This is a genomic window from Amycolatopsis sp. NPDC043885, from assembly GCF_056435685.1.
This window is the reverse complement of the sequence record NZ_JBWKEA010000001.1, coordinates 103000-147256: the sequence shown is the minus strand read 5'-3', so window position 1 is coordinate 147256 and position 44257 is coordinate 103000. Positions and strand designations below refer to the sequence as shown.

Sequence of the window (44257 nt, the reverse complement as noted above, 5' to 3'; positions counted from 1 at the left end):
GTCTCGCGAAACCCCGTGCGCCCGGGGGGGTGGGTGGGGGGGGGGGGGGGGGGTTTTTGGGGTTCCAACCAAAAACCCCCCCCACGACCCACCTGATGGCTTCGCTCCGTTGAGTTCCGGTGAAGTCGTGTGCCGGACCGCGCCCCATGCCGCGTTCGCTGTACCCCTCACCAATCGCTGTTGCCGGGACCCTGAGGCCTGCTTGCCGTGGCTAGTGGGACTCCTGCGGGTGCTGCCTCGGTACATGAAGCCCCCTTCATTGCGCCTAGCGCTGTGAAGGGGCCTTCACGCGCGTTGCTTGTGGCGTGTGGGGTCACTGGTGCGCTTGGGGTGGCTGGCCTTCACAGCACTTCACCCAGACCAGCCGCGCCCGGCAGAGTCCAACTCCCGCGAGCAGCAGGGGTAGCAAGGGACCTTTGCTACCACTTCGGCCCGGCTCGACCGTCAGGCAGCGCTCTGATCAGGCCGTTTGTGGTACGAGTCGACGTACTCCTGCCCCGAAAGCTCCAGGATCGCGTACATGATCTCGTCGGTCACCGAGCGCCGGATCGCCGGCGACGAGTCCTGCCCCTCGTACCGGGAGAAGTCCAGCGGCGAACCGTAGGTGACGGTGATCTTCGCCCGCCGCGGGATCCGCTTCCCGGCGGGCTGCAGGTATTCGGTCCCGGAAAGCGCGACGGGCACGACCTTCGCGCCGGTCGCCAGCGCCAGGGCCGCGACACCGGTGTGGCCGCGGTGCAGCCGCCCGTCCAGCGAGCGGGTGCCTTCGGGGTAGATCGCGAACGCGCCGCCCGCGTCGAGCACCTTCCGTGCCGCTTCCAGCGCGGCGAGGCCGGCTTGCGCGTTGCCGCGTTCGACCGGGACGTAGCCGAGGCCGCCCAGGAAACCGGCCATCAGTTTGCCCTTGAGCCCGCGATCGGTGAAGTACTCCGCCTTGCCGAGGAACTTGACCTGCCGCATCGCCGTGAAAGTGATCACGCCGGTGTCCAGCGCCGCCCGGTGGTTGGGTGCCAGCAGCACCGGCCCGGTGGCGGGAATGTTCTCCACGCCGCGGATCTCGGGGCGGTACAGCGCTCTGACCAGCGGGCCGAGCACGAATCGGACGAGTAGCGGTAGCAAGGTTCCTCCATCGACAGGGTGTCGGACTCCAGCATGGCACGATCACTACTCATGAGTTGGTTCGAGCGGCGTACGTGGCAGAACCCCGGCTGGACGGTCGATGACATCGTCGCTGCGAAGGGTGACCGGACGGTTTCGGTCGTGCTACCGGCACTCGACGAAGAGGACACCGTCGCCGAGGTCGTGGGGACGGTCCGGCCGTTGCTGGGCACGGTCGTCGACGAGCTGATCGTGATGGATTCCGGGTCCACCGACGCCACCGCCGAGCTCGCCGCCCGCGCCGGCGCGCGCGTGGTGCACCGCGAGGACGTGCTCCCCGAGCTGCCGCCGGTGCCGGGCAAGGGCGAGGTGCTGTGGCGGTCGCTGGCCGCGACGACCGGTGACGTCGTCGTGTTCCTCGACTCCGACCTCGTCGACCCGGATCCGGCGTTCGTGCCGACCCTGCTCGGGCCCCTGCTCTGCGAAACCGGCGTCCACCTGGTCAAAGGGTTCTACCGGCGGCCGCTGCGGCTGGAGAGCAGCGGCGGCGGCCGGGTCACCGAGTTGCTGGCACGACCGGTCCTCTCGGCGCTGCGCCCTTCGCTCTCCGGGCTCATTCAGCCCCTTGGAGGCGAGTACGCCGCGACGCGCGAGTTCCTCGAATCAGTGCCCTTCGCGGCCGGGTACGGCGTCGAGATCGGGCTCATTCTCGACGCCGAAGCGCGCTACGGCCTCGAAGGGCTCGCGCAGGTCAATCTCGGTGTACGCAAGCATCGCAACCGCTCGCTGCTTCAGCTCGGGGTGATGGCGCGCCAAATCCTCGGGACGGCGCTCGCGCGCTGCGGCATCAAGTCGGACGACCCGGCCCAGCTCACCCAGTTCGCGCAAGTAGGTGACGAATGGCTGCCGGACGTCGCCGAGGTGTCGGTGAGTGACCGGCCGCCGATGCGGGACGTGCGCGACCTACAGACGTAGGACTTCGTCGAACCCGGCGACCTGCGACTCACGATGCGTCACCAGGACGACGGTGCCGCGCGCGGCCGCGAGCACGTCCGCCAGGACGGCGTCGCCGTGCTCAGGGTCCAGCCCTTCGACAGGCTCGTCCAGCACGAGCACCGGCGGCGCGGCCAGCACCGCCCGAGCGAGCACGAGCCGCTGGCGTTGCCCGCCGGACAGCGAGTCGCCGTCTGAGCCGACTTCGCGATCCAGCGGCAGGTCGAAACCGGCCGTAGCGCACGCGTCGAGCAGTTCGGCGTCGGAAGAGCCGGGCTTCGCGAGCAGCAGGTTCTCCCGGACCGTCGTGTGGAAGACGTGCGCGTCCGCGAGCGCGCCCGTGATCACCGACGGCAGCAGCGTCGGGTCGTAGGTCTCCAGTGGTTTCCCGTTCAGCAGAGCGCGCCCGGACGTCGGCGCCACGGAACCCAGCAGTACGTTCAGCAACGTCGTCTTCCCGGCCCCGCTCGGCCCCACGATCCCGACCCGCTTGCCCGGCGGAAGGTCGAGGTCGACGCCGTCCAGCGCGGGGGCCCTGCCCTCGAACCGAACGCCGACCCCTTCGAGCCGCAGATGCCCAGGCTCGGGCGCCACGGTGCCGCGTGCGGGCGGCGGTTCCGTCAGCAGCGAGCGCACCCGCTCGGCCGACGCGCGGACCTCGATCCAGCGCTGGGCGGCCGCGATCAGGGGTAGGACCAGCTCGAACACGGCCAGCGCCCCGAGGGCCAGTGCCGCCGTCAGCGGCGGTGAAACCCCGGCGGTCAGCGCGATCGTGACGCAGGTCAGCAGCTGAACGAGGATCCCGGCCGCGGTCAGCAGGCTCGTGCGGTTCGCTGTCGCGCGGTCCCGCACCGCCAGTGCGTCGACAGCGGTGTGCGCGGCGTCCACAGTGGACTCGTGCACACCGTAGGCGATCAGCTCCCGACGCCCGGTGATCAGCTCGACCGACCGTTCGGCGAGGTCCGCGCGGGCCGGAGCGCTCTTCTCCGCCGCCGTGCGAGTGATCCGCACGCACGACCACGGCAAGCCGATCCCCGCGACGGCGAGCCCGACCGCCAGCACGAGCCCGGCGGCCGGGCTGGCGATCAGGGCGACCGTCGTCGACGCCGCACCCACGAACGCGGCGACACCGGCGGGCAGCAGGCACCGCAGGATCGCGTCCTGCACGGCGTCCACATCGGACACCAGCCGCGTGACGAGATCGCCGCCCGAATGCCGGGAGACCCGGTGCGGCAGCAACGACGTGTACACGCGGGTCCGCAGGGCGCCGAGATACCGCAGGACGACCTCGTGCCCGGCGAGCCGTTCCGCGTAACGCAGGCCGCCGCGCAGCAACGCCAGCGTCCGGACGGCGACGATCGCCACCGTGAGCGACGCCAGCGGCGGCTGTTCGGCCGCCTTCAGCAGCAGCCAAGCGGCCATGGCCATCAACGCCAGCCCGGCGATCTCCGCCCCGGCCCCGATCAGCCCGGCACGGACCAGTCGCAAGACGTCCTTTGTGGACGCACCCCAGACGTTCACACCAGTTCCCGTTCTCGTACGGCGCCCTCGTGGACTTCGAGGACGCGGGTGGCCAGTGCGGCCATCGCGGGCCGGTGGGCCACGAGCACCGCGGTCCGGCCGGTGAGCAGTTCGCGGGTCGCGCCAAGCACGGCGGCTTCGGTCTCCGCGTCGAGCCTGGCCGTCGGCTCGTCGAGCAGCGCGAGCCCCGCCTCCGTGCGGGCCAGTGCTCTGGCGAGACCCAGCCGTTGCCGCTGCCCGGCCGAAAGCGGGGCGCCCAGTTCGCCGATCCGCGTCCGGTAGCCGTCGGGCAACCCGCGCACGACCTCGTCGAACGCCGCCGCGCGTGCCGCGGCCTGGACTTCCGGCACCTGGCCCATGGCGATGTTCTCCTCGACGGTCCCGGTGAACAACGTCGGCCGCTGCGGCACCCAGGCCGCCCCGGCCCGCCACGCGACCGGATCCAGTTCGCGCAGCTCGACGCCATCGATGAGGACCCGGCCGGACGTCGGTGTCACGAAGCCCAGCAGGACCGCCAACAGCGTGCTCTTCCCGGAACCGCTGGGACCGACGAGCGCGACGTGCTCGCCCGAGTCGATCGTGATGTCCACTTCGGACAGTACGATCTCGTCGCCGTACGCGACGCTCACCTTCTCCAGCACGATCCGCGGCGCACCGCGGCCGGCCACGCGCGAACCGCGGACGACATCCTCCGAACGCACAGCCAGCGCCTCACGCAACGTGGCGAGCCCTTCGGCGCTGGCATGGAACTTCGCCCCGGCCGCCCGCAGCGGCAGGTACGCCTCCGGGGCGAGCAGCAGCACCAGCACCGCCGTGTGCACGACCATGCCGCCTTCGAGCAGCCGGAAACCGATCGGTACCGCGACCAGCGCCACCGAAAGCGTCGCCACCAGTTCCAGTACCAGCGCGGACAGGAACGCGACCCGCAGCGTGCGCATCGTCGCGTCGGTGTGCGCGTCCGCCATCGCCCGCACCGTCTTCGCCTGCGCCTCCGCGCGGCCGAACACCTTGAGGGTGCCGAGCCCGCGCACGACGTCGAGGAAATGCCCGCCCAGCTGGGAAAGCAGCGACCACTGCTTGGCGGTCTTCGCCTTGGTGTGCTGCCCGACCAGGATCGCGAACACCGGGATCAGCGGCAGCGTCGCGGTGATGATCAGCGCCGACGACAGATCCGCGGCGAACAGCCGGACGAGTACCGCGACCGGCACGGTCGCCGACAGCACCACCGTCGGCAGATAACCGGTCAGATAGCCGTCGCCCGCGTCGATCCCCTTGGTCACCAGGGTCGCGACCTCACCGGGCTTCTCCACGTCCGCGCCGAGCAGCCGTTTACGCAGCCCGGCCTTGACCGTCGCCGCGAACCGGCCGCCGACGGAGCCCTGGACGCCCGCGAGCAACGCCCGCACCGCGATGGCGGCCACGAGAGTCCAGGTCAGCCCGCCGCCGGTGAGCAGCGTCGCGAGGCCGTCGGCCTGGACGAGGATCGCCGCGGCGGTCAGCGTTCCGAGGACGGCCAGTACGCCGAAATGGCGTCGCAGCCCGGGAAGGGGAGGCATCTCAAGCTCCTAGAAGTGCAGCAGCGAGCGCTGGTCGACCCGGCTGTCGTGCTTACGCCAGGTCACCCATTGCACGGCGGCGATCGCCACCAACGCCGGAGGCAGGACGAACGTGAGCAGGCCGAGCATCTCGGTACTGGTGGCCGCTTCCGCCAGGCTCAACGAGAACCCTCCGTCCACAGAGGACACTAGCGCGTCCGGCAGACGTGCCGTACCGACGGCCAGCACCGGTGCCGCGGACAGCGTCATCGTGGCGACCAGCGCCGTCTTGTGTCGTCCGGCGCGCAAAGCCGCTGCCGCGACGCCCAGCGCGCCGAACGCCAGCACGATCGCGGGCAGCACGGACCACGACGCGGTGGTCTCGACGGCGCCCCAGCCGACCGCCACGACCAGGAACGCGAGCGACGGTGCGAGCAGCGCCTTGGCGATCCGGTTCGCGCGGGCGGTGAGCTCGGCGGGCGCCCGAACGGCGAGGAAAGCCGCGCCCTGCAAGGCGAACAAGGCGACGAACCCCGCGCCCCAGAGCAGCGCGTACGGGCTGAATACCGCGAGGACGTCGCCGGTCGGTTTCCCGGCCGCGTCGAGCGGGAGCCCGAGGACGAGATTGCCGAGGAACACACCCCAGGACACCGCCGTCACCCAGGCGCCGACGGTGATCGCCAGCGTCCAGGCACCGCGGCCCGCGTCCGGCCGCCTGCTGCGCAGCTGCACCGCCGCGGTGAAGGTGACCAGCCCGAGCAGCAGGGTGACGACCGGGAGATACGCCCCGGCGAACACTTTTCCTTCCAGATGCGGGAAAGCGCCGAACAGGACACCGACCGCGGCCACCAGCCACACCTCGTTGGCCAGGAAGAACGGGCCGAAGGCGCCGAGCACGCGCCGCCGCCCTGTCTCGTCACGGCCGAGCCTGCCGAGCAGCATGCCGACGCCGTAGTCGTAGCCGGCCAGCGCGAAATAGCCGGCGGTCAGGAAACCGAGCACGCACCACCAGAGGATCACCATCGGTCAGACTCCGCTCAGAACGGGAAGCTCGGCACGGGGCGCGGCCGCCTCTTCGACGGGTTCCGGGCCGCGTTTCGCGACCCGTGACATCAGCACCCAGTCGGCGATCGCGAGCACCAGGAACAACAGGGTGAAAGCGATGAAGGAGAACAGGATCTGCCCCGCCGGGATCGCCGCGACGGCGTCGGCGGTGGTCAGCTGCCCGCGGATCAGCCACGGCTGGCGGCCGATCTCCCGCACCAGCCAGCCGAGGATCGCCGCGACGAACGGCAGCGGGATGGCCAGCACCATCACGTACAGCAGCGGCCGCACCTTGGTGATCCAGTTCCGGAACAGCAGCACCGTGCCGAGGAGCGAAGCGAAGAAGGCGATGAACCCGATCTGGATCATGAAGCCCAGTGAGGCGCCGACCAGGGGATCCGCTCCGTCGAGCTTGCCGGGATGGTAGTCACCGAGCGGGCCGAACTGGCCGAAACCGAAGTTGATCACCAGTGTGCTGCCGATCAGTGAGGCGAGTACGCCGACCCGCATCGAACGCCGGAAGAACTCGATCTCCTCGGTGCGCTTGATGAAGTGGTACGCGCTGACGCCGACCACGAAGAAGCCGCCGGTCATCAGCGCCGCGCTCAGCACGTGCGGCAGCGACATCGTCAGCGCCGGGTTGGTGAACAGCGCGCCGAAGTCGTCGAGTTCGAGCACGCCGTTCTCGGCGTGCGTGCCGACCGGGTTCTGCAGGAACGAGTTGGCCACCATGATGAACAGCGCCGAGGCGTACGCGGTCAGCGTGACCAGCCAGATCAGCGTCAGGTGGACCCATTTGTTCAGCCGCCCCCAGCCGAAGATCCAGAGCCCCAGGAAGGTCGATTCGGCGAAGAAGGCCACCAGCGTCTCGATGGCCAGCGGTGCGCCGAAGACGTCGCCCGCGACCGCGGACAGGCCGGTCCAGGTGAGTCCGAACTGGAATTCCATCACGATTCCGGTGACGATTCCCAGCGCGTAATTGATCACGTAAAGCTTGCCCCAGAAACGAGTCATCCGCGTGAATTCCGGCTTGCCGCCGAACGCGGAGCGTGTCTGCATCACCGCGACGAGTGTCACGAGCCCCAGTGTGAGCAGTACGAACAGGAAGTGGAACGAGGTCGTCGTCGCGAACTGGAGTCTCGCGATCGGGAGTGCGTCCATGTCGAGGCACTGTATACGTAGGCTGCCTACATGTAGCCACTAAATCTATGAAATCGGGGTGATCTCGGGGACATTCCCTGAGGCCGGTCCGGGAAAGTCCCGGCTACCCTGGTATGCGGCGATGTGTAGACTGTCTATCTATGAAGGCCGACAGTCTGCGCGGGCACCTCGACGCGCTGCTCCTCGCCGTCCTCGACGGCCGGAAGCTGCACGGGTACGCCATCATCGAGGCGCTCCAGCTCCGCAGTGACGGTGCGCTCGACCTGCCGACGGGCACCGTCTACCCGGCGCTTCGCCGTTTGGAGCGCGCCGGATTCCTCGCCAGCGAATGGGACGTCGTGTCCGGCCGCAAACGTCGTACGTACAAGCTCACGCGCTCAGGACAGAAGGCACTGGCCGCGGAACGGGCGGAGTGGCAGGAGTTCACCACCGTGATCGGTGGTGTCCTCGGGGGGAGCACGGCATGAGCGCGATCGACGGCTACATCGGCGATCTGGGCAGGCGGCTGAACGGGTCGCCGAGGGCGAAGACCGATCTGCTCATCGAGGCCAGGGACGGTCTGGTCGACGCGGCCGAGGCGTATCGCGAGGGTGGCGTCGACGAGGCGGAAGCCGAACGTCGTGCGGTCGCCGACTTCGGCCCGGTCGCCCTGATCGCGCGCGACTATCAGGCCGAGCTGGCGTTGCGCGGTGACATCGGCACCCTGTGGAAGGTCATCGTCGGAATCCCGCTGATTCAGATGAGCTGGGAGCTGGCGCGGATCTGGACCTATGGCGACTGGAGCCGTTCGGGGAAGCCGAACCCGGAGTGGTACATGTCCGTCATCGAACTCTTCGGCGTCCTGGTCATCGTTCCGCCGCTGATCGGCGTGGTCGCGCTTTTCGGTGCCCGGCGGCTGGGGCGCAGGCTCGACAGCGTCAGGCTGGGGAAGGTGACGCGGTGGACGGTGGGCGCCGCGGCGAGCACGAACCTGCTGGCGCTGCTGCTGCTCACCGTGGGCACCGCTGCCCTCGATCCGTCCAGGATGAACGTGAGCCTGGCGTGCAACGTGCTGGCGGCGGGCTGGGCGGCGTTCAGTCTTTGGTTGCTCGCGCCCGCCTTCCGGTCCCGGCGCGCGCTCGCCGCATGAACGCGATCGAGGCCTACATCGGCGATCTCGACGGCAGGCTGCGCGGGCCGTCGGCGGCGAAAGCCGATCTGCTCACCGAGGCGAGGGACGGTCTGGTCGACGCGGCCGACGCCTATCGCGCGGGCGGTGCCGACCAAGCCGAAGCCGAACGCCGTGCCGTCGCGGACTTCGGCCCCGCAGACCTGATCGCTCGCGACTACCAGGTGGAACTGGGTCTCCGGCGGGACATCCGCGTGCTGTGGGAGCTGATCGCCGGTGTCCCGCTGCTGATCCTCGCCTGGGATCTGGCGCGGGTCTTCGCCGACTGGTCGCGGCTCGGCGCTCCGCCGTCCTGGTACCACCGCGCGATCGGCGTGGCCGACACGCTGGCGGCGCTGTCCCCGGCCGTCGCGATCGCCGGGCTGCTCGCGGCACGGCTGCTCTCGCGGCGGACGGCCGGTCCGCCGGTCGCGCGCGTGGTCTCGTGGACGCTGGCCGCGGCCGTGGGCTTGAACCTCGTCGCGGTCGCGACCTACGGCGGCGCGACCGGACTTCTGGAGCCCGCCCGCCTGCTCGTCAGCGTGCCGTGCGCGGTCCTGTCCGGGACCTGGATCCTGTTCAGCATGCGGCTCACGGTCGCCGCGCGGAGTTGGAGAACCACGGCATGACAGTGATCGAGGCCTACCTCGGGGAGCTGCGCACGCGGCTGGACGGCCCGGCGTCGGCGAAACGGGATCTGCTGCGCGAGGCGCGCGACGGGCTCAACGACGCGGCGGACGCGTACCGCGACGGCGGCTGGAGCGAACACGAGGCGCAGCGGCGCGCCGTCGCCGACTTCGGGCCGGTGCACCTCATCGCCAGGGACTACCAGGCCGAATTGGGTATGCACAGCGGCACCCGCACCCTGTGGAAACTGATCCTCGGCGTGCCGCTGATGCAGCTCGCCTGGGAGCTCGCCCGGAAATGGACCTTCGGCGACTGGTCGCAGCTCGCGCCGACGCCGGGTTGGTACAAGTACATCGCCCAGTTCACCCACGGTTCGGTCTTCATCGTGCCGGTGCTGGGCGTGATCGCCCTCGTCTCCATGCGCTGGCTGTCCCGGCGGATGGACGGCACCCGGCTGGTCAAGACCGCCGGCGTGCTGATCGGCGAGGCCGTCGGGCTGAATCTGCTTTCGGTGGCGCTGCTGGTGATCGCCACCGGGTTCATCGACGCGTCGAGGCTGTTCCTGTCGGTGCCGTGCGGGATCCTCATGGTGCTCTGGGTGGTGGTCAGCGTGCGACTCGCGTTGCTGGCGCGACGATCGTGGCGTTCGTGTGCCACGATCGTGACGTGACGACCGCCCTGATCTATCTCGTAGTCATGCTGCTGGTGGCCGCCGTGGTGTTTCTGCTGGCCGCCGTGGTGTTCGGCCGGGGTGAGGAGCTGGCCCCGCTGCCGCCCGGCAGTTCGCCGACCAGGCTGCCCGCCGAGGACATCACCGCCGAGGACGTCCACGCCGTCCGCTTCCAGATGGTGCTGCGCGGCTACAAGATGTCCGAAGTGGACTGGGTGATGCGGCGGCTCGGCGTCGAGATCGAGGAGCTGCGCGCCAAGGTGGCCGAGCTGGAGGCCGAGCGCGAGGCCGCCAGGTGACCGATGTCGTCGTCTCCGTCGACGTCGCGGTACCGGCCGGGACGGCTTGGCTCGCCCTGACCGATTGGGAACGCCAGGGCGAATGGATGCTCGGCACCGAGGTCGAGGTCGTCGAAGGCAACGGGCGTAGCGTGGGCTCGAAACTGTCGGCGTTCACCGGCGTGGCCGGGATCGGGTTCACCGACACCATGGAGATCACCAGCTGGGAACCGCCGCTGCGCTGCGTCGTGCGGCATACCGGCAAGATCGTGCGGGGCACCGGGGTGTTCCAGGTGATCGAAAAGGGGCCGCACGCGTCGACGTTCGTCTGGGCGGAGCATCTGCGGCCGCCGTTCGGCGTCGTCGGGCGGCTCGGCTGGCCGGTCGCGAAACCGGGGTTCGAACTGGGGCTGCGGCTTTGCCTGCAGAGATTCGTGAAGTACGCGGAGGGGTATCGGGTTGGCTGAGGCGGGTCTGCTGGGCGCGGACGGGATCAAGCGGTGTTCGTGGGGCAACTCGGCCCTGGACTACGTCGAGTACCACGACACCGAATGGGGTGTCCCGCTCCACGGCGACGAGGAACTGTACGAGCGTCTGTGCCTGGAGTCGTTCCAGTCCGGGCTTTCGTGGATCACGATCCTGCGGAAACGCGAGTCCTTCCGGGAGGCGTTCGCCGGATTCGTGCCGGAGAAGGTCGCCGTCTTCACCGACGACGACGTTGCCCGGCTCATGGAAGACGCTTCGATCGTGCGGAACCGGGCCAAGATCCTGGCGGCGATCAACAACGCGCGGGCGATCGAGGAACTCGACGGTTCGCTGGACGACCTGCTGTGGTCGTTCGCGCCTTCCTCGCATACCCGGCCGCGGCGGATGGCGGACGTCCCGGCGATCACCGACGAGTCGAAGGCGATGGCGAAGGAACTCAAGAAGCGCGGCTTCGTGTTCCTCGGGCCGACGACCTGTTACGCGCTGATGCAGGCGACGGGGATGGTCGACGACCACGTGAAGGACTGTTTCCGGGCCCGGTCGTGAGTGGCGATTCGGGTTAGAACCCGAATCGCCACTCACGACCCAGCGGCTACTTGCCCTGGAAGTTCGGCTTGCGCTTGCCCACGAAGGCCTCGACGGCCTCGGTGTGGTCGGCGGTCGCGCCGAGCGCGGTCTGGGCCTCGTCCTCGGCCGCCAGCGCGGTTTCGAGGGACGACTCGGCGGCGACCGACAGGACGTTCTTGATTTTCGCGTACGCGACCGTCGGGCCGGCCGCGAGCTTCGCGGCGACCTTCTGCGCGCGGGCGGCCAGTTCCTCGTCCGGAACGACCTCGCTGACCAGGCCGAGTGTCAGCGCTTCAGCGGAGTCGACCGTGCGCGCCAGCAGCATCAGTTCCGCCGCTCGGCCGAGACCGATCAGCCGCTGCAGCGTCCACGACGCGCCCGAGTCCGGGCCGAGGCCGACGTTCGCGAACGCCATCAGGAAGTTCGCCGACGTCGCGGCGATCCGGAGGTCGCTCGCGTACGCGAAGGCCGCGCCCGCGCCGGCCGCGGGGCCGTTCACCGCCGCGATGACCGGCTTCGGCATCCCGACGATGGTCTTGACGATCGGGTTGTAGTGCTCCTTGACCGTGTGTAGCGGCGCGGGGTCACCCGCCTGCAGCAGGCCGACGTGCTCCTTCAGGTCCTGCCCGGCGCAGAACGCCTTGCCCGAGCCGGTCAGTACGACCGCGCGGACGCTGTCGTCGGCCGCGGCCTCGGTCAGGCCCGCCAGCAGCAGTTCCTTGAGTTCGACGGTCAGCGAGTTGTACGCCTGCGGCCGGTTCAGCGTGAAGGTGCGCACGCCATCGGCGTCGGCGGTCAGCAGAACGTCGGATGTGGTCACGGGATCTCCTAGTCGGCGAAACTGCGGTCGGAGACGAGTCTTTCAGCCTCGCGAGTCGCATACCAGCACCGATACGGCGGCAAAAGATCGGTCCGCGTTCGCGCTCGGCCGCTGATGAGGGACAATGGACAGTAGACCCGGCTGGCTTTGACGAGCGCGACCCGGGCGCGCCGGTTGAGACGGAGGGAGCACGCTATGGCGGCCATGAAGCCCCGGACCGGAGATGGTCCCCTCGAAGTGACTAAGGAGGGGCGGGGCCTCGTGATGCGCGTACCACTCGAAGGTGGTGGGCGCCTCGTCGTCGAACTCTCCGCGGAAGAAGCGAAGGATCTCGGCGCGGCCTTGCAGGAGGTCACCGGCTGAGCCGGACCGCACCAACGTTCAACCACCCGCACCCCGGTCTCCCCTCGGAGGCCGGGGTCGCGGTTCATCTGCGCCCGGAGGTCGCTCACTGTGCGTAACCCGCTACCCCCCGTTCCGGGGAAGCTGCTCGAACTCGAGGTCTCGGACGACCTAAGGCGCGGTACGCCGCTGGCCACGCTGGTCGCCGCGCCGTCCGAAGAGGACGGTGACGCCGGACTCGCGGAGATCGGCGGCGTGCGGCCCACCGGCAAGGCCGGTGACGTGCAGACCGTGCCGACCGGCGGTGTCCGCTGGCTGGCGGGTGTCGGCGACGGTGAGCCGAAGCAGTACCGCAAGGCCGGCGCCGCGCTGGTCCGCGCCGTCTCGTCGGCGCTGGAAGAAGACGTCAAGGCTGGGCAGAAGGCGTTCCGCGCCTTCGCCGTCGAGCTGCGCGAGGACGCGGGCGCCGAGCACGTCGAGGAACTCGCGTTCGGGCTGCTGCTCGGCGGTTACCGGTTCACGGTGACGGCCGAGGACCCCAAGCCGAGCCTGCGGACCGTGCGCTTGATCACACGTCACGAGCACGCCGTGGACGCCTTGGAGCGGGTCCGCGAACTCGCCGCGGCTGCCGCGTTCGCGCGCGACCTGGCGAACACGCCGTCGAACGTCAAAACCCCCGCTTGGCTCGCTGACACGGCCGCCCGGGCCGCCGGTGGCATCCCGAACCTGACCGTGACGGCGCGGGACGAGAAGTGGCTGGCCGAGCAGGGCTTCGGCGGCGTCCTCGCCGTCGGCGGCGGGTCGGCCGCGCCGCCGCGGCTGATCGAGCTGGAGTACCGGCCGCGCGGAGCGACGACGCATCTGCTGCTGGTCGGCAAGGGCATCACCTTCGACACCGGCGGTCTTTCGATCAAACCGGCCGATGGCATGCACCTCATGCGCACCGACATGGCGGGCGGCGCGGCGATCATCGCCGCGGTCCGTGCCATCGCGGCGCTGCGCCTGCCGGTCAAGGTGACCGGGCTGGTGCCCGCCGCCGAAAACCACGTGTCCGGTTCGTCGTACCGGCCCGGCGACATCGTCCGGCACTACGGCGGCAAGACCACCGAGGTGGGCAACACCGACGCCGAGGGCCGCATGGTCCTGGCCGACGCGCTCGTCTACGGCATCAAGAAGCACAAGCCGGACGCGGTGATCGACGCGGCGACCCTGACCGGCGCCATGAAGGTCTCGCTCGGCGTCCGCACCGGCGGCGTCTTCGCCACCGAAGACGCGCTCGCGGAGCGGGTCACGAAGGCGGGCGAGCGGGTCGGCGAGGCGTGGTGGCGGATGCCGCTGCTGGAGGATCTGGCCGAATCCGTGCAGGGCTCGCTCGGTGACGTCCGGCAGGCGCCGGGTGGTCCCGGCGGCATCGTCGCGGCGCTGTTCCTGCGGGAGTTCGTCGGCGACGTGCCGTGGGCGCATCTCGACATCGCCGGCCCCGCGCGGGCCGACAAGACCTACGCCGACGTCGTGCCCGGGGCCACCGGTTTCGCGGCGCGGACGCTGGTCGAACTGGTCGCTTCCTACGCCTGACCCGCGGTTACCTGCGGGGCGGGAGCAAGGGACCTTTGCTACCGCCCCGCAGGTCGACCTTGGGCATGGGCTGGGTCCGCGCGTCTCCGGCATGGGCGGTGAGCCGTCGGGCGATCCCGGTCGCCGGGCCCTTCAGGTACCGGAACACGAGCCATGCCGTGACCGAGCCGAGGACGAGCCCGGCGAGCACGTCGTGCGGGTAATGCGCGCCGACGAACACCCGTGAGAAGCCCATCAGCAGGGCGCCCGGGAGCACCCACGGCGCGAGCCGGCGCCAAGCGAGTGCCAAGCCGACGGCGGCCGCCGCGGCGATCGTGGAGTGATTGCTCGGCAAGGACCAGTCGCCCGTCGGCGGGCATTCGACGAGTGTGACCAGGTGACGGCACGGCCGGTCCTCCTGGATCACGCTCTTCACCCCTTCGCTGATCAAGTACGCGATCGCGGTCGCGGCGGGCGGCAGCAGCGCCACGGCCAGCCGGACGGGTGAGGTGCGGGCCCGCCACAACAGCCAGGCGAAGAGCGCCGCGAAGGCGAGTAGTCCTGCCTCGGTGAACAGGATTCCCGTCGCCTGAAGCCAGCTCGGGCTCTCACTCGCCAACTCCACGATGTCGTCGTACATTCACCCGAAGTTAGCGAAAATGCTTCCCTGCCGGGGTGGACGAACGGCAGTGATCGACCCTGACGATCGTCACCAAGGCTGCGCGCGGACTCGCTCACGGAACCGCAGCACGGCGGGCGGCAGGACCACGTCGCGCCGCCAGGCCAGCCCGATGGTCCGCCCGACCGGCGGCACCAGCGGGACTTCGACGACCCCCGCGGGGCTGCCCGGCTCGAAACGGGGGAGCAGCGCGACGCCGAGCCCGGCCGCGACCAGCCCGCGGACTGTGTCGGATTCCTGCCCTTCGAAGGCGATCTTCGGCTCGAAGCCGGCCGCGGCGCACAGGTCGTCGGTGATGGTGCGGAGTCCGTACCCGGTTTCGAGGAGCACGAATTCCTCGTCCTTGAGGTCCTCGATGGCGGCGCTGGGCCGGTCGGCGAGGCGGTGCGACGTCGGAACGGACAGGAAGATCTCCTGCTCGGTGAGCACGGCGGCGTCGAGCAGCGGGTCGTCGACGGGTGCGGGCGCGAGCAGCGCGAGGTCGAGTTCTCCGCTGGTCAGCCTGTCGACCATGTCCTGACGTGACCCCTGGACCAGGGTGAACCGGACGCCCGGATGGTCCGCGCGGTAGCCGCGGAGCAACGTGGGGACCAGCGACCTGCCGAGCAGGTGCAGGAAGCCGAGGACGACGTGCCCGGATTCGGGGTCGACCTCTTCGCGGGCTTGGCGGACTCCGGCGTCGACGGCGGCGAGGGCACGTTCGGCGGCATCGGCCAGCAGCTCGGCGGCCCGGGTGAGCCGGATGCCGCGGCCGTCGGGGACCGTGAGAGGGGCGCCGAGGGCCTCGCCGAGCGCCGAGATCCGGCGGCTTACCGTGGGCTGGGGGACACCGAGCAGCTCGGCCGCGCGTGTGACGTTCGTCGTGCGGCGGAGTGCGGTGAGCAGCGCGAGCTGCGGGGCTAGCTGGGCGGTCATCCTTTCATTCAGCACGGTATCGATTGTGGCAGATGAGCGTATTAGACGTATCGTTTAGCCAGGCTTAGCTTCGGGACCGTGCCTGCCACCGGAACCACCCGCCGCGTGACGATCGCCGTCGCCGCGGCCGGGATCTCCTCGTTCGCGCTGCTCTACGCGCCGCAGCCGGTGCTGCCGCAGCTGGCCGAGCAGTATCACCTCGATCCCGGTGGCGCTTCGCTCGCGGTGAGTGTCGCGACCGGTGCGCTCGCGATCGCCGTCCTGCCCATCGCGGCGCTCTCCGAGGTCGTGGGTCGGCGTCCGGTGATCATCGCTTCGGTGGTCGCGTCGGTCGTGTTCGGTTTCCTGCTGCCGCTGGCGCCCAGCTACCCGGCGCTGCTCGTGCTTCGGGCGCTGCAGGGGGTCGCGATCGCGGGGTTCCCCGGAGTGGCCGCCGCCTACCTCGCGGAACGGCTCGGCAAGGCCGGGCTCGCGGCGGCGGTGGGCGCGATGATCGCCGGGAACACCATCGGCGGCATGATCGGACGGCTCGCGGCCGGGTTCACCGCCGGACCGTTCGGCTACCACGGCGCGCTGCTCGTGGTCGCGGGGATCGGGCTGGTCTGCACGGTGGTCACGGTGCTGGCCCTGCCGCCGGGGGAGCAAGGGACCTTTGCTACCACTTTCGCGGATCGTCGCAGGTCAGAGCGGTTAGGTGAGCAGGGCAGGGCGGTATTGGCCGGGCTCGGCGCGGCGGTGCGGAAGCCGGTCCTGTTGGTCCAGTACGCGGTCGCGCTGCTGGCGATGGGCTCCTTCGTCGCGCTGTACAACGCCGCCGGATTCCGCCTGACCGGTGAGCCGCTGAACCTCTCGCCCGCGATCGCGTCGCTCGTCTTCCTCGCGTACGCGATGGGCTCGGTCTCGTCGGCGACGGCGGGCAAGCTCGTCGGCCGATTCGGCCGCCGCCGGTCGCTCGCGGGTGCCCTGCTGCTCACGATCGCGGGCGCCGCGCTGACGCTGTCCGACTCGCTGCCCATGGTCGTCGCCGGGTTCGTGGTGCTGACCGGCGCGTTCTTCGCCGCGCACGCCGTCGCCAACGGCTGGGCCGCCGCGGAGGCGCCCGAGAACGCCCGAGGCCAGGTAGGCGGGCTCTACACGCTTTCATACTACCTCGGCAGCAGTATCGGCGGCGCCGTCGGCACGACCGTCTTCGGGCGCGCGGGCTGGACCTGGCTGATCGTGCTCACCGCCGCCTGGCTGGCCCTCGCCGCGGTGGCCGTGGTCGCGGTGATCCCCAAGTCCGTGAAGGCCTCCTTCCCTACTTTGAGGGTAGGCAAGGAGGCCTTCACGGAACGGGTCTGAAAAGTGGTAGCAAAGGTCCCTTGCTACGCGATCGCGGCGACCAGCAGCCCGCCGCCCACCGGCAACAGTGCCGGGACCAGCCGCTCGTCCTCACGGAAGGCCCGCGCGACCTCCCGCAGCGCGAGGGTGTCCGGATCACGTCGTGAGGGATCGGTCACCCTGGACCCCGAGACGTTGTGGAATGCCAGTATCCCGCCGGGCCGGAGCAGCGAGACGGCCTTCTCGTAGCAGCTCGGGTACTCGACCGGCGCCGAATCGACGAACACCAGGTCGTAGCCGCCGGGGGTGAGCCGGGGGAGGACGTCGAGCGCGCGCCCCATGATCAGGCGGGTCCGCCCCGGCGCGTAGCCGGCCTCGCGGAACGCCGTCCGCGCCGCCCGGTGGTACTCCGGCTCGATGTCGATCGAGGTGAGGATCCCGTCGTCGACCATGCCGCCGAGCAGGCACAACCCGCTCACCCCGGCCCCGGTCCCGACCTCGACGACAGCCTTCGCCCGCAGCGTCGTGGCGAGAAAACGCAGAGTCGCACCCGCGCCCGCGCTCAGCGGACCGCATCCCAGATCGGCCGACCGCGCCCGCGCGGCGGCCAGTACCTCGTCGTCGGGGACGTATCCGTCGACGAGGTCGGCGTCGGCGGCCTCGGCAGGCGAGCCCGCATGCGTCCCGGAATTCACACGCGGAGGTTAGCGCTGCCTATCGTCAAAAGAGCGAAGACTCCCTGGTACCGACTTCTCAGCCTCCTCTCAGTCCAGTCTCACTAGAAACATAAGCAGGCCGGACAGACTGGTCCTCGACAACGGGAACACCGTGCTCATCGCCCGCGTTGGGTGGAGTAGTTGGGAGAAGACGCTGATGGAGGTGCCTACTTCCCCGATGCAGGACACGATGCAGGACCAGCACGCGGACCAGGTCACGCCGGTGACGGTGGACGAGGCCGCATGGACGCCGCCCTCGTGGGACGAGGTCGTGCGTGAACACGCCGACCGCGTGTACCGGCTGGCGTACCGCCTGACCGGTAACGCCCATGACGCCGAGGACCTGACGCAGGAGACCTTCATCCGGGTCTTCCGCTCCCTCGCGTCCTACAAGCCCGGCACGTTCGAAGGCTGGCTGCACCGCATCACCACGAACCTCTTCCTCGACATGGCCCGCCGCCGCTCGCGCGTGCGGATGGAAGGCCTCCCCGAGGACACCGACCGCATCGTCGGCGACGACCCGAGCCCCGAGCAGGTCTACTCGGACACGCATCTCGACCCGGACCTGCAGGCCGCGCTCGACGAGTTGCCGCCCGAGTTCCGTGCCGCGGTCGTGCTGTGCGACGTCGAAGGCCTCTCGTACGAGGAGATCGGCGCCACCCTCGGTGTCAAGCTCGGCACCGTGCGCAGCCGGATCCACCGCGGCCGCCAGGCGCTTCGCGCTTCTTTGGAGCGCCGTCGCGCCGCGGCGCAGGAGTCTGCGAAGGTGGGGGTATGACCGCACCGCGAGGTTGGGGACTCCCCGAGTCGCATCTGCTTCCGGACGCCATCGTCGCCTTCGTCGACGGGGAGCTGTCCCTCGGCGCCCAGGACAGGGCCTCGGCGCATATCGCCCGCTGCCAGGCGTGCGCGGCCGAGGTGACCGCGCAGCGCCAGGCCGTCGCCGCCGTGAAGCAGGCGGGAGCCCCGTCGATGTCGGCGGGTTTCCTGGCCAGCCTGTGCTCCATCCCGCAGAACACCGAACTTCCCGGCACACCGGACAACCTGGCGATGACCGCCGACGGTCAGCTGGTGGCCATCCAGCGGCCCGACCGGGTCGCCGGCCTGCGCGACACCGGGGTTTTGGGCGGTACAGCGCCGTTGGGATCAACGGCGCCACTGGGCCAGTCGCCGAACGTCCTCGGCGGCGGGCGGTTCGGTCTCGCCCGGCGGAAGTACGCGCAGGGCGCCGGAGTCGTCGTTTCGGGCCTGGTCCTGAGCGCCCTGGCCCTCGTCGCGACCTCGGGTGACGGCACCGAAGACCAGCCGGCCACCGGTTTCACCCCGCCGCAAGGCGTCAACGCCGGGCTGCTGCCCGCGCAGCTGGGCGGCGGCGCCCAGCCGGAACCGCCGCGCAGCACCACGCCGACCCCGAGCACGTCCAGCGTGCCCATGCCGGTGTCCGCCCGCTGATCTGCTTCGTCAGGGCGTGACGAAGCAGATGGTCGCGCTCTTGAACTTCGAAGTCCCTTGCTGATCTTCAGCGGCGGTGGTGTCGTAATCTCGATGTCGTCGAAACACAGTCCGACCTTGGCGTTGATCGCCAGGCGCAGGGCGACGCCCTCCCCGCGCAGCGGCGTCGGGACGGCGTACTCGTAGAAACCGTCCTTGCAGTTCCAGTCGCCCTTGTCGACCCCGGTGAGCTCACCGCGTACGGCGCTTGCGGTGAATCGCACGGCGTCGGGACCGCGTCAGCCTCCTCAGCGTGATGGCCACGACGAGCGAGGCGGCGAACAGGACCATTTGGACTTTGAAAGGAGAAGCCCTCCTTCTTGGGCGGCTGCTGAGACCATTGCTGGCGAGGGACAGGCGTGAGACATAGTTGACTCAAGTGTCACATTTCTTGCCGGTTCGGGGAATCAACGCGCACTTCACCGTGGTCACGGCAGAATCCCGGGTAAGGCCTGGCGTACTCTCGCGTCCGGCCAACCTGATCTCAGCCCCGGGGAATGATGACCGAGCAGCCGAACGCGAATCCGCAGCAGCCTGGTGACCCGGCGGGGGATCGGCTGGCGCCGCGCCCGCTGGCCAGGCCCGCCGTCGATCCGGCGCAGGCGGCCACGTTCGGCAGGCCGCACGGTGTCGACGGTGCCTTCGACAAGCTGTACCAGCCGGGCGCCAACGGGCAGTCCGCGCCGGGGCTGAACCTCGCGCCCCCCACGCCGGAATCGCTGGCCGAGGCCTTCCGCCGCCCGCCGGGCGCCGAAGGTGTCGTGCTGGAGCGGCCGCACGGGACCAACGGCTCCGCACCGTCCGCAAACGGCGCCGAAGGCCCGCTCTGGACCACGACCTCGGATCCCTGGCGTGACCCGTCGTCCGGCGCGGTGCTCGCCGGGCCCGCCGTGCACCAGGACTCGGAAGAGGAGAAGGACGCGAAGCGCCCGCAGGGTGCGCTGCTGAGCCTTCCGGAGGTCCTTTTCGGGCGGCGTGTGCAGACGAAGGCGCTGGCGATGCTCGCCGCCGTCGCGTTGGTCATCGGCGCCGCCGGCGGGCTGATCGGCTGGTGGTTCGCCGACACCGGCACCGAACTGACCGGGCAGGCCAGCATCTCCGAAGCCGACGCGGCCAAGGAGCGTCCGGCGGGTTCGATCGCTGACATCGCCCACCGGGTGGCGCCCGCCGTGGTCTCGCTCGAAGTGTTCAAACCCGGCGCCGACGCGGGCCAGCAGGGCTCCGGCGTCGTCATCGACACCCAGGGCTACGTGCTCACGAACGAACACGTGATCTCCGCTGCGACGGCCGACGCGGCCACCAAGGTCACCGCCGTGTTCTTCGACGGCAGGCGCGTCGAGGCGAAGGTCGTCGGCGCCGACCCCAAAACCGACCTCGCCGTGGTCAAGGTCGACGTCAAGAACCTGACCGCGCTACAGGTCGGGAAGTCTTCCGACCTCGCCGTCGGCGACTCGGTGATCGCCGTCGGTTCGCCGCTGGCGCTGCAGAACTCGGTCACCGCGGGCATCGTGAGCGCGCTCAACCGCCCGGTGACCGCCGGTGGCGACGGCGGCAGCGCGCCGGTGATCTACGAGGCCATCCAGACCGACGCCGCGATCAACCACGGAAACTCGGGCGGCGCGCTCGTCGACGCGACCGGTGCGCTGGTCGGGATCAACTCCGCGATCCGCTCTTCCAGCGCCGAAGGCGGCAGCATCGGCATCGGGTTCGCCATCCCCAGTGACTACGCGGTGAAAATCGCGAAAACACTGATCAAGGACGGCAAGGTCGTCCATCCCGACATCGGCATCAACGCTTCATCGACCGTCGCGGGCTCCAGCACCATGGGCGCACAGGTTCGCAACGTCGCCCCTGGCGGCCCCGCGGCCTCCGCCGGGATCAAAGAAGGCGACGTCATCACGGAAGTCGGCGGACGGCTCGTGCGCGACTCGGCGGAACTGCTCGTCGCGGTCCGCGCTCGCGAAGTCGGCGAAGTGGTCCCTGTCCGCCTTGTCCGGGATGGGTCTTCTCTTGTCGTGGACGTGAAACTGGCCTCGGACTAGCGAGTTCGGCCGGGTACCCTGAACGGGGAAGACGCCGAGGCGGAGGTTCACACGGGTGTTCGAGAGTGTCGGCTGGGGAGAGATCCTCATCATCGTCGTCGCGGGTCTTTTCATCCTCGGTCCGGAACGGCTGCCCGAAGCGGCGTCCTGGGTGGCGAAGAGCGTCCGCAAGGTCCGCGACTTCGCGACCGGGGCCAAGACGCAGCTGCGTGAGGAGATGGGCCCGGAGTTCGATCAGCTGCGCAAGCCGCTGGAGGACCTGAGGGGCCTGCGGAACTTCGACCCGAAGCGGGTCGTCACCCAGCACCTGTTCGACGGTGACTCGGATCCGCTGGGGCTCAACAACATCAACGGCACCAATGGTGCCAACGGGACGAACGGTGCCAACGGGGCTTCGAAGCCCAACGGCTACCCGGCGACGGCTTCGCAGCCCGAGCCTCTGAAGCCGGGGGAGCGCCCTCCGGTCGACCCGGACGCCACCTGACCCCACGCATTTAGTCCTCTGAATGCGGTCCTTGCGTGTGCAAGTACCGCATTCAGAGGACTAAATGCGTAAGAGGGGGAGTCAGCGGCCGGCGGGAGTGACGTTCAGCATCATCCCGGCCAGCCCGCGTGCCCGGACGGTCAGCTTCTTCGCCGCCTCCTTGAGCACGAGCGACGCCGGGGCGTCCGGCTCGGCCAGCACGATCGGCGTCCCGGCGTCGCCGTTGGAGACCACGCGCGGGTCCATCGGGACCTGACCGAGCAGCGGCACGGTCGACCCGACCGACTTCGACAGCGAGTCGGCCACGGACTGCCCGCCGCCGGATCCGAAGATCTCCATCTTCTGCCCGTCGGGCGTCTCCAGCCACGACATGTTCTCGATGACCCCGGCCACGCGCTGCCGCGTCTGGAGCGCGATCGCGCCCGCGCGCTCGGCCACCTCGGCGGCCGCCTGCTGCGGAGTGGTGACGACCAGGATCTCCGCGTTCGGGATCAGCTGCGCCACCGAGATCGCGATGTCACCGGTGCCCGGCGGCAGATCCAGCAGCAGGATGTCGAGGTCGCCCCAGAACACGTCGGCGAGGAACTGCTGCAACGCGCGGTGCAGCATCGGCCCGCGCCACACCACGGGGGTGTTGCCCGGGGTGAACATGCCGATCGAGATGACCTTCACGCCGTGCGCCTGGGGCGGCATGATCATGGTGTCGACCTTGGTCGGCTTCTCCCGCGCTCCGAGCATCCGCGGCACCGAGTGCCCGTAGATGTCCGCGTCCACCACGCCGACGGAAAGCCCGCGTTCGGCCATCGCGGCCGCGAGGTTCACCGTCACCGAGGACTTGCCGACACCGCCCTTGCCGGACGCGACGCAGTAGACCCGCGTCAGCGAACCGGGCTGCGCGAACGGGATCACCGGCTCCGCGGCGTCGCCGCGCAGCGATTTTCGCAGCTCCGTGCGTTGCTCGTCGCTCATCACGTCGAGCTCGACCCGGACGTCGCTGACGCCGGGGAGCTTCTTGACGGCTTCGGTGGTGTCGTTGGTCAACGTCGCCTTCAGCGGGCAACCGGCGACCGTCAGGTAGATCCCGACGGTGACCACACCGTCCGAGCCGACCTCCACGTCCTTGACCATGCCGAGTTCGGTGATCGGTTTCTTGATCTCCGGGTCGTACACGGCCTTCAGCGCGGTGCGGACATCGTCGACGCTGGGGAGTTGCTGCGTACTGGTCACCCCACCATGTTACGTACCGGTAGGCGGAGCTGGACGGACCCGCCTGGCCGAAGGCCCCGGGATCACAGCGGCAGGGCGCCCTGGCGAGCAAGAAGTGACCTGTTCGGCCAGCGTGCGCCCTGGCGATGGGATCGCGGCCGGGGGCTCATCCGCAAAAATCAAGTACCGGTAGGGGCGCGGTCGGGTTTGGCCTTGCGCGGCTTGGCGTCAAGATCCTCACGGAGCCGGTCGAGTTCGCCCCGCAGGAAGTCCCGGGTGGCGACCTCGCCGAGCGCGATCCGCAGCGAAGCCAGCTCCCGCGCGAGGTATTCGGTGTCCGCCTTCGTCTGCGCGGCGCGATTGCGGTCTTCCTCCAGCGAGACGCGGTCGCGGTCGTCCTGCCGGTTCTGCGCCAGCAGGATCAGCGGCGCGGCGTACGCGGCCTGCGTCGAGAACGCCAGGTTCAGCAGGATGAACGGGTACGGGTCCCACCGCAGCGAGACCGCGACCAGGTTCAGCACGATCCAGACGATGACGATCAGCGTCTGCCAGAACAGGTACTTGCCGGTGCCGAGGAACCGCGCGACCCGTTCGGTGAGCCTGCCGAAGGTGTCCGGATCGATGTTCAGCCTGAACCGGCTCTGGCCGCGGGGCTGGTCGAGCCGCCGCCCGGACATCAGTTCAGGCACGTTCGGCCTCCTCGGTGATCTCGCCGGTGATGTCGTGCAGCCCGGTCGAGCGCCAGTCCTCCGGGAGCAGGTGGTCGAGCACGTCGTCGACGGTGACCGCGCCGAGCAGGTGGTCTTCGGCGTCCACCACCGGCCCGCAGGTGAGGTTGTAGGCGGCGAAGTAGCGGGTGACCTCGGACAAGGTGGCGTTCGGCCGCAGCGCGGGCAGCTGGGAGTCGACGGCGCTCGCCACCATCTCCGCGGGTGGTTCGCGCAGCAGACGCTGGAAGTGCACGACGCCGACGAAGCGCCCGGTCGGCGTCTCCGTCGGCGGACGGCAGACGAACACCATGCTCGCCAGCGCCACCGGGAGGTCCGCGTTGCGGATATGCGCGAGCGCCTCGGCGACCGTGGCGTCCGGCGTCAGCACCACCGGTTCGGGCGTCATCAACCCGCCCGCGGTGTCGGAGGAATACTCCAGCAGCCGCTTCACCGGCGCCGACTCCTCGGGTTCCATCAGCTCCAGGAACCGGTTCTGTTCGGCGGGCGCCAGCTCGGCCAGCAGGTCGGCGGCGTCGTCGGGGTCCATCGCTTCGAGGATGTCGGCTGCGCGTTCCTCGGCGAGGTAGGACAGCAGTTCCTTCTGGTCGTCTTCGGGAAGCTCCTCGATGACGTCAGCCAGGTGCTCGTCGTCCATCGCGTCGGCGACCTCGTGCCGTCGTTTGAGCGGCAGATCGCGGACCGTGGCGGCGACGTCGGCCGCGCGCATGGTGTCGAACAGCATAAGCAGCTGCGCTGCGCCCTGGGTCTGGCCGGTCAGGTCGGTGAGCCCGAGCCCGGACACCTCCGCCCACGGCAGCACCTGCATCGCCGAGCGCCGTCTGCCGAGGCCGAGCCTGCTCGACCGTTCCCGGATCGCGAGTTTCGCGAGCACCCAGTCCCGCGTCCGGGTCGGTTCCATGCCGGCGTCGACGACGGTGACCCGCGTGTCCGAGCCGGCGAGGGTGGCGTGCGCGTCGAACAGCTGCCCGACCACCAGCACCTCGTTGGGCCGTTGGTGGAACCGCCGCATGTTCACCGATCCGGTGGCGAGCGTGACCGCGCTGGGCTCGATCGAGGTCACGCGCAACATCGGCACGAACACGCGGCGCCTCGTCGTCAGCTCGACCACGATGCCCAGGATCCGCGGGGGTTGCTGGTCCAAGCGCAGGCCCGCCACCAGGTCCCGCACCTTGCCGATCGATTCACCATCGGGGCCGAAAACCGGCAAACCGGCCAGCTGAGCTGCGAATACCCTGTTCACGGCTGCCATGCCCGAAGGTTATCCGCTCCCGGGGCCCGAGACGATTCGTGTGATCACCGCAATGCCCAGGCGGCGATTCCGGGAACGGCGGCGTAGGCCGGGTCTTCGGCGAGGGTCTCGGGCGAGGCGCCCTCCGCGAGGTCTTCGTACAGCCAGATCCAGTTCTGCACCGCGCGGACCAGCGTCCACGCCCGCGCGCGTTCGGCGTCCACCCCGGCGGCCGCGGCGAACCACGCGAGCTTTTCGTCCATTGTGGACTCGTTCGCCCGGTTCCAGAGGATCGAGATCGCGCCGAACTCGAGATCACCCGAAAGCGGCTTCGGGTCGATCACCAGCCACGGTTCGCGTTCCCCGGCGAGGACGTTCTCGAAATGAAGGTCCTCGTTCACCATCAGCTCACCGGCCTCCGGTCCGAGGTTCACGCAGATTTCCACGGCGGCGTCGAGGTACTTGCGATCGAACGGTTCGCCCAGCTCGCTCCAGGTCTCCGGGAGTTCGGTGACCAGTTCCGCGGCTTCCTCGCGAAGGGATCGCTGCAGCGTTTCGGGAGCGGGGACGGCCAACCGTCGTGCCAGGGCGCCGACGGTCTCGACGGCCTCCCGGATCGGCTCCGTTTCGAGCGACCTGGTGGCGTCGAGCCGCTCCAGCAGCAGTACGCCGTCCTCAGGCACGTTGTCGTACATCAAAACCGCGCCCTGACCGGCCCAAGTGGACAGTGCGAGCGGTTCGTCATCGGATTCCTCGTGCGGCCAGCCGAGTTTGAGGATCGCGGGGGAGCCGTCCGCTCGGCGCACCGGCTGCGCGACGCCGACGAAGCCGTGCATGGCCTCGCCGTCGTATTCGAGCTGCCACTTGGCGGTGTACTTCTCGGCGAGGAACGGGAGGGAGTCGAGCCACTCGGCGGCTCCGGGGCCAAGTTCGGCGGCGCGGTCGAGGAACTTGGGCGGGATCTTGAAACCGGTCACGAACCCACCTTGGCAGGCTTGTCCACCGTGTTTCCCCCGTGACCCGCCGGGCGTACCGTGAACAGCGAGAACAACCCCGGGAGCAGCCATGGTGGTGGAGATTCTCAGTGCGGTCGCCGTCGCGGGCGGTGCGTGGCTCGCGGCCAGCCTTCGCGTGGTGAAACAGTACGAACGCGGTCTCGTGTTCCGGTTCGGGCGGGTGCGCCCGGCCATCCGGCAGCCGGGGCTCGTGCTGCTGGTGCCGATCGCGGACAGGCTGCAGAAGGTCAACATGCAGATCGTCACGATGCCGATCCCCGCACAGGACGGCATCACCCGCGACAACGTCACCGTGCGGGTCGACGCGGTCGTGTACTTCAAGGTGATCGACCCGGTGCTGGCCGCGGTCAACGTGCAGGACTACCGCTCGGCCGTCGGGCAGGTCGCGCAGACCTCGCTGCGGTCGATCATCGGCAAGAGCGACCTGGACGACCTGCTGTCGAACCGAGAACGGCTGAACGAGGGCCTGGAGCTGATGATCGACAGCCCGGCCTTGGACTGGGGCATCCACATCGACCGGGTCGAGATCAAGGACGTCGCGCTGCCGGAGTCGATGAAACGCTCGATGTCGCGTCAGGCCGAAGCCGAACGCGAAAGGCGGGCGCGGGTCATCTCGGCAGACGGGGAGTTGCAGGCATCGCACAAGCTTTCGCAGGCGGCCGCGACCATGGCCGACACTCCGGCGGCGTTGCAGCTGCGGCTGCTCGAGACCGTCGTGCAGGTCTCGGCGGAGAAGAACTCGACGCTGGTCTTGCCGTTCCCGGTGGAGCTGCTGCGTTTCCTCGACGCGAACACGCCGAAGCGGGGAGCGCCGGAAGAACCGGAGGCCAACGGTCAGGTGGCGCCGGCGCCCAGGGAACCGGGTGATGTCGGTCAAGCCTCGTGAGTGGTAAGGACGGTTCTAACCGTCCTTACCACTCACGAGACGTGCCCCACCAGGCCACCGCCGCCTTCACGCGCCGCCACTGAGACTGCTGGGCTGGTGGTGTTGCTGAGGCTGCGGATGGCGATCGCGTAGTCCGTGAAGGCCTCCTTCCCTACCTTCAGGGTAGGCAAGGAGGCCTTCACGGACCTGCGACCAACTGCCGCCACATTCCCGCTGCTAATCGAGTTGGCCGTTCACGCCCAGGATGATCATCGTGCCGCCGAAACCGACGTACAGCGCGATCACGACGTAGGCGATGATCACCGCCGCGAGCGCCATGCCACGCCCGCCCGCTTCACCGCGGTTCGCCTTCGCCAATCCGATGTGCCCCAGGATCAGCCCGACGATCACCGTCACACAGGAGCAGATCCCGATGAGCGAGCACACCAGCCCGGCGATCGCCATCCCGTTGTCCTGCGATCGCGGGGGAGCCACCGCCGCGTACGGGTTGTACGGCTGGGGCGGCGGGTACGCGGCGGGCAACGGCACGGGCGTGTACACCGACGGCTCCGGAGTCGCGTAGGGCGGCGGCACGGGCTCGGCGGTCAGCGGGTCGATGGCCTGCCCGTACGTCTCGACCGGAACCGGAACGGAAGCCGGGTCGGGAGGGGGTACAGGGTCCGGCGCTGAGGCCGAAGGCGGCTCGAACGGAGTGGGTGGCTCGAACGGCGGAGGCGGCGTGAAGGGCGCCGGCGGCTGGAACTGCTGCGGTTCCGCCGGGCCCGACACGGTTTCGGGCGCCGAAGTCGGGTCCGAGAAGGTGTTCGAGTCGGTGTAGGACGACGTCGACGGTGTGTCCTGCGAGTCGGAACTGCTCATCCGGTTGGCCCCCTGGTTCGTGCGGGACACCACCGTATCCGGGGACGGGTCACGAGACGCTCGCGGCTCCGATCGCGAGCACGACGAAAACGAACCACAGGATGACCGGGATCAACCACAGCGCGGTGACGACGTACCCGATGATCATGCCCGCCTGGGCCATGCCCTGGCCGCCCGCTTCGCCGCGTTTGGCCTTCGAGAGCGCGATGTGCCCGAAGATGATCCCCAGGATCGCCGGGAAACACATGACCAGCCCGATCAGCGAGCACACCAGCGACGCCACCGCCATGCCCTGGTCCGGCGGCCGCACGTAGGTCTGCTGGACGTAGTACTGCTGCGGCGGCGGTTGATACGGCTGGAGACCGTAGGGCTGCCGGCCGTAGGGGTCATGCGGATTCGTCATGCCGGTCCCCTCGTGGACGAGGACCGTATCGCTACCGGAAAGCCCCGTGTTTCGCGGCGATGTTCAGCGCGACGGGGATCGCGATGGCGTACAGGATGATCATCAAGTAGCCGACGACGAACGCGGCGAGTGCCATGCCCTTGCCGCCCACCTCGCCGCGCCGGGCCTTGGCGAAGGCGACGTGGCCCATGACGATCCCCGGGATCACGGACACCAGCCCGATCAGCCCGAAGAGTGAAAAGATCAGGGCGGCCGTCGCGAGACCGGAATCCTTGCTCCGCGCCGGAGCCTGGTTCGGGAAGGCGTACTGCTGTTGCGGCGGGAACCCGCCGAAAGGCTGCTGAGCCACGTTTCGTCCCCCTCGGACTGTGATCGGCTTGTCACTGTAGTGGCATGCTCACGGATGGCGTACGCGTGACTGCGCTCATAGCGGGGTCTCTCCGCAGGCGTCATACTCACCGGTAACCCAGCGCCGGGAGCCCGGCGCGCGCGAATTTAGGGAGCAGCGATGGCTCGCCTCGCCCAGACCGCCGGCTTGACCGACGTGCAGTCCGAAATCCTGGCCACGGTCCGCCAGTTCGTGGACAAGGAGGTCATCCCGCGCGCGCAGGAGCTCGAGCATTCCGACACCTATCCCGCCGACATCGTCGAGGGGATGAAGGAGATGGGCCTGTTCGGGCTCACCATCCCGGAGGAGTACGGCGGCCTCGGCGAATCGCTGCTGACCTACGCCCTCGTGGTCGAGGAGATCGCGCGTGGCTGGATGAGCGTCTCCGGTGTCATCAACACGCACTTCATCGTCGCGCACATGATCAAGCAACACGGGACGCCGGAGCAGAAGCAGCACTTCCTGCCGCGGATGGCGACCGGCGAGGTCCGCGGCTCGTTCTCGATGTCCGAGCCGGACCTCGGCTCCGACGTCGCCGCGATCAAGACCCGCGCCCGCCGGACCGACGACGGCTACGTCATCGACGGTTCGAAGATGTGGCTGACCAACGGCGGCAGCTCCAACCTGATCGCGCTGCTCGTCAAGACCGACGAAGGTGCCGAGAAGGCCCACCAGAACCTGACCACTTTCCTGGTCGAGAAGCCCGAGGGCTTCGGCGAGGTCGCGCCCGGCCTCACCATCCCCGGCAAGATCGACAAGATGGGCTACAAGGGCGTCGACACCACCGAAGCCGTGTTCGACGGCTACAAGATCGGTGCCGACAAGGTCCTCGGCGAAGCGCCGGGCAAGGGCTTCGCGTACATGATGGACGGTGTCGAGGTCGGCCGCGTCAACGTCGCCGCCCGCGCCTGCGGGATCGCGATCCGCGCGTTCGAGCTCGCCGTCGAGTACGCCCAGCAGCGCAAGACCTTCGGCAAGGCCATCGCCGAGCACCAGGCGGTCGCGTTCAAACTCGCCGAGATGGCCACCAAGGTCGAGGCCGCGCACCTGATGATGGTCAACGCCGCCCGCCTCAAGGACTCCGGTGAGCGCAACGACGTCGAGGCCGGAATGGCGAAGCTGATCGCGAGCGAGTACTGCGCCGAGGTCACCCAGGACTCCTTCCGCATCCACGGCGGCTACGGCTACTCCAAGGAATACGAGATCGAACGCCTCATGCGCGAGGCGCCGTTCCTGCTCATCGGCGAAGGCACCAGCGAGATCCAGAAGACCATCATCAGCCGTGGCCTGCTCCGCGAATACAAGTCCCGCTCCTGAACGTTCGCACCTTTCGCCCGTCCTTGAGAAGATGGACCAGGATGGGCGAGAGGTGATTACGTGAGTGCTCCCTTTGGCGGAAGCGGCCGGGCCGCGGGTGGGCTGCCCAGGCTGCCGACACCACCTACCGGCTGGCCGATCGGTTCCTACGCGACGTACGGCGAAGCCCAGCAAGCCGTCGGTTTCCTCGCGGAGAAGGAGTTCGGGGTCTCCGACGTGACCATCGTCGGCGTCGACCTGATGCTCGTCGAGCGCGTCGTCGGACGGCTGAGCTGGGGCCGGGTGCTCGGCACGGGCGCGGTGTCCGGCGCGTGGTTCGGCCTGATCATCGGGTTGCTGCTGGGCATGTTCAACAACCAGGGTTTCGCCTGGCAGCCCATGATCGGCGGGCTCGTGCTCGGCATCCTGGCGTGGACGGTCTTCGCGGCGATCAGCTACGGCATGTCCCGTCGCGACTTCTCCTCCGCGAGCCAGCTGGTCGCCGGCCGCTACGACGTGCTCTGCCAGCCGCGTTCGGCCGAACAGGGGCGCGAGCTCCTCGCCCAGTTGGCGTTGGGCGGCCGTCCCACCTGATGACTCCGAGTCCAGACCACTGACATTCGGCGGTACTTGTTCACCTGTTCGTCGTGCGGTCCGCTGAATCGTTACCGATACTGCTTGCGGGCGGTGATCGCCCGGAATAGGTTGCACAACACCAGTCGGGCGGTCGCGTACTCCAGCGTGTCCGCCCGAGCACTAGCACGTCGGGGTGCTGGCGCGCGGGCTTCTTCAACGCGTCCTAGTGCCGCCGCTCCCCAGGCGTGCGCGGGTGAGGAGGCCTCATGGGGAAGAGGATGAGCGCGAGCCGGAGGGGCCGCTCACCAGGCCGCACCGGCTCGCTACTCGGCGCGGCGGCGCTGACGGCCGGCTTGCTGGCGGGTTGCGGTTCGGATGCCGGGCTGAAGATCAACGTCTACTACGCGCCCGAAGACAATTTCCAGTCCGTTGTGGACGATTGCACGAAGGCCTCGGGCGGGCGGTACGAGGTCGTGTACAACAAGCTCCCGCGCCCGGCCGACGGCCAGCGGGAACAGATGGTGCGACGGCTGGCCGCCGGGGACGATTCGCTCGACGTACTGGGGCTGGACGTCACCTGGGTCTCGGAGTTCGCCGAGGCGGGCTGGATCGACGAATGGACCGGTGAAGCCAAGGCCGAGGCGACCGCGGGTGTCCTGCCGGGTCCCCTCGAAACCGCCACGTGGAACGGAAAGCTCTACGCGGCGACCAAGAACACCAACGTCCAGTTGCTCTGGTACGACGACCGGCTGACCCCGACGCCGCCGAAGACCTGGGACGAGATGATCCAGCAGGCCCAGGCGCTCAAGGCGCAGGGCAAGCCGGCGAACGTCGTGTTCACCGGCGCGCAGTACGAAGGCCTGGTCGTCATCTACAACACGCTCGTCGAGTCGGCGGGCGGCAAGATCCTCTCCGACGACGGCAAGTCGGTCGTGATGGACGAGGGCGCGATCAAGGCGCTGGAGATGCTCAAGAAGGTCACCACGGCCGGGATCACCGACCCGTCGCTGACCAACTCCAAGGAGGACGAGGTCCGCCAGGCCTTCCAGCGCGGGAACGCCGCCTTCGAGTTGAACTGGCCGTTCGTCTACGCCTCCTACGCCAAGGAGAAGAAGGACGAGCTGAAGCACTTCAAGTGGACCACCTATCCGGAGTTCGAAGCGGGCAAGCCCGCCAAGACCACGATCGGTGGCTACAACCTGGCGGTCAGCTCGACCTCGAAGCACAAGGCCGAAGCCTACGAGGTCGCGTTGTGCCTGCGCAGCGCGAAGAACCAGAAGTTCTCCGCGCTCAAGGACGGTGTCCCGCCGACGATCGAATCGCTCTACACGGACACGCTGCCACTCGACGCGACGGCGCCGCAGAGTGACGACAACCCGAGTATGGACACGAAGTACCCGATGCGGGAAACGATCCTGGAGGCCCTCAAGGACGCCGCGGTGCGGCCGCTGACCCCGGCCTACCAGAACGCCTCGACGGTGTTGTCGAAGGTGCTTTCCCCGCCGTCCGAGATCGATCCGCGGAAGACGGCGGAGAAACTCAAGGAAGAACTCGCCGACGCGCTCCAGTCGAAGGGAGTGATCCCGTGACCGTGCAGGAAACCGCCGGTACGGCGACCGGGAGCAAGCCGGGCAAGAAGGCCAAACCCGTTCTCAGTGAAGGAAAGAAGGCCGAACGCAGGCTCGGGCTGTGGCTGTGCGCCCCGGCGGCGATCGTGATGATCGCGGTCACCGGGTATCCGATCATCTACTCGATCTGGCTCTCCCTGCAGCGCTACGACCTCAGGTTCCCGGCGCAGCAGGAGTTCGTCGGCCTCGACAACTACATCGCGGTGCTGTCCAACGGCTACTGGTGGACGGCGTTCGGGACGACGATGGGGTTGACCATCGTTTCGGTGGTGATCGAGTTCGTCCTCGGCATGGGCTTGGCGCTGATCATGCACCGGACGCTCGTCGGACGGGGCCTCGTGCGGACGGTCGCCCTGATCCCGTACGGCATCGTGACGGTGGTCGCGGCGTTCTCCTGGTACTACGCCTGGACACCGGACACGGGCTACCTGGCCAACCTGTTCTTCCCGGACAGCGCGCCGCTGACCGAGTACTGGCCATCGCTGGCGATCATCGTGCTGGCCGAGGTGTGGAAGACGACGCCGTTCATGGCGCTGCTGCTGATGGCGGGCCTGGCGCTGGTGCCGGACGATCTGCTGAAGGCCGCGGCGATGGACGGCGCGACGGCGTGGCAGCGGTTCACGAAGGTGATGCTGCCGGTGATGAAGCCCGCGATCCTGGTGGCGCTGCTGTTCCGCACCCTGGACGCGTTCCGCATCTTCGACAACATCTTCGTGCTCACCAACGGCGCGCAGGACACGTCTTCGGTGTCGATGCAGACCTACAACAACCTGGTCAAGGGCCTGAACCTGGGGATCGGGTCGACGATGGCGGTGCTGATCTTCCTCACGGTGGCGATCATCGCGTTCATCTTCATCAAGGTGTTCGGCACGGCCGCACCCGGCAGTGACAATGGGGGTAAGCGCTGATGGCGATCGGTGGAGCGGTCACTCCCGGCCGCAAGTTCAAGTGGGGCCTCGTCGACATCCTGGTCCTGGTGTTCGCGCTGTTCCCGGTGCTGTGGGTGGTCTCGCTTTCGTTCAAGACCAAGGAGACCTTGGACGACGGGAATTTCATCCCGTCGGAATGGACGTGGCAGAACTACGCGGACATCTTCGAGACCACGGAGTTCATCAGGGCACTGGTGAACTCGATCGGGATCGCGATCATCGCGACGGTGATCGCGGTCGTCCTCGGCACGATGGCGGCGTACGCGATCGCGCGGCTGGACTTCCCCGGCAAGCAGGTGCTGGTCGGGATGTCGCTGCTGATCGCGATGTTCCCGCAGGTGTCGCTGGTGACGCCGCTGTTCAACATCGAACGTGAGCTGGGCCTGTTCGACACCTGGCCGGGGCTGATCCTGCCCTACATCACGTTCGCGCTGCCGCTGTCGATCTACACGCTGTCCGCGTTCTTCCGGGAAATCCCGTGGGAGCTGGAAAAGGCGGCGAAGATGGACGGCGCGACCCCGGCGCAGGCGTTCCGGAAGGTGATCGCGCCACTGGCGGCACCGGGGGTGTTCACCACCGCGATCCTGGTGTTCATCTTCTGCTGGAACGACTTCCTGTTCGCGATCTCGCTGACCTCGACCGAGGCCTCGCGCACGGTCCCGGCGGCGCTGTCGTTCTTCACGGGGTCCTCGCAGTTCGAAGACCCCACCGGGACGATCTCCGCGGCCGCCGTGGTGATCACCGTCCCGATCATCCTGTTCGTGTTGTTCTTCCAGCGTCGCATCGTGGCGGGGCTGACGTCCGGTGCGGTGAAGGGCTGACCCATGGCTGAAATCGTTCTCGAAAAAGTGTCCAAGAAGTACCCCGACGGCGCCCTCGCGGTGTCCGAAGTGGACATCACGATCGCCGACGGTGAGTTCATCATCTTGGTCGGCCCGTCCGGCTGCGGGAAGTCCACGACGCTGAACATGGTCGCGGGGCTGGAGGACATCTCCTCCGGCGAACTGCGCATCGACGGCCAGCGCGTCAACGAGAAGGCGCCCAAGGACCGCGACATCGCGATGGTGTTCCAGTCCTACGCGCTGTACCCGCACATGAGCGTGCGGGAGAACATGGCGTTCCCGTTGCGGCTGGCCAAGGTCGACGACCGGACGGTACGGGCCAAGGTCGAGGAGGCGGCGCAGATCCTCGATCTGACCGGGCACCTGGACCGCAAACCGGCGAACCTCTCCGGTGGTCAGCGCCAGCGCGTCGCGATGGGGCGGGCGATCGTCCGCAATCCCAAGGCGTTCCTGATGGACGAGCCACTGTCCAATCTGGACGCGAAGCTCCGCGGCCAGATGCGGACGTCGGTGTCGAAGATCCAGAAACAGCTGGGCACGACGACGCTCTACGTCACGCACGACCAGACCGAGGCCATGACCCTCGGCGACCGGGTCGTCGTGCTCCGGGCCGGCTACGTGCAGCAGATCGGGTCGCCGCAGTTCCTCTACGACAACCCGGCGAACCTGTTCGTGGCCGGGTTCATCGGCAGCCCGTCGATGAACTTCGTGCCCGCGACGCTGGAGAACGGGACGGCCCGCAGCGCGCTGGGCGACATCCCGCTCACCGACCGGGTGCGGCAGCTGGTCGAAGCGGCCAACGCGCCGCGTGAGGTCATCGTCGGCATCCGGCCGGAGCACTTCGAGGACGCCGCGCTGGTGGACGCCGCCGCCCGCCAGGGCGCGACGTTCACCGCCCACGTCGACGTCCTCGAGTCGATGGGTTCCGAGAAGTTCGCGCACTTCTCGGTCGAGGGTGAGGCCGCGTCGTCGTCCGACCTCGCGGATCTCGCCGCCGACAGCGGTTCTTCGGACGTACCCGGCTCCGAGTCGCAGATCGTGGCCCGCCTTTCGGCGGCCTCGTCGGCGGCGGAGAACCAGAACGTCGAGCTGTGGTTCGACGCGGACAAGATCAAGCTGTTCGACGGGGCCAGCGGCAAGAACCTGACCTACACCGACTAGCTCCCTCCTGTGGCGCGTGAAGGCCCCCTTCCCTCGGCTCAGCCGAGGGAAGGGGGCCTTCACGCGAGTTACGCCTTCAGTCACGTGTGTGCGTTGTCCACTTCGGACATCGTGAATTCCCCACCTTCGGCGGTGTACGCCTCACAGGGCGATCGGGGATCCTCAGCCCCGCAACGGTACCTAGAGAAGGGCGCCTGCCTTGCCGAAGAAGCTGACACGCCGTCTCCTGCAGGGCCTGGCCGGCGCGGTCCTCATCACCGCGCTCGCCCCCGCCGTCGCCTGGGCCGAACCACCACAGGCCTTGCCGGCGAACGCGACCGAAGCCGACAGCAAGTGGCAGCCCGCGTTCGACTACGACACCGACGGCTGCTACCCGACGCCCGCGATCTCACCGACCGGCGCGATCGCCACCGGTCTCAAGAATTCCGGAGCCCTCAACGGTCAGTGCCGCGACCGGTCGGACCTCGACAACACCAACTCCTACGCGCGGTCGAAGTGCAACAACGGCTGGTGCGCCCACCTCTACGACCTCTACTTCGAAAAGGACCAGGCCGTCCCGGGCATCGACTGCTGCGGGCACCGGCACGACATCGAACACGTCGTCGTCTGGGTCAACGAGGGTCAGGCCCGGTACGTCTCGACGTCAGCGCACGGCAACTACTCCACTCACGACCGCTCCAAGGTCTCCTGGGAGGGGACCCACCCGAAGATCGTCTATCACAAGGACGGCGCGAGCACCCACTGCTTCCGCATCGCGAGCGCGACCGAACCGCCGGAGAACCACTACAACGCCTGGCAGTACCCGGACCTCGTCAGCTGGGACGGGTTCCCGCCCGGTATCCGGGACACGCTCGTCCGCGCCGATTTCGGCAGCGCGAGCCTGGCGATCAAGGACGGCGCCTTCGAACACAATTTGGGGAAGGCCAAACCGGCGGGCATCCCCTTCGATCCCAACGGCTGAGGCCGGCTCAGTACTCGCTCTCGGGCAGGGCGAGCCACAGCACGAGATAGACGATGAACTGCGGGCCGGGCAGCAGGCAGGACAGCACGGCGAGCAGACGGACCTTGCCCGGCGTGGTGCCGAAGCGTTTGGCGAGACCGGCGCAGACGCCGCCGATCATGCGGCCCTGGCGCGGTCGGGTCAGGCGGGCGGCTACGGGGTTCGTCACGGTACTTCCCTCTCGGTCGTCACGGTGTGTGAAACCCATTCTCGTCTCGTGACGGCCCTGCCGCATCCCACCGCGGAACGAAACGCACCCTTAAGGGCGTGAAATCGCGGTAAGGCGGTCACCTGGGAAAACGTGGCGGCTCCTGTGTTCTTCGCCCGTAGGGGCTGGTGTTCCGCGATCTTTTGACGATACTGCTACGGTGCCCTCGAAGAGACTCAGCGCAGTACTCTGCGGCCTGTTCCTCGCCGCGGCCTGTTCCACCCCGGAACCGGCGGTGGCGCCGTCGACCACGGCGGGTGGGGAGGCCCTGACCGCTTCCGAGGCGCTCGGGGAATACTCGTCGCTCGATTACTGCAGCCTTGTCGAACAGCGGAAAGTGATCGGCGGCGGAAACGCGGTCAAACCGCCGTTGACGTCTTTCGAGTTCTGCCGCCTCGAATTCGTCGAGGGCGCCAATCGCTACACCGTGACCACCGGCCCGATCACTTCCGGGCAGGATCCGAACAATCAGCCGTACGAATACGCCGGCCCGCTGCCGGAAGGCGTCAGCGTCCAGCGGTCGACGTTCAACGAAGACACCGCATGCACCCGGCTGCTCACCTTCGCCGACGGGATCAGGCTGTCCATCACGGTGACCTCCGACGACACGGCGCCCGCCGATCAGGCCGGCCGCTGCCGGATCGCCGACGCGACGGTCGACGGCGCGGCCGGCGTGATCGGCGCGCGCAAGGTCGGGCGGCTGAACCTCGACCAGCGTTCGTGGGGCCGGGTCGCCCCGTGCGCGCCGCTCGACCAGCATGAGCTCGACGCCGCCGCCGGTCCGGAGACCAAACCGGCTCCGGCGTTGTCCGGGCACAGCTGCATCCGCGGCAAGGTCAGCTTCTCGCTGTCGGTGGGCGCGGACACCACGCCGGGCGCGACGGAGGCGCTGGGCGGCCGGCAGGTCCAGGTCACGACGTCCGGCGCGTTCTGCCAGGTGACCACGCACCGGCCGATCCCCGGCACCCCGGACCGGGTCGAGCAGGCGATGCTCTCGGTGGTGGGCGTCGACGGGGCGCCGGAGGACGCCACCTGCGCGGCGGCGCGAGAGGTCGCCGTCGCGGTGTTCCCGAAGCTCCCTTGACGCATTCAGAGGACTAAATGCGGTAGTTGCACGCGCAAGGACCGCATTCAGAGGACCAAATGCGGGGGCTAGCGCAGCTTGGGCAGCCGGAACGAGCACATCGCCTCGTCCAGCGCCTCGACGTCCAGCGGCGGATGCGGCAACGCGGTGGCGCATCCAGGTTCGGCGCGCAGGCCGTCCAGCAGCATCGCGAGGCACCGGCGCCACAGGTCCGGCTGGATACCGTGCGTGAACTCGATGACCGAGCCGAGCATCTGGTGCAGGAGCGGTATGTCCGTCGGCACGAAATCGGCGCGGAGGGCACCGGCCGCCTGAGCCCGTTCGACGAGCTGTGTGATCAACGGCACCATGCGGGATTTCGCCTCGGCGACGCGCTCCTGGCCGAAGACGTTCGACAACATGACTTCACGTAACCCGCGGTCACCGGCGTGCAGTTCGGCCGCGCGCCACGTGAAGCCTGCGAATCCCTCCCAGGGATCTTCGGCGCGAAGCGCTTCTTCGGCGAACTCGCGGATCGTCTCGAACTGGTCGACGAACATGGCTTCGACCAGGTGTTCTTTGCTCGGAAAGCGACGATAGACGGTGCCCACGCCGACGCCCGCGTGATGCGCGACGTCGTCGAGAGTCGCTTCGAGCCCGCGCTCGCCGAAGACAGTGTGTGCCGCCGCGATGATGCGCTGCCGATTGAGTTCAGCGTCGCGCCGCAGCGGCCGCGCCGGTGCGGCAGAAGCGAGTTCCCGAGCCATTCGTCCAGCTTAACAAACGAAGTAGAGGATACTTCTCCACTTTTTGTGTACCTTGGGCGCGGAAAGGGGAGATACCTACTCCACATAGCTTCTTCGTCACTATCGGTGAGGAAACCGCCCGTATGTCTGACTCATCCACCGCTGTCGCCACGCCGCCGGGGGACGCGGCCGCGCGGCACGCCAACCCGCACCACGCCAGGAGATGGCTGATCCTGGTGATGATCGGCCTCGCTCAGCTGATGGTCGTCCTCGACGCCACCGTCGTGAATATCGCGCTGCCGTCGGCGCAGCAGGACCTCGAGTTCTCGAACGACGCCCGCCAATGGGTCGTCACCGCCTATGCGCTCGCGTTCGGCAGCCTGCTCCTGCTGGGCGGGCGGCTCGCGGATCTCTTCGGCCGCAAACGCGCGTTCCTCGTCGGGCTCGCCGGTTTCGCCATCGTGTCCGCGATCGGCGGCGCCGCCACCAGTATCGAAATGCTGCTCGTCGCCCGTGCCGCGCAAGGTGTCTTCGGCGCGCTTCTCGCCCCGGCCGCCCTTTCGCTGCTGACCACGACCTTCACCGACCCGAAGGAACGCGGCAAGGCGTTCGGGGTCTTCGGCGCGATCGGCGGTGGCGGCGCGGCGATCGGCCTGCTGCTCGGCGGCGTGCTGACCGAGTACCTCGACTGGCGCTGGTCGATGTACGTCAACATCATCTTCGCGGTGATCGCGTTCGCCGGTTCGGCCGTGCTGCTGAAGAACTCCGAAACCGACGGCCCGCGCCCGAAGCTCGACATCCCGGGCACGATCACCGCGTCGGCCGGTCTCTTCGCGCTCGTCTACGGCTTCGCGAACGCCGAGCGCGACTCGTGGTCCTCGGTCTCGGTGTGGGGTTTCCTCGCCGCCGGTGTCGTGCTGCTCGCCGCTTTCGTCGCGATCCAGCAGCGGGTCTCGCATCCGCTCCTGCCGCTGCGCGTGCTGCTCGACCGCGACCGCGGCGGCTCGTACCTCGCGATGTTCCTGCTCGCCATCGGGATGTTCTCGATCTTCCTGTTCCTCACCTTCTATATTCAGCTGAACCTCGGGTTCACGCCGGTGCAGAGCGGGGTCGCGTTCCTGCCGATGGTGGCCACCCTGATGGCCAGCGCGACATCGGCGACGGCCGTGCTGCTGCCGAAGTTCGGCGCGAAACCGTTGGTGTCACTGGGAATGCTGATCGCGGGGGCGGGGCTGTTCTGGCTCTCGGCCATCGACGTCACCAGCACGTACGCCGGCGGGGTGCTGTTCCCGCTGATGGTCATGGGTGTCGGCATCGGCCTCGCGATGGCGCCCGCGATGAGCGTCGCGACCTTCGGCGTCGACACGCACGACGCCGGTGTCGCGTCGGCGGCGGTCAACACCGCGCAGCAGGTCGGCGGCTCGATCGGGACCGCGCTGCTGAGCACGCTGGCCGGTAACGCGGCGACGTCGTTCACGGCCGGGAAGGTGCCTTCGGCGCAACTGGCGGCCGAAGCGGCAGTGCACAGCTACACGACCGCTTTCGTGTGGGGCGGGTGGATCTTCGTCATCGGTGCGGTGATCTGCGGGCTGCTGCTGCGGTCGGGTGCTCCGGCGAAGGCTCCCGAAGGTACTTCGGAGGGTGCGCCGGTCGCCGTTCACATGTAGCTCTCGAACGCTATGAAAGGCCCCTTCATTGCAAAATTTGCAATGAAGGGGCCTTTCATAGCACGCGCGGAGCGCGTCAGCGGGACTGTGATCGCACGGCCTCGAAGACCTCGTCGTCCCACCGGTGCGTCCGGATCAGCCGGTACCGTTCGCAAGCCACCCACAGGTACGCCTCGGCGTCCGTCCGCGAGCCGATCAGATCCGCCTGCCGCAGCATCGCCACCACCGGCACGAACTCCTCGTCGAACCACCGCTGCGCCAGCGTCGCTCGGTCCGAGTATGCCCCTTCGTCCTGCATCAGCCGGAAACCCCACGCCTCGACGTGCTCACCGAGCCGCGCGTAGTCCCACGGATCCGTGAACACCACAGAAGCCCGCGCGTGCCCCGAAAGCGGGACGCGTTCCAGGAACAGCCGCCGGTAGTCCTTCACGATCAGGTCGCCGCGGTACCGGATCCCGCTCGGGTCCAGTTTGGTCCGCACCTCGGTGACCATCGCCTCTATTGTGGACAGTCGCATCGCGTGCGCCACCGAAACGCGGTGGTGCCCGTCGATGATGAAATGCAGTTCGCCGACGCGGTACACCTCGATCGGCGGGATCGGCTCGCCGCGCCGGGTGGCGAGCGCCAGCCGTTCCCAGCGTTCGCGGACCCGCCCGGACGTCGGGCGGAAGCGGCGGTCGAAGTCGCGGCCGCGGTCGACGCTGCCGACGATCGAATCGAGCCGGATCACTCGCGCGCCGATCTTCCGTTCGCCGAGATAGCCGAGCGCGTCGACCACCTCGTGGAACGGCAGCATGATGTTGACGTCGTCGGGCTCGCGGCGCAGCCAGTTCGCCAGCCGTGACAACACCTGACGCCGTCGCGCGCGAAGGAAGTCGTGCTCCGCGTCCGCGCGGGGAAAGCCCGTGTCCTTCATGAGAACTCCATGATCCGGTGCCCGACGACGTTGCGGACCGTGGTCCCGCCGACCACCCGGTCCGGCACGGGTTCACCGTGCGGGTGGATATGCCCGTGCAGCAACCACTTCGGGCGCAGCAACTCGATCGTGCGATGGAGACAGTCGAACCCGCGGTGCGGCGGGTCCTCGCGGTCGCCGCAATGCCGCGGCGGCGCGTGCGTGAGCAGGACGTCGACGTCCCTTCCGTCCCGCCGGCGGCGGAACCGGGCCCGGCGCACCAGCCGCCGGGCACGCCGCGCCTGCTGGCGTTGTGTCCACTGGTTCGGGCCGTCGTTGTAGCGCACCGAGCCGCCGAGCCCGGCGAACCGGAGCCCGCCGACGTCGACGATGCGGCCGTCCGCGTTCACTCCGCCCGCCGGCCCTGGCCACACGGTGGGGAAACCGTCCTTCATGGACAGTCCGCCGTAGCGCGTGTAGCCGGACAGGTCGGGGTCGTGGTTGCCGGGGACGAACACGCACGGCACGTCGAGCGCGCTCGCCAGGAACTCGAGGTAGTCGTACGGCAGGTCGCCGGCGCCGATCACGAGGTCGGCCGGGTGGTTGCGGACGGCGGACGTCCACAACCGCTCTTCGACCTCGTCCGCGACGACCAGCGCTTTCACGCGCTCCAGCGTAATGCCGGACGCGCTACTTCGGGCCGTGCGCGAACGCGGGGTCCTTCGCGATGATCGCGATCACGATGCCGAGCCAGACGACGCAGAACGCCAGCGCCCAGAACTTGAGGTTGGTCAGGATCCTTGGCATGGGGAACTCCAGGTACTACCGAAAGCGGGAAGGGGTCAGAGCCAGCGGTTCTTCCTGAATATTCGGTAGAGCAGGATGCAGACGCCGAAGATGACCGTCATCGCCACCGGGTAGCCGAAACGCCAATGCAGTTCCGGCATGTAGTCGAAGTTCATCCCGTAGATCCCGGCCAGCGCCGTGGGGACCGCGATGATCGCCGCCCACGCGGTGATCTTGCGCATGTCGGTGTTCTGCTGGAGCGTGATCTTCGCCAGTGTCGCGTCGACCAGGGTGGTCAGCAGTTCGTCGAAGTTCGCGACCCGCTCCGCCACGGTCGTCAAGTGGTCGGAGACGTCACGGAAGTACGAGCGGACCTCGTCCGGGATCAGCCGCGTGTAGCCCTCGGCGAGGCGCTGCAGCGGGGTGCCCAGCGGCATGACCGCGCGGCGCAGCTCCAGCACTTCGCGCTTCATGAAGTAGATCTGCTCGGCGCTCACCTTGGACCGCGGCGCGAAGACGTGCGTCTCCATCTCGTCGATGTCCGCCTCGATGGCGGTGGTGACATCGAGGTAGTGGTCGACGACGTGGTCCGCGATCGCGTGCAGCACCGCGGACGGCCCGAGGTCGAGCCGCTCCGGGTCCTGGTCGAGTTCGCGGCGCAGCCTGGCGAGCCCCGAGTGATTCCCGTGCCGCACGGTGATCACGAAGTCGCGGCCGAGGAAGGCCATCAGCTCGCCGGTCTCGACGATCTCGTTCGCCGTCGCGGGCGACTCGTGCTCGACGTACCGGACGGTCTTCAGCACCATGAACAGCGTGTCGTCGTAGCGCTCCAGCTTGGGCCGCTGGTGTGCTTCCAACGCGTCCTCGACGGCCAGCTCGTGCAGGCCGAAGGTGTCCGCGATGCCCTGGATCTGAACCGCGTCGGGCTCGTGGAGGCCGATCCAGACGAACCCGGCGTGCCGCTTGCGCACCTCTTTGATGGCCTCGGCGTGCGTCCAGCGGCCGGGCAGCCGCTTGCCCTCCACGTACACCGCGCAATCGACGACGTACGCCGAAAGGGGGACGGGCAGCGGGCGTTCGGGGACGCTCTTGGCGCGGCCGTTGCTCCGGCCGCGAAGGCCGCCGAGCGAGGGAATGGCAGGCATGGGATCTCCTGGGCAGACGTCGTGCGTTGATGCGCGAAGACGACGGGCCAAGCGGTCGGGGGGCCGCTCGGCTAGGCCAGCGTTCCCGGTTTCGTCAGCCCTGCCAGGTGGGGATCCGGCGAGACGTGAAGGCGGAAACGCTGCGACTACTAGGAAGCGGACTATCGCCACTCGACATCGGGTTCCTCACCTCCTTGGCTCGGCGGACGGTTACGCAGTGGTGTGGGTCGCGTTGACGACCCGACACCAATGGTCGAGGGTACTCCTCAACACGAAGGCCTGTCGTTCCAGGCTCACGCCGCGTTACTCGTGCAGGAGGAATGGGTGCAGTTCGGTCGCTATTACGAAGAGTTCGAGGTCGGTGCGGTCTACAAGCACTGGCCGGGCAAAACGGTCACCGAGTACGACGACCACCTGTTCTGCCTCATCACCATGAACCACCATCCGCTGCACCTCGACGCGCACTACGCCGAGGAGACCACCGACTTCGGCAAGAACGTCGTGGTCGGCAACTACATCTACTCGCTGCTGCTGGGGATGTCGGTGCCGGACGTGTCCGGCAAGGCGATCGCGAACCTCGAGGTCGAATCGCTGAAGCACGTGAAGCCGACCTTCCACGGTGACACCATCTACGGCGAGACCGAGGTGCTGGACAAGACGCCGTCGAAGTCGAAGGACGACCGCGGTGTCGTCTACGTCGAGACCCGCGGCTACAAGCAGGACGGCACGATCGTGTGTGTCTTCCGTCGCAAGGTGATGGTGCCGAAGCGGTCTTACGGAGACACCAGGGGCGGTGAACAGCCCGGCCGTCCTGTCCCGCACGAATAATGGGTGTCACGAACGGGAAGAGGGAGCGCGTCGATGCCCATCGGGCTGGATGAGATCAAGAGCCGTCTGCGGAAGTTCGCGACGGTCGAGGCGGCCGGTGTTTCGCCGCTGTACGAGCACCTGGCGGCGAAGGCGTCCGAGGACGACGAAGTCGCCGGTCTCCTGACCGACGCCCGCGGCGGTGAAGCGCGCGGAACGCTCCTCATGGCGACGGCGCACCGGCTCATCCAGGCCGACCCCATCCACCCGCTCTCGCGGTACTACCCGTCCGTCGGCGGTTTCGACGGCGTGGACTCGGAGACGTGGCCGCTGTTCCGCTCGTTCCTGCTGGAACGAGCGGACAAGGCCCGGGCGATCATCTCCTCGCGGTACACGCAGACCAACGAGGTCCGCCGTGCCGCGCTGCTCTACCCCGCGATGACGACGGCCGCGAAGGAGGCGGGCGGCAAGATCGCGCTGCTCGAGGTCGGCTGCAGCGCGGGCCTGCTGCTCGGCCTGGACAAATACGCCTACCGCTACCAGTGCGACGGCGGCGAACAACTCACCGCCGGGCCCGCGAAGACCGCGGTCGGCCTGCACTGCGCGCTGGACCTCGCGCCCGGCGCCGTCACGCCGAAGGTGCCGAAGAAGCTGACGATCACCGCCCGCGCCGGCCTCGACCGCGCGCCGGTGGACCTGGCCGACGAGGACGAACTGGCCTGGCTCGAAGCCTGCGTCTGGGCCGACCAGCCGGACCGGATCCGGCTCCTGCGCACGGCCGCGGCGGCGCAGGGCAAGCAACGGCCGGAGCTGATCGCGGGCGACGCCGTCGACGACCTCGCCTCGGCGGCCGCCACCCTGCCAGCCGACGCTCCGCTCGTCGTGTTGACCAGTCACGTGCTGGCGTACCTGGGGGAGCGGCGGGCGGACTTCCTCGCGGCGCTCCGGAAACTCGCCGCGGACCGGCCGTTGTGGTGGGTCAGCGAGGAGTTCTACGCCGCCGCGCTGGAGCCTTTGGTGCCCGGCCGGGCCGATCTCGCCGAACCCGTGGACCAGGCCGTGCTTGGGCTCGTCCGCTGGGACGCCGGTGTCCCGGACGTACGGGCGCTGGCCCGGACGGCGCCGCACGGACAGCGGATGACCTGGTTGCCGGTCTAGCCGGCTGTTCTCTGGCAGCAGCGGTGGCGTGGTGGGTCCGGGTGGTCGTGAGTGGCGATTCGGGGTTTCACCCGAACCGCCACTCCCCACCACAATGTTGGTACGGTGTTGGGGGGGATCCGTTTCCCCTCTTTCGCTTCTTTT

The 44257-nt window shown here is 68.7% G+C and carries 48 protein-coding genes; 27 read left to right on the top strand and 21 right to left on the bottom strand.

Annotation, left to right across the window (positions count from 1 at the left end):
- Positions 1-444: 444 nt before the first annotated feature.
- Positions 445-1119: a lysophospholipid acyltransferase family protein gene (locus AC069I_RS00725; protein ID WP_478264581.1), complete on the bottom strand. Its 675-nt coding sequence runs from the start codon at positions 1117-1119 to the stop codon at positions 445-447.
- A gap of 51 nt (positions 1120-1170) precedes the next feature.
- Here AC069I_RS00725 and AC069I_RS00720 point away from each other — a divergent pair, with 51 nt between their 5' ends.
- A complete protein-coding gene (locus tag AC069I_RS00720) occupies positions 1171-2073 on the top strand; it encodes a glucosyl-3-phosphoglycerate synthase (protein ID WP_478264580.1) in 903 nt (300 codons plus the stop codon).
- Here the strand turns inward: AC069I_RS00720 and cydC are convergent.
- The 4 genes from cydC to AC069I_RS00700 are packed head-to-tail and all read right to left on the bottom strand — an operon-like array spanning position 2062 to position 7352.
- A complete protein-coding gene (gene cydC, locus AC069I_RS00715; RefSeq protein WP_478264579.1) occupies positions 2062-3612 on the bottom strand; it encodes a thiol reductant ABC exporter subunit CydC in 1551 nt (516 codons plus the stop codon). The genes AC069I_RS00720 and cydC overlap by 12 nt on opposite strands.
- On the bottom strand, positions 3609-5168 hold the full coding sequence (gene cydD, locus AC069I_RS00710; RefSeq protein ID WP_478264578.1) for a thiol reductant ABC exporter subunit CydD: 1560 nt from the start codon (positions 5166-5168) through the stop codon (positions 3609-3611). Before cydD ends, cydC begins: the two co-directional genes overlap by 4 nt.
- A gap of 9 nt (positions 5169-5177) precedes the next feature.
- Positions 5178-6170: a cytochrome d ubiquinol oxidase subunit II gene (locus tag AC069I_RS00705; protein ID WP_478230806.1), complete on the bottom strand. Its 993-nt coding sequence runs from the start codon at positions 6168-6170 to the stop codon at positions 5178-5180.
- A gap of 3 nt (positions 6171-6173) precedes the next feature.
- A complete protein-coding gene (locus AC069I_RS00700) occupies positions 6174-7352 on the bottom strand; it encodes a cytochrome ubiquinol oxidase subunit I (protein WP_478230805.1) in 1179 nt (392 codons plus the stop codon).
- Between the two features lie 140 nt (positions 7353-7492).
- Here AC069I_RS00700 and AC069I_RS00695 point away from each other — a divergent pair, with 140 nt between their 5' ends.
- Genes AC069I_RS00695 through AC069I_RS00665 form a run of 7 tightly spaced genes read left to right on the top strand, consistent with a single transcriptional unit; the run spans position 7493 to position 11106 of the window.
- Positions 7493-7819, top strand: a complete 327-nt coding sequence (locus AC069I_RS00695) for a helix-turn-helix transcriptional regulator (RefSeq protein WP_005155407.1) — start codon at positions 7493-7495, stop codon at positions 7817-7819.
- Entirely contained in the window at positions 7816-8481 is a 666-nt protein-coding gene (locus AC069I_RS00690) for a permease prefix domain 1-containing protein (protein ID WP_478264577.1), read from the top strand. Before AC069I_RS00695 ends, AC069I_RS00690 begins: the two co-directional genes overlap by 4 nt.
- On the top strand, positions 8478-9128 hold the full coding sequence (locus AC069I_RS00685) for a permease prefix domain 1-containing protein (protein WP_478264576.1): 651 nt from the start codon (positions 8478-8480) through the stop codon (positions 9126-9128). Before AC069I_RS00690 ends, AC069I_RS00685 begins: the two co-directional genes overlap by 4 nt.
- Positions 9125-9796 carry a permease prefix domain 1-containing protein gene (locus tag AC069I_RS00680; protein ID WP_478230802.1) on the top strand — a complete coding sequence of 224 codons (672 nt, stop codon included), beginning with the start codon at positions 9125-9127 and terminating at the stop codon, positions 9794-9796. The genes AC069I_RS00685 and AC069I_RS00680 overlap by 4 nt, the downstream gene beginning before the upstream one ends.
- Complete coding sequence (locus AC069I_RS00675; protein WP_478230801.1) at positions 9793-10095, top strand: DivIVA domain-containing protein; 303 nt, start codon at positions 9793-9795, stop codon at positions 10093-10095. The genes AC069I_RS00680 and AC069I_RS00675 overlap by 4 nt, the downstream gene beginning before the upstream one ends.
- The gene (locus AC069I_RS00670; RefSeq protein WP_478230800.1) at positions 10092-10541 is read left to right on the top strand and encodes an SRPBCC family protein; all 450 of its coding nucleotides are present in this window, start codon (positions 10092-10094) and stop codon (positions 10539-10541) included. Before AC069I_RS00675 ends, AC069I_RS00670 begins: the two co-directional genes overlap by 4 nt.
- Entirely contained in the window at positions 10534-11106 is a 573-nt protein-coding gene (locus tag AC069I_RS00665; protein ID WP_478264575.1) for a DNA-3-methyladenine glycosylase I, read from the top strand. The genes AC069I_RS00670 and AC069I_RS00665 overlap by 8 nt, the downstream gene beginning before the upstream one ends.
- A 46-nt stretch (positions 11107-11152) precedes the next feature.
- On the opposite strand, the gene AC069I_RS00660 is transcribed toward AC069I_RS00665, so the two are convergent.
- Positions 11153-11947: an enoyl-CoA hydratase/isomerase family protein gene (locus tag AC069I_RS00660; protein ID WP_126736366.1), complete on the bottom strand. Its 795-nt coding sequence runs from the start codon at positions 11945-11947 to the stop codon at positions 11153-11155.
- A gap of 195 nt (positions 11948-12142) precedes the next feature.
- On the opposite strand from AC069I_RS00660, the gene AC069I_RS00655 reads away from it, so the two are divergent.
- Positions 12143-12310, top strand: coding sequence for a DUF3117 domain-containing protein (locus AC069I_RS00655; protein ID WP_005155393.1), 168 nt, complete (start codon positions 12143-12145; stop codon positions 12308-12310).
- A 90-nt stretch (positions 12311-12400) separates the two neighbouring features.
- Positions 12401-13864 carry a leucyl aminopeptidase family protein gene (locus AC069I_RS00650; protein WP_478264574.1) on the top strand — a complete coding sequence of 488 codons (1464 nt, stop codon included), beginning with the start codon at positions 12401-12403 and terminating at the stop codon, positions 13862-13864.
- A gap of 7 nt (positions 13865-13871) precedes the next feature.
- Here the strand turns inward: AC069I_RS00650 and AC069I_RS00645 are convergent, their stop codons facing one another.
- Both AC069I_RS00645 and AC069I_RS00640 read right to left on the bottom strand, forming a co-directional pair.
- Entirely contained in the window at positions 13872-14483 is a 612-nt protein-coding gene (locus AC069I_RS00645) for a phosphatase PAP2 family protein (protein ID WP_478264573.1), read from the bottom strand.
- Positions 14484-14552: 69 nt separating this feature from the next.
- Positions 14553-15437, bottom strand: a complete 885-nt coding sequence (locus AC069I_RS00640; RefSeq protein ID WP_478228465.1) for a LysR family transcriptional regulator — start codon at positions 15435-15437, stop codon at positions 14553-14555.
- A 105-nt stretch (positions 15438-15542) separates the two neighbouring features.
- On the opposite strand from AC069I_RS00640, the gene AC069I_RS00635 reads away from it, so the two are divergent.
- Positions 15543-16778, top strand: coding sequence for an MFS transporter (locus tag AC069I_RS00635; RefSeq protein WP_478265144.1), 1236 nt, complete (start codon positions 15543-15545; stop codon positions 16776-16778).
- A gap of 23 nt (positions 16779-16801) precedes the next feature.
- Here the strand turns inward: AC069I_RS00635 and AC069I_RS00630 are convergent, their stop codons facing one another.
- Positions 16802-17452: an O-methyltransferase gene (locus tag AC069I_RS00630; protein WP_478228372.1), complete on the bottom strand. Its 651-nt coding sequence runs from the start codon at positions 17450-17452 to the stop codon at positions 16802-16804.
- 178 nt (positions 17453-17630) lie between these two features.
- Between AC069I_RS00630 and sigE the strand changes: the two genes are divergently transcribed.
- The 4 genes from sigE (at position 17631) to tatB (ending at position 21490) form a co-directional block, all read left to right on the top strand.
- Entirely contained in the window at positions 17631-18251 is a 621-nt protein-coding gene (gene sigE / locus AC069I_RS00625; RefSeq protein WP_037332153.1) for an RNA polymerase sigma factor SigE, read from the top strand.
- Positions 18248-18925 (top strand): anti-sigma factor family protein, encoded by a 678-nt coding sequence (locus tag AC069I_RS00620; protein WP_478264572.1) that lies wholly within the window; start codon positions 18248-18250, stop codon positions 18923-18925. The genes sigE and AC069I_RS00620 overlap by 4 nt, the downstream gene beginning before the upstream one ends.
- Positions 18926-19464: 539 nt before the next feature.
- Positions 19465-21006, top strand: a complete 1542-nt coding sequence (locus tag AC069I_RS00615; RefSeq protein ID WP_340684455.1) for a S1C family serine protease — start codon at positions 19465-19467, stop codon at positions 21004-21006.
- A 55-nt stretch (positions 21007-21061) separates the two neighbouring features.
- Positions 21062-21490 (top strand): Sec-independent protein translocase protein TatB, encoded by a 429-nt coding sequence (gene tatB / locus AC069I_RS00610; RefSeq protein ID WP_478228374.1) that lies wholly within the window; start codon positions 21062-21064, stop codon positions 21488-21490.
- Positions 21491-21571: 81 nt separating this feature from the next.
- Here the strand turns inward: tatB and AC069I_RS00605 are convergent, their stop codons facing one another.
- The 4 genes from AC069I_RS00605 to AC069I_RS00590 all read right to left on the bottom strand — a co-directional run bounded on the left by AC069I_RS00605 (position 21572) and on the right by AC069I_RS00590 (position 25632).
- The gene (locus AC069I_RS00605) at positions 21572-22717 is read right to left on the bottom strand and encodes an Mrp/NBP35 family ATP-binding protein (RefSeq protein WP_340684453.1); all 1146 of its coding nucleotides are present in this window, start codon (positions 22715-22717) and stop codon (positions 21572-21574) included.
- Between the two features lie 158 nt (positions 22718-22875).
- Positions 22876-23385, bottom strand: coding sequence for a DUF1003 domain-containing protein (locus AC069I_RS00600; RefSeq protein WP_340684452.1), 510 nt, complete (start codon positions 23383-23385; stop codon positions 22876-22878).
- Entirely contained in the window at positions 23378-24676 is a 1299-nt protein-coding gene (locus tag AC069I_RS00595) for a magnesium transporter MgtE N-terminal domain-containing protein (RefSeq protein WP_478234486.1), read from the bottom strand. The genes AC069I_RS00600 and AC069I_RS00595 overlap by 8 nt, the downstream gene beginning before the upstream one ends.
- Before the next feature lie 44 nt (positions 24677-24720).
- Complete coding sequence (locus tag AC069I_RS00590; protein ID WP_478234487.1) at positions 24721-25632, bottom strand: aminoglycoside phosphotransferase family protein; 912 nt, start codon at positions 25630-25632, stop codon at positions 24721-24723.
- Between the two features lie 88 nt (positions 25633-25720).
- Here AC069I_RS00590 and AC069I_RS00585 point away from each other — a divergent pair, with 88 nt between their 5' ends.
- Positions 25721-26557 (top strand): slipin family protein, encoded by an 837-nt coding sequence (locus AC069I_RS00585; protein ID WP_478264571.1) that lies wholly within the window; start codon positions 25721-25723, stop codon positions 26555-26557.
- Positions 26558-26773: 216 nt separating this feature from the next.
- Here AC069I_RS00585 and AC069I_RS00580 read toward each other — a convergent pair whose 3' ends face one another.
- The 3 genes from AC069I_RS00580 to AC069I_RS00570 are packed head-to-tail and all read right to left on the bottom strand — an operon-like array spanning position 26774 to position 28167.
- Entirely contained in the window at positions 26774-27415 is a 642-nt protein-coding gene (locus AC069I_RS00580) for a DUF4190 domain-containing protein (RefSeq protein WP_478264570.1), read from the bottom strand.
- Between the two features lie 49 nt (positions 27416-27464).
- A complete protein-coding gene (locus AC069I_RS00575; RefSeq protein WP_478228379.1) occupies positions 27465-27818 on the bottom strand; it encodes a DUF4190 domain-containing protein in 354 nt (117 codons plus the stop codon).
- A gap of 31 nt (positions 27819-27849) precedes the next feature.
- Positions 27850-28167, bottom strand: a complete 318-nt coding sequence (locus AC069I_RS00570; RefSeq protein WP_478264569.1) for a DUF4190 domain-containing protein — start codon at positions 28165-28167, stop codon at positions 27850-27852.
- Between the two features lie 159 nt (positions 28168-28326).
- Here AC069I_RS00570 and AC069I_RS00565 point away from each other — a divergent pair, with 159 nt between their 5' ends.
- The 7 genes from AC069I_RS00565 to AC069I_RS00535 all read left to right on the top strand — a co-directional run bounded on the left by AC069I_RS00565 (position 28327) and on the right by AC069I_RS00535 (position 35599).
- Positions 28327-29523: an acyl-CoA dehydrogenase family protein gene (locus tag AC069I_RS00565; RefSeq protein ID WP_478228381.1), complete on the top strand. Its 1197-nt coding sequence runs from the start codon at positions 28327-28329 to the stop codon at positions 29521-29523.
- Positions 29524-29583: 60 nt separating this feature from the next.
- Positions 29584-30096 carry a YflT domain-containing protein gene (locus AC069I_RS00560; protein ID WP_340684446.1) on the top strand — a complete coding sequence of 171 codons (513 nt, stop codon included), beginning with the start codon at positions 29584-29586 and terminating at the stop codon, positions 30094-30096.
- Between the two features lie 248 nt (positions 30097-30344).
- Positions 30345-31667 carry an ABC transporter substrate-binding protein gene (locus AC069I_RS00555; protein WP_340684445.1) on the top strand — a complete coding sequence of 441 codons (1323 nt, stop codon included), beginning with the start codon at positions 30345-30347 and terminating at the stop codon, positions 31665-31667.
- Positions 31664-32614: a carbohydrate ABC transporter permease gene (locus AC069I_RS00550; protein WP_340684444.1), complete on the top strand. Its 951-nt coding sequence runs from the start codon at positions 31664-31666 to the stop codon at positions 32612-32614. Before AC069I_RS00555 ends, AC069I_RS00550 begins: the two co-directional genes overlap by 4 nt.
- Positions 32614-33456, top strand: a complete 843-nt coding sequence (locus tag AC069I_RS00545; protein ID WP_034313318.1) for a carbohydrate ABC transporter permease — start codon at positions 32614-32616, stop codon at positions 33454-33456. The genes AC069I_RS00550 and AC069I_RS00545 overlap by 1 nt, the downstream gene beginning before the upstream one ends.
- 3 nt (positions 33457-33459) lie before the next feature.
- Positions 33460-34638 (top strand): ABC transporter ATP-binding protein, encoded by a 1179-nt coding sequence (locus tag AC069I_RS00540; protein ID WP_478234492.1) that lies wholly within the window; start codon positions 33460-33462, stop codon positions 34636-34638.
- Between the two features lie 199 nt (positions 34639-34837).
- Positions 34838-35599 carry an NPP1 family protein gene (locus tag AC069I_RS00535; protein ID WP_478264568.1) on the top strand — a complete coding sequence of 254 codons (762 nt, stop codon included), beginning with the start codon at positions 34838-34840 and terminating at the stop codon, positions 35597-35599.
- Between the two features lie 7 nt (positions 35600-35606).
- Here AC069I_RS00535 and AC069I_RS00530 read toward each other — a convergent pair whose 3' ends face one another.
- A complete protein-coding gene (locus AC069I_RS00530) occupies positions 35607-35807 on the bottom strand; it encodes a PspC domain-containing protein (RefSeq protein WP_034313416.1) in 201 nt (66 codons plus the stop codon).
- A 199-nt stretch (positions 35808-36006) separates the two neighbouring features.
- Between AC069I_RS00530 and AC069I_RS00525 the strand changes: the two genes are divergently transcribed.
- Complete coding sequence (locus AC069I_RS00525) at positions 36007-36930, top strand: hypothetical protein (protein WP_478264567.1); 924 nt, start codon at positions 36007-36009, stop codon at positions 36928-36930.
- A 68-nt stretch (positions 36931-36998) separates the two neighbouring features.
- On the opposite strand, the gene AC069I_RS00520 is transcribed toward AC069I_RS00525, so the two are convergent.
- Complete coding sequence (locus tag AC069I_RS00520; protein WP_478228385.1) at positions 36999-37676, bottom strand: TetR/AcrR family transcriptional regulator; 678 nt, start codon at positions 37674-37676, stop codon at positions 36999-37001.
- A 122-nt stretch (positions 37677-37798) separates the two neighbouring features.
- Here AC069I_RS00520 and AC069I_RS00515 point away from each other — a divergent pair, with 122 nt between their 5' ends.
- Complete coding sequence (locus tag AC069I_RS00515) at positions 37799-39322, top strand: MFS transporter (protein ID WP_478264566.1); 1524 nt, start codon at positions 37799-37801, stop codon at positions 39320-39322.
- 76 nt (positions 39323-39398) lie between these two features.
- Here AC069I_RS00515 and AC069I_RS00510 read toward each other — a convergent pair whose 3' ends face one another.
- From AC069I_RS00510 to corA, 3 genes are all read right to left on the bottom strand, one after another.
- Entirely contained in the window at positions 39399-40238 is an 840-nt protein-coding gene (locus AC069I_RS00510; RefSeq protein WP_478228387.1) for a chromosome partitioning protein ParB, read from the bottom strand.
- A complete protein-coding gene (locus AC069I_RS00505) occupies positions 40235-40882 on the bottom strand; it encodes a metallophosphoesterase family protein (protein ID WP_478228388.1) in 648 nt (215 codons plus the stop codon). Before AC069I_RS00505 ends, AC069I_RS00510 begins: the two co-directional genes overlap by 4 nt.
- Before the next feature lie 177 nt (positions 40883-41059).
- Positions 41060-42148 (bottom strand): magnesium/cobalt transporter CorA, encoded by a 1089-nt coding sequence (corA, locus tag AC069I_RS00500; RefSeq protein WP_340684437.1) that lies wholly within the window; start codon positions 42146-42148, stop codon positions 41060-41062.
- Between the two features lie 249 nt (positions 42149-42397).
- Here corA and AC069I_RS00495 point away from each other — a divergent pair, with 249 nt between their 5' ends.
- Both AC069I_RS00495 and AC069I_RS00490 read left to right on the top strand, forming a co-directional pair.
- Positions 42398-42976: a MaoC family dehydratase gene (locus AC069I_RS00495; protein WP_016331476.1), complete on the top strand. Its 579-nt coding sequence runs from the start codon at positions 42398-42400 to the stop codon at positions 42974-42976.
- 33 nt (positions 42977-43009) lie between these two features.
- A complete protein-coding gene (locus AC069I_RS00490) occupies positions 43010-44113 on the top strand; it encodes a DUF2332 domain-containing protein (RefSeq protein ID WP_478234496.1) in 1104 nt (367 codons plus the stop codon).
- Positions 44114-44257 lie beyond the last annotated feature (144 nt).

Bases quoted from the DNA above. Each gene is read 5' to 3' on its own strand.
- AC069I_RS00720 (WP_478264580.1), top strand. From the start codon at position 1,171: ATGAGTTGGTTCGAGCGGCGTACGTGGCAGAACCCCGGCTGGACGGTC.
- cydD (WP_478264578.1), bottom strand. From the start codon at position 5,168: ATGCCTCCCCTTCCCGGGCTGCGACGCCATTTCGGCGTACTGGCCGTC.
- AC069I_RS00705 (WP_478230806.1), bottom strand. From the start codon at position 6,170: ATGGTGATCCTCTGGTGGTGCGTGCTCGGTTTCCTGACCGCCGGCTAT.
- AC069I_RS00700 (WP_478230805.1), bottom strand. From the start codon at position 7,352: ATGGACGCACTCCCGATCGCGAGACTCCAGTTCGCGACGACGACCTCG.
- AC069I_RS00695 (WP_005155407.1), top strand. From the start codon at position 7,493: ATGAAGGCCGACAGTCTGCGCGGGCACCTCGACGCGCTGCTCCTCGCC.
- AC069I_RS00690 (WP_478264577.1), top strand. From the start codon at position 7,816: ATGAGCGCGATCGACGGCTACATCGGCGATCTGGGCAGGCGGCTGAAC.
- AC069I_RS00685 (WP_478264576.1), top strand. From the start codon at position 8,478: ATGAACGCGATCGAGGCCTACATCGGCGATCTCGACGGCAGGCTGCGC.
- AC069I_RS00680 (WP_478230802.1), top strand. From the start codon at position 9,125: ATGACAGTGATCGAGGCCTACCTCGGGGAGCTGCGCACGCGGCTGGAC.
- AC069I_RS00655 (WP_005155393.1), top strand. From the start codon at position 12,143: ATGGCGGCCATGAAGCCCCGGACCGGAGATGGTCCCCTCGAAGTGACT.
- AC069I_RS00645 (WP_478264573.1), bottom strand. From the start codon at position 14,483: ATGTACGACGACATCGTGGAGTTGGCGAGTGAGAGCCCGAGCTGGCTT.
- AC069I_RS00640 (WP_478228465.1), bottom strand. From the start codon at position 15,437: ATGACCGCCCAGCTAGCCCCGCAGCTCGCGCTGCTCACCGCACTCCGC.
- sigE (WP_037332153.1), top strand. From the start codon at position 17,631: ATGGAGGTGCCTACTTCCCCGATGCAGGACACGATGCAGGACCAGCAC.
- AC069I_RS00620 (WP_478264572.1), top strand. From the start codon at position 18,248: ATGACCGCACCGCGAGGTTGGGGACTCCCCGAGTCGCATCTGCTTCCG.
- AC069I_RS00615 (WP_340684455.1), top strand. From the start codon at position 19,465: ATGACCGAGCAGCCGAACGCGAATCCGCAGCAGCCTGGTGACCCGGCG.
- AC069I_RS00595 (WP_478234486.1), bottom strand. From the start codon at position 24,676: ATGGCAGCCGTGAACAGGGTATTCGCAGCTCAGCTGGCCGGTTTGCCG.
- AC069I_RS00585 (WP_478264571.1), top strand. From the start codon at position 25,721: ATGGTGGTGGAGATTCTCAGTGCGGTCGCCGTCGCGGGCGGTGCGTGG.
- AC069I_RS00580 (WP_478264570.1), bottom strand. From the start codon at position 27,415: ATGAGCAGTTCCGACTCGCAGGACACACCGTCGACGTCGTCCTACACC.
- AC069I_RS00575 (WP_478228379.1), bottom strand. From the start codon at position 27,818: ATGACGAATCCGCATGACCCCTACGGCCGGCAGCCCTACGGTCTCCAG.
- AC069I_RS00565 (WP_478228381.1), top strand. From the start codon at position 28,327: ATGGCTCGCCTCGCCCAGACCGCCGGCTTGACCGACGTGCAGTCCGAA.
- AC069I_RS00555 (WP_340684445.1), top strand. From the start codon at position 30,345: ATGGGGAAGAGGATGAGCGCGAGCCGGAGGGGCCGCTCACCAGGCCGC.
- AC069I_RS00545 (WP_034313318.1), top strand. From the start codon at position 32,614: ATGGCGATCGGTGGAGCGGTCACTCCCGGCCGCAAGTTCAAGTGGGGC.
- AC069I_RS00540 (WP_478234492.1), top strand. From the start codon at position 33,460: ATGGCTGAAATCGTTCTCGAAAAAGTGTCCAAGAAGTACCCCGACGGC.
- AC069I_RS00520 (WP_478228385.1), bottom strand. From the start codon at position 37,676: ATGGCTCGGGAACTCGCTTCTGCCGCACCGGCGCGGCCGCTGCGGCGC.
- AC069I_RS00515 (WP_478264566.1), top strand. From the start codon at position 37,799: ATGTCTGACTCATCCACCGCTGTCGCCACGCCGCCGGGGGACGCGGCC.
- AC069I_RS00510 (WP_478228387.1), bottom strand. From the start codon at position 40,238: ATGAAGGACACGGGCTTTCCCCGCGCGGACGCGGAGCACGACTTCCTT.
- corA (WP_340684437.1), bottom strand. From the start codon at position 42,148: ATGCCTGCCATTCCCTCGCTCGGCGGCCTTCGCGGCCGGAGCAACGGC.
- AC069I_RS00495 (WP_016331476.1), top strand. From the start codon at position 42,398: ATGGTCGAGGGTACTCCTCAACACGAAGGCCTGTCGTTCCAGGCTCAC.
- AC069I_RS00490 (WP_478234496.1), top strand. From the start codon at position 43,010: ATGCCCATCGGGCTGGATGAGATCAAGAGCCGTCTGCGGAAGTTCGCG.